The 51,486-nt window shown below is 64.2% G+C and carries 72 protein-coding genes and 1 tRNA gene (2 of these 73 running past the window's edge); 50 read left to right on the top strand and 23 right to left on the bottom strand.

The features are described from left to right. The 3 genes from ADE01S_RS32070 to ADE01S_RS09485 form a co-directional block, all read left to right on the top strand. A protein-coding gene (locus tag ADE01S_RS32070; RefSeq protein WP_242663391.1) for an acyl-CoA dehydrogenase family protein crosses the window boundary here: on the top strand, window positions 1–191 show its final stretch. Its footprint begins 952 nt before the window's first position; the window shows 191 of its 1,143 coding nt (coding positions 953–1,143); its start codon lies off the left edge, out of view; its stop codon occupies window positions 189–191. A gap of 25 nt (window positions 192–216) precedes the next feature. Further along, entirely contained in the window at window positions 217–2,319 is a 2,103-nt protein-coding gene (locus ADE01S_RS09490) for a 3-hydroxyacyl-CoA dehydrogenase NAD-binding domain-containing protein (protein ID WP_062681435.1), read from the top strand. A 92-nt stretch (window positions 2,320–2,411) separates the two neighbouring features. Further along, the gene (locus ADE01S_RS09485) at window positions 2,412–2,840 is read left to right on the top strand and encodes a PaaI family thioesterase (RefSeq protein WP_062681434.1); all 429 of its coding nucleotides are present in this window, start codon (window positions 2,412–2,414) and stop codon (window positions 2,838–2,840) included. Between the two features lie 42 nt (window positions 2,841–2,882). Here ADE01S_RS09485 and ADE01S_RS09480 read toward each other — a convergent pair whose 3' ends face one another. Then, window positions 2,883–3,857 (bottom strand): Bug family tripartite tricarboxylate transporter substrate binding protein, encoded by a 975-nt coding sequence (locus tag ADE01S_RS09480; protein WP_082775745.1) that lies wholly within the window; start codon window positions 3,855–3,857, stop codon window positions 2,883–2,885. Window positions 3,858–4,114: 257 nt separating this feature from the next. On the opposite strand from ADE01S_RS09480, the gene ADE01S_RS09475 reads away from it, so the two are divergent. The 6 genes from ADE01S_RS09475 to ADE01S_RS09450 all read left to right on the top strand — a co-directional run bounded on the left by ADE01S_RS09475 (window position 4,115) and on the right by ADE01S_RS09450 (window position 10,161). Then, window positions 4,115–5,296 carry a CaiB/BaiF CoA transferase family protein gene (locus ADE01S_RS09475; protein WP_062681432.1) on the top strand — a complete coding sequence of 394 codons (1,182 nt, stop codon included), beginning with the start codon at window positions 4,115–4,117 and terminating at the stop codon, window positions 5,294–5,296. Window positions 5,297–5,315: 19 nt separating this feature from the next. Then, entirely contained in the window at window positions 5,316–6,287 is a 972-nt protein-coding gene (locus ADE01S_RS09470) for a Bug family tripartite tricarboxylate transporter substrate binding protein (protein WP_062681431.1), read from the top strand. A gap of 12 nt (window positions 6,288–6,299) precedes the next feature. Next, window positions 6,300–7,091, top strand: a complete 792-nt coding sequence (locus ADE01S_RS09465) for an enoyl-CoA hydratase (RefSeq protein ID WP_062681430.1) — start codon at window positions 6,300–6,302, stop codon at window positions 7,089–7,091. A 231-nt stretch (window positions 7,092–7,322) separates the two neighbouring features. Beyond that, the gene (locus ADE01S_RS09460; protein WP_131828723.1) at window positions 7,323–9,227 is read left to right on the top strand and encodes a hypothetical protein; all 1,905 of its coding nucleotides are present in this window, start codon (window positions 7,323–7,325) and stop codon (window positions 9,225–9,227) included. Window positions 9,228–9,270: 43 nt separating this feature from the next. Beyond that, window positions 9,271–9,738 carry a type III secretion system chaperone gene (locus ADE01S_RS09455; protein WP_062681428.1) on the top strand — a complete coding sequence of 156 codons (468 nt, stop codon included), beginning with the start codon at window positions 9,271–9,273 and terminating at the stop codon, window positions 9,736–9,738. A gap of 36 nt (window positions 9,739–9,774) precedes the next feature. Then, window positions 9,775–10,161, top strand: coding sequence for a type III secretion system chaperone (locus ADE01S_RS09450; RefSeq protein ID WP_062681427.1), 387 nt, complete (start codon window positions 9,775–9,777; stop codon window positions 10,159–10,161). 96 nt (window positions 10,162–10,257) lie between these two features. Here the strand turns inward: ADE01S_RS09450 and ADE01S_RS09445 are convergent, their stop codons facing one another. Then, window positions 10,258–11,172 carry a LysR family transcriptional regulator gene (locus tag ADE01S_RS09445; protein ID WP_062681426.1) on the bottom strand — a complete coding sequence of 305 codons (915 nt, stop codon included), beginning with the start codon at window positions 11,170–11,172 and terminating at the stop codon, window positions 10,258–10,260. Between the two features lie 50 nt (window positions 11,173–11,222). After that, window positions 11,223–12,680 (bottom strand): cardiolipin synthase, encoded by a 1,458-nt coding sequence (gene cls, locus ADE01S_RS09440; RefSeq protein WP_062681425.1) that lies wholly within the window; start codon window positions 12,678–12,680, stop codon window positions 11,223–11,225. A 184-nt stretch (window positions 12,681–12,864) separates the two neighbouring features. Here cls and ADE01S_RS09435 point away from each other — a divergent pair. Beyond that, window positions 12,865–12,940, top strand: a tRNA-His gene (locus tag ADE01S_RS09435). Between the two features lie 89 nt (window positions 12,941–13,029). On the opposite strand, the gene ADE01S_RS09430 is transcribed toward ADE01S_RS09435, so the two are convergent. The 10 genes from ADE01S_RS09430 to ADE01S_RS09395 all read right to left on the bottom strand — a co-directional run bounded on the left by ADE01S_RS09430 (window position 13,030) and on the right by ADE01S_RS09395 (window position 18,286). After that, a complete protein-coding gene (locus ADE01S_RS09430) occupies window positions 13,030–14,070 on the bottom strand; it encodes a site-specific integrase (protein WP_062681424.1) in 1,041 nt (346 codons plus the stop codon). Then, on the bottom strand, window positions 14,070–14,291 hold the full coding sequence (locus ADE01S_RS32300; protein WP_075873261.1) for a DUF4224 domain-containing protein: 222 nt from the start codon (window positions 14,289–14,291) through the stop codon (window positions 14,070–14,072). The genes ADE01S_RS09430 and ADE01S_RS32300 overlap by 1 nt, the downstream gene beginning before the upstream one ends. Window positions 14,292–14,379: 88 nt before the next feature. Continuing rightward, window positions 14,380–15,459, bottom strand: a complete 1,080-nt coding sequence (locus ADE01S_RS09425) for a hypothetical protein (protein ID WP_062681423.1) — start codon at window positions 15,457–15,459, stop codon at window positions 14,380–14,382. Window position 15,460: 1 nt separating this feature from the next. Beyond that, window positions 15,461–15,703, bottom strand: a complete 243-nt coding sequence (locus ADE01S_RS09420; RefSeq protein WP_062681422.1) for a hypothetical protein — start codon at window positions 15,701–15,703, stop codon at window positions 15,461–15,463. A gap of 2 nt (window positions 15,704–15,705) precedes the next feature. Beyond that, window positions 15,706–15,828, bottom strand: coding sequence for a hypothetical protein (locus tag ADE01S_RS32065; protein WP_255220862.1), 123 nt, complete (start codon window positions 15,826–15,828; stop codon window positions 15,706–15,708). Then, window positions 15,825–16,070: a hypothetical protein gene (locus tag ADE01S_RS09415; protein WP_062681421.1), complete on the bottom strand. Its 246-nt coding sequence runs from the start codon at window positions 16,068–16,070 to the stop codon at window positions 15,825–15,827. Before ADE01S_RS09415 ends, ADE01S_RS32065 begins: the two co-directional genes overlap by 4 nt. After that, entirely contained in the window at window positions 16,070–16,450 is a 381-nt protein-coding gene (locus tag ADE01S_RS09410; protein WP_062681420.1) for a VVA0879 family protein, read from the bottom strand. The genes ADE01S_RS09415 and ADE01S_RS09410 overlap by 1 nt, the downstream gene beginning before the upstream one ends. Continuing rightward, on the bottom strand, window positions 16,447–16,827 hold the full coding sequence (locus tag ADE01S_RS09405) for a hypothetical protein (RefSeq protein WP_062681419.1): 381 nt from the start codon (window positions 16,825–16,827) through the stop codon (window positions 16,447–16,449). Before ADE01S_RS09405 ends, ADE01S_RS09410 begins: the two co-directional genes overlap by 4 nt. Next, window positions 16,824–17,333, bottom strand: a complete 510-nt coding sequence (locus ADE01S_RS09400; protein WP_062681418.1) for a hypothetical protein — start codon at window positions 17,331–17,333, stop codon at window positions 16,824–16,826. Before ADE01S_RS09400 ends, ADE01S_RS09405 begins: the two co-directional genes overlap by 4 nt. After that, window positions 17,330–18,286: a ParB/RepB/Spo0J family partition protein gene (locus tag ADE01S_RS09395; protein WP_131828722.1), complete on the bottom strand. Its 957-nt coding sequence runs from the start codon at window positions 18,284–18,286 to the stop codon at window positions 17,330–17,332. The genes ADE01S_RS09400 and ADE01S_RS09395 overlap by 4 nt, the downstream gene beginning before the upstream one ends. A 55-nt stretch (window positions 18,287–18,341) precedes the next feature. On the opposite strand from ADE01S_RS09395, the gene ADE01S_RS31535 reads away from it, so the two are divergent. Then, window positions 18,342–18,629 (top strand): hypothetical protein, encoded by a 288-nt coding sequence (locus tag ADE01S_RS31535; protein ID WP_131828721.1) that lies wholly within the window; start codon window positions 18,342–18,344, stop codon window positions 18,627–18,629. Between the two features lie 26 nt (window positions 18,630–18,655). Here the strand turns inward: ADE01S_RS31535 and ADE01S_RS09390 are convergent, their stop codons facing one another. After that, a complete protein-coding gene (locus tag ADE01S_RS09390) occupies window positions 18,656–18,889 on the bottom strand; it encodes a hypothetical protein (RefSeq protein WP_062681416.1) in 234 nt (77 codons plus the stop codon). Next, the gene (locus tag ADE01S_RS32060; RefSeq protein ID WP_255220861.1) at window positions 18,886–19,011 is read right to left on the bottom strand and encodes a hypothetical protein; all 126 of its coding nucleotides are present in this window, start codon (window positions 19,009–19,011) and stop codon (window positions 18,886–18,888) included. The genes ADE01S_RS09390 and ADE01S_RS32060 overlap by 4 nt, the downstream gene beginning before the upstream one ends. Window positions 19,012–19,191: 180 nt before the next feature. On the opposite strand from ADE01S_RS32060, the gene ADE01S_RS09385 reads away from it, so the two are divergent. Both ADE01S_RS09385 and ADE01S_RS31190 read left to right on the top strand, forming a co-directional pair. Next, window positions 19,192–19,401, top strand: a complete 210-nt coding sequence (locus tag ADE01S_RS09385; RefSeq protein ID WP_062681415.1) for a cold-shock protein — start codon at window positions 19,192–19,194, stop codon at window positions 19,399–19,401. A gap of 82 nt (window positions 19,402–19,483) precedes the next feature. Continuing rightward, window positions 19,484–20,404: an ABC transporter substrate-binding protein gene (locus ADE01S_RS31190; RefSeq protein WP_131828720.1), complete on the top strand. Its 921-nt coding sequence runs from the start codon at window positions 19,484–19,486 to the stop codon at window positions 20,402–20,404. A 160-nt stretch (window positions 20,405–20,564) separates the two neighbouring features. Here ADE01S_RS31190 and ADE01S_RS09375 read toward each other — a convergent pair whose 3' ends face one another. After that, window positions 20,565–21,506, bottom strand: coding sequence for a hypothetical protein (locus ADE01S_RS09375; protein ID WP_062681413.1), 942 nt, complete (start codon window positions 21,504–21,506; stop codon window positions 20,565–20,567). 540 nt (window positions 21,507–22,046) lie between these two features. Continuing rightward, a complete protein-coding gene (locus ADE01S_RS09370) occupies window positions 22,047–22,730 on the bottom strand; it encodes a LexA family protein (protein WP_062681412.1) in 684 nt (227 codons plus the stop codon). Window positions 22,731–22,816: 86 nt separating this feature from the next. Between ADE01S_RS09370 and ADE01S_RS31185 the strand changes: the two genes are divergently transcribed. Next, window positions 22,817–23,014 (top strand): Cro/CI family transcriptional regulator, encoded by a 198-nt coding sequence (locus tag ADE01S_RS31185; RefSeq protein WP_075873259.1) that lies wholly within the window; start codon window positions 22,817–22,819, stop codon window positions 23,012–23,014. 13 nt (window positions 23,015–23,027) lie between these two features. Here the strand turns inward: ADE01S_RS31185 and ADE01S_RS09365 are convergent, their stop codons facing one another. Together ADE01S_RS09365 and ADE01S_RS32055 are read right to left on the bottom strand one after the other, a co-directional pair. Next, complete coding sequence (locus tag ADE01S_RS09365) at window positions 23,028–23,276, bottom strand: hypothetical protein (RefSeq protein WP_131828719.1); 249 nt, start codon at window positions 23,274–23,276, stop codon at window positions 23,028–23,030. Continuing rightward, window positions 23,266–23,400, bottom strand: coding sequence for a hypothetical protein (locus ADE01S_RS32055; RefSeq protein WP_255220860.1), 135 nt, complete (start codon window positions 23,398–23,400; stop codon window positions 23,266–23,268). Before ADE01S_RS32055 ends, ADE01S_RS09365 begins: the two co-directional genes overlap by 11 nt. A gap of 70 nt (window positions 23,401–23,470) precedes the next feature. Here ADE01S_RS32055 and ADE01S_RS31530 point away from each other — a divergent pair, with 70 nt between their 5' ends. The 9 genes from ADE01S_RS31530 (at window position 23,471) to ADE01S_RS31180 (ending at window position 28,098) form a co-directional block, all read left to right on the top strand. Next, on the top strand, window positions 23,471–23,761 hold the full coding sequence (locus ADE01S_RS31530) for a hypothetical protein (protein ID WP_131828718.1): 291 nt from the start codon (window positions 23,471–23,473) through the stop codon (window positions 23,759–23,761). An 83-nt stretch (window positions 23,762–23,844) separates the two neighbouring features. Further along, window positions 23,845–24,360 (top strand): hypothetical protein, encoded by a 516-nt coding sequence (locus ADE01S_RS09360; RefSeq protein WP_062681410.1) that lies wholly within the window; start codon window positions 23,845–23,847, stop codon window positions 24,358–24,360. Beyond that, window positions 24,354–24,659 carry a hypothetical protein gene (locus ADE01S_RS09355; protein WP_062681409.1) on the top strand — a complete coding sequence of 102 codons (306 nt, stop codon included), beginning with the start codon at window positions 24,354–24,356 and terminating at the stop codon, window positions 24,657–24,659. The genes ADE01S_RS09360 and ADE01S_RS09355 overlap by 7 nt, the downstream gene beginning before the upstream one ends. Then, window positions 24,652–24,957 (top strand): hypothetical protein, encoded by a 306-nt coding sequence (locus ADE01S_RS09350; protein WP_062681408.1) that lies wholly within the window; start codon window positions 24,652–24,654, stop codon window positions 24,955–24,957. Before ADE01S_RS09355 ends, ADE01S_RS09350 begins: the two co-directional genes overlap by 8 nt. Beyond that, window positions 24,948–25,430 carry a nuclease domain-containing protein gene (locus ADE01S_RS09345; protein ID WP_062681407.1) on the top strand — a complete coding sequence of 161 codons (483 nt, stop codon included), beginning with the start codon at window positions 24,948–24,950 and terminating at the stop codon, window positions 25,428–25,430. Before ADE01S_RS09350 ends, ADE01S_RS09345 begins: the two co-directional genes overlap by 10 nt. After that, window positions 25,427–26,272: a phage replication initiator YdaU family protein gene (locus tag ADE01S_RS31525; RefSeq protein ID WP_131828717.1), complete on the top strand. Its 846-nt coding sequence runs from the start codon at window positions 25,427–25,429 to the stop codon at window positions 26,270–26,272. Before ADE01S_RS09345 ends, ADE01S_RS31525 begins: the two co-directional genes overlap by 4 nt. Beyond that, complete coding sequence (locus ADE01S_RS09335) at window positions 26,244–27,002, top strand: replication protein P (protein WP_062681405.1); 759 nt, start codon at window positions 26,244–26,246, stop codon at window positions 27,000–27,002. Before ADE01S_RS31525 ends, ADE01S_RS09335 begins: the two co-directional genes overlap by 29 nt. Next, on the top strand, window positions 26,999–27,421 hold the full coding sequence (locus ADE01S_RS09330) for a putative PDDEXK endonuclease (protein WP_242663389.1): 423 nt from the start codon (window positions 26,999–27,001) through the stop codon (window positions 27,419–27,421). The genes ADE01S_RS09335 and ADE01S_RS09330 overlap by 4 nt, the downstream gene beginning before the upstream one ends. Then, entirely contained in the window at window positions 27,421–28,098 is a 678-nt protein-coding gene (locus ADE01S_RS31180) for a hypothetical protein (protein WP_075873257.1), read from the top strand. Before ADE01S_RS09330 ends, ADE01S_RS31180 begins: the two co-directional genes overlap by 1 nt. Before the next feature lie 14 nt (window positions 28,099–28,112). On the opposite strand, the gene ADE01S_RS09325 is transcribed toward ADE01S_RS31180, so the two are convergent. After that, on the bottom strand, window positions 28,113–29,042 hold the full coding sequence (locus ADE01S_RS09325) for a hypothetical protein (protein WP_115599002.1): 930 nt from the start codon (window positions 29,040–29,042) through the stop codon (window positions 28,113–28,115). A gap of 444 nt (window positions 29,043–29,486) precedes the next feature. On the opposite strand from ADE01S_RS09325, the gene ADE01S_RS09320 reads away from it, so the two are divergent. From ADE01S_RS09320 to ADE01S_RS09200, 27 genes are all read left to right on the top strand, one after another. Continuing rightward, on the top strand, window positions 29,487–29,858 hold the full coding sequence (locus tag ADE01S_RS09320; protein ID WP_062681402.1) for a hypothetical protein: 372 nt from the start codon (window positions 29,487–29,489) through the stop codon (window positions 29,856–29,858). Continuing rightward, the gene (locus ADE01S_RS32295; protein ID WP_082775743.1) at window positions 29,822–30,208 is read left to right on the top strand and encodes an HNH endonuclease; all 387 of its coding nucleotides are present in this window, start codon (window positions 29,822–29,824) and stop codon (window positions 30,206–30,208) included. Before ADE01S_RS09320 ends, ADE01S_RS32295 begins: the two co-directional genes overlap by 37 nt. A gap of 110 nt (window positions 30,209–30,318) precedes the next feature. Further along, window positions 30,319–30,747 carry a hypothetical protein gene (locus ADE01S_RS09315; protein ID WP_062681401.1) on the top strand — a complete coding sequence of 143 codons (429 nt, stop codon included), beginning with the start codon at window positions 30,319–30,321 and terminating at the stop codon, window positions 30,745–30,747. Then, on the top strand, window positions 30,725–32,494 hold the full coding sequence (locus tag ADE01S_RS09310; protein ID WP_062681400.1) for a terminase large subunit: 1,770 nt from the start codon (window positions 30,725–30,727) through the stop codon (window positions 32,492–32,494). The genes ADE01S_RS09315 and ADE01S_RS09310 overlap by 23 nt, the downstream gene beginning before the upstream one ends. After that, window positions 32,491–33,789 (top strand): phage portal protein, encoded by a 1,299-nt coding sequence (locus ADE01S_RS09305; protein WP_062681399.1) that lies wholly within the window; start codon window positions 32,491–32,493, stop codon window positions 33,787–33,789. The genes ADE01S_RS09310 and ADE01S_RS09305 overlap by 4 nt, the downstream gene beginning before the upstream one ends. Before the next feature lie 11 nt (window positions 33,790–33,800). Then, a complete protein-coding gene (locus tag ADE01S_RS09300; RefSeq protein ID WP_062681398.1) occupies window positions 33,801–34,670 on the top strand; it encodes a head maturation protease, ClpP-related in 870 nt (289 codons plus the stop codon). A 10-nt stretch (window positions 34,671–34,680) separates the two neighbouring features. Further along, window positions 34,681–35,859: a phage major capsid protein gene (locus tag ADE01S_RS09295; protein ID WP_062681397.1), complete on the top strand. Its 1,179-nt coding sequence runs from the start codon at window positions 34,681–34,683 to the stop codon at window positions 35,857–35,859. Between the two features lie 47 nt (window positions 35,860–35,906). Further along, window positions 35,907–36,131 carry a hypothetical protein gene (locus ADE01S_RS09290; RefSeq protein ID WP_062681396.1) on the top strand — a complete coding sequence of 75 codons (225 nt, stop codon included), beginning with the start codon at window positions 35,907–35,909 and terminating at the stop codon, window positions 36,129–36,131. 2 nt (window positions 36,132–36,133) lie between these two features. Then, complete coding sequence (locus ADE01S_RS09285; protein ID WP_062681395.1) at window positions 36,134–36,463, top strand: head-tail connector protein; 330 nt, start codon at window positions 36,134–36,136, stop codon at window positions 36,461–36,463. Continuing rightward, the gene (locus ADE01S_RS09280) at window positions 36,463–36,837 is read left to right on the top strand and encodes a head-tail adaptor protein (protein ID WP_062681467.1); all 375 of its coding nucleotides are present in this window, start codon (window positions 36,463–36,465) and stop codon (window positions 36,835–36,837) included. Before ADE01S_RS09285 ends, ADE01S_RS09280 begins: the two co-directional genes overlap by 1 nt. A 65-nt stretch (window positions 36,838–36,902) precedes the next feature. Continuing rightward, complete coding sequence (locus ADE01S_RS31520; RefSeq protein WP_156494253.1) at window positions 36,903–37,058, top strand: hypothetical protein; 156 nt, start codon at window positions 36,903–36,905, stop codon at window positions 37,056–37,058. Continuing rightward, window positions 37,055–37,540: a hypothetical protein gene (locus tag ADE01S_RS09275; protein ID WP_062681394.1), complete on the top strand. Its 486-nt coding sequence runs from the start codon at window positions 37,055–37,057 to the stop codon at window positions 37,538–37,540. Before ADE01S_RS31520 ends, ADE01S_RS09275 begins: the two co-directional genes overlap by 4 nt. Further along, window positions 37,540–37,911, top strand: a complete 372-nt coding sequence (locus ADE01S_RS09270; protein ID WP_062681393.1) for a DUF3168 domain-containing protein — start codon at window positions 37,540–37,542, stop codon at window positions 37,909–37,911. Before ADE01S_RS09275 ends, ADE01S_RS09270 begins: the two co-directional genes overlap by 1 nt. A 61-nt stretch (window positions 37,912–37,972) precedes the next feature. Next, window positions 37,973–38,470 (top strand): phage tail tube protein, encoded by a 498-nt coding sequence (locus ADE01S_RS09265; protein WP_075873267.1) that lies wholly within the window; start codon window positions 37,973–37,975, stop codon window positions 38,468–38,470. Window positions 38,471–38,480: 10 nt separating this feature from the next. Continuing rightward, window positions 38,481–38,813, top strand: a complete 333-nt coding sequence (locus tag ADE01S_RS09260; RefSeq protein WP_062681391.1) for a hypothetical protein — start codon at window positions 38,481–38,483, stop codon at window positions 38,811–38,813. Window positions 38,814–38,884: 71 nt separating this feature from the next. Further along, window positions 38,885–39,142 carry a phage tail assembly protein T gene (locus ADE01S_RS09255; protein WP_062681390.1) on the top strand — a complete coding sequence of 86 codons (258 nt, stop codon included), beginning with the start codon at window positions 38,885–38,887 and terminating at the stop codon, window positions 39,140–39,142. Between the two features lie 33 nt (window positions 39,143–39,175). Next, complete coding sequence (locus ADE01S_RS09250) at window positions 39,176–42,136, top strand: phage tail tape measure protein (RefSeq protein ID WP_062681389.1); 2,961 nt, start codon at window positions 39,176–39,178, stop codon at window positions 42,134–42,136. Between the two features lies 1 nt (window position 42,137). After that, window positions 42,138–42,485: a hypothetical protein gene (locus ADE01S_RS09245; RefSeq protein ID WP_062681388.1), complete on the top strand. Its 348-nt coding sequence runs from the start codon at window positions 42,138–42,140 to the stop codon at window positions 42,483–42,485. A 1-nt stretch (window position 42,486) separates the two neighbouring features. Then, a complete protein-coding gene (locus tag ADE01S_RS09240; protein WP_062681387.1) occupies window positions 42,487–42,963 on the top strand; it encodes a DUF1833 family protein in 477 nt (158 codons plus the stop codon). A 1-nt stretch (window position 42,964) separates the two neighbouring features. Beyond that, complete coding sequence (locus ADE01S_RS09235; RefSeq protein ID WP_062681386.1) at window positions 42,965–43,351, top strand: hypothetical protein; 387 nt, start codon at window positions 42,965–42,967, stop codon at window positions 43,349–43,351. After that, on the top strand, window positions 43,339–47,295 hold the full coding sequence (locus ADE01S_RS09230) for a TipJ family phage tail tip protein (protein ID WP_062681385.1): 3,957 nt from the start codon (window positions 43,339–43,341) through the stop codon (window positions 47,293–47,295). The genes ADE01S_RS09235 and ADE01S_RS09230 overlap by 13 nt, the downstream gene beginning before the upstream one ends. Before the next feature lies 1 nt (window position 47,296). Continuing rightward, complete coding sequence (locus ADE01S_RS09225) at window positions 47,297–47,968, top strand: hypothetical protein (protein ID WP_062681384.1); 672 nt, start codon at window positions 47,297–47,299, stop codon at window positions 47,966–47,968. Next, window positions 47,968–48,486 carry a hypothetical protein gene (locus tag ADE01S_RS09220; RefSeq protein WP_062681383.1) on the top strand — a complete coding sequence of 173 codons (519 nt, stop codon included), beginning with the start codon at window positions 47,968–47,970 and terminating at the stop codon, window positions 48,484–48,486. The genes ADE01S_RS09225 and ADE01S_RS09220 overlap by 1 nt, the downstream gene beginning before the upstream one ends. Window positions 48,487–48,564: 78 nt before the next feature. Next, window positions 48,565–48,918, top strand: coding sequence for a putative holin (locus ADE01S_RS09215; protein ID WP_062681382.1), 354 nt, complete (start codon window positions 48,565–48,567; stop codon window positions 48,916–48,918). A 10-nt stretch (window positions 48,919–48,928) separates the two neighbouring features. Then, the gene (locus tag ADE01S_RS09210; RefSeq protein WP_062681381.1) at window positions 48,929–49,198 is read left to right on the top strand and encodes a phage holin family protein; all 270 of its coding nucleotides are present in this window, start codon (window positions 48,929–48,931) and stop codon (window positions 49,196–49,198) included. Then, window positions 49,195–49,728 (top strand): hypothetical protein, encoded by a 534-nt coding sequence (locus ADE01S_RS09205; protein WP_062681380.1) that lies wholly within the window; start codon window positions 49,195–49,197, stop codon window positions 49,726–49,728. Before ADE01S_RS09210 ends, ADE01S_RS09205 begins: the two co-directional genes overlap by 4 nt. Continuing rightward, window positions 49,725–50,258 carry a DUF2514 family protein gene (locus ADE01S_RS09200; RefSeq protein WP_242663388.1) on the top strand — a complete coding sequence of 178 codons (534 nt, stop codon included), beginning with the start codon at window positions 49,725–49,727 and terminating at the stop codon, window positions 50,256–50,258. Before ADE01S_RS09205 ends, ADE01S_RS09200 begins: the two co-directional genes overlap by 4 nt. A 443-nt stretch (window positions 50,259–50,701) precedes the next feature. Here the strand turns inward: ADE01S_RS09200 and ADE01S_RS32290 are convergent, their stop codons facing one another. From ADE01S_RS32290 to ADE01S_RS09190, 3 genes are all read right to left on the bottom strand, one after another. Beyond that, window positions 50,702–51,100 (bottom strand): BPTD_2524 family lipoprotein, encoded by a 399-nt coding sequence (locus ADE01S_RS32290; RefSeq protein ID WP_367305461.1) that lies wholly within the window; start codon window positions 51,098–51,100, stop codon window positions 50,702–50,704. Between the two features lie 65 nt (window positions 51,101–51,165). Beyond that, a complete protein-coding gene (locus ADE01S_RS09195; protein WP_062681379.1) occupies window positions 51,166–51,459 on the bottom strand; it encodes a helix-turn-helix domain-containing protein in 294 nt (97 codons plus the stop codon). Beyond that, on the bottom strand, window positions 51,456–51,486 hold the 3' end of the coding sequence (locus ADE01S_RS09190; RefSeq protein ID WP_062681378.1) for an AcrIF11 family anti-CRISPR ADP-ribosyltransferase. 422 nt of this gene lie beyond the right edge of the window; the window shows 31 of its 453 coding nt (coding positions 423–453); its start codon lies beyond the right edge, outside the window; its stop codon occupies window positions 51,456–51,458. Before ADE01S_RS09190 ends, ADE01S_RS09195 begins: the two co-directional genes overlap by 4 nt.

Here is a 51,486-nt window from a genome sequence, read left to right as displayed (position 1 = left end):
CGGCGGCCAAGGCCGGTTGCGCGCAGGCGGCCCGCTACATCGGCCAGCAAAGCATCCAATTGCACGGCGGCATGGGCATGACCGACGAGCTGCCGGTAGGCCATTACGTCAAGCGCCTGCTGGCCATCGAACACACGCTGGGCGACGCCCGTTACCATCTCAACCGTTATCAGCGGCTGGCGACGGCCTGAGCCGCGCCGCCGAAAAGGGCACATCATGAGCTTGACTCCCACTTCGCCGTCCCGCGATCTCTCCGCCACCGTCCGCTACGCCCTGCACGGGCGCGCCGCGGTGATCTTCCTGGACAACCCGCCCGTCAACGGGCTGGGCGACACGGTGCGCCGGGGCATCCACGAGGGGCTGGCCGTTGCGCAATCCGATCCCGCGGTGGACGCCATCGTTATCATCGGCGCCGGGAAAGCCTTTTGCGGCGGCGCCGACATCCGCCAGTTCAATACCCCGGCCGCGACCGCCAGGCCCATGCTGCGCGACGTGATCGCGGCCATCGAAGCCTCCGCCAAGCCGGTGCTGGCCGCCATCCACGGCTTCGCGCTGGGCGGCGGGCTGGAGCTGGCGCTGGGGTGCCACTACCGCGTCGCGCAGACAGGCGCCCGGCTGGGGTTGCCCGAGGTAAACCTCGGCCTGGTGCCGGGCGGAGGCGGCACGCAGCGCCTGCCGCGGCTGATCGGCGTGATGCCGGCCCTCGACATGATCCAGACCGGCAAGCCGCTGGAGGCCAGCGCCGCCCTGGCCGCGGGGCTGGTGGACGCCGTCGCCGAAGGCGATCTGCTGGCCGCCGCGCTGCCCTACGCCCTCGAACGCGCGGCGCAGGCCTCGCATCCCATCGCCTCGCGCCGCGCCCTGAGCGCGCAAGGCGCGGATTTCCCGGGCGCCCGCGCCCGGCTCAATCCCAAGGCCCGCAACGCGCTCGCGCAGCGCGCCGCGATCGATTGCGTCGAGGCCGCCACGCGCCTGCCCATCGAGGCCGGGCTGGACGAAGAGCGCCGGCTGTTCGACGCGCTGGTCGAGGGCGACGCCTCCAAGGCGCTGCGCCACCTGTTCTTCGCCGAGAAAGAGGCGCCGCGCGTCAAGGGCGAAGGCCGCGCGGGCGCGATCGGGCGCGTGGGCATCCTGGGCGCCGGCACCATGGGCGGCGGCATCGCCATGGCGTTCGCCAACGCCGGCCTGGACGTCACGCTGTGCGAGCGAGATCGGGCGGCGCTGGACCGGGGCATGGCGCTGATCCGCAAGAACTACGACATTACCGCCGCCAAGGGCAAGCTCGACGCCGCCGGCGTGCAAGCGCGGATGGCGCGTATCTCGCCCAGCCTGGACCTCGCGGATCTGGCGCAGGCCGACCTGGTGATCGAAGCCGTATTCGAGGACATGGGCGTCAAGCAGGACGTGTTCCGTCAGCTGGACGCGATCTGCAAGCCCGGCGCGATCCTGGCCACCAATACGTCGCGCCTGAACATCGACGAGATCGCGGCGTGCACCAAGCGCCCCGAGGCCGTGATCGGGCTGCATTTCTTCAGCCCCGCCAACGTCATGAAGCTGCTGGAAGTGGTGCGCGGCGCGCGCACCGGCGCCGACGTGATCGCCACCTGCATGGCCGTGGCGCAGAAAATCGGCAAGATCCCCGTGCTGGTGGGCGTGTGCGAAGGCTTCGTTGGCAACCGCATGCTGACGGGCTATTGGCGCGAAGCGGGCTTCCTGCTCGAAGAGGGCGCCAGCCCGCGGCAGATCGACGGCGCGCTCACGCGCTTCGGCATGGCCATGGGGCCCCTGGCCATGGCCGACCTGGCGGGCATGGACATCAACTGGGCCACGCGCAAGCGCCTGGCTCCCACGCGGCCCGCGCACCTGCGCTATTCCAAGGTCGCCGACCGCATCTGCGAACTGGGCCGATTCGGCCAGAAGACGGGGGCGGGCTATTACCGCTACGAGCCGGGCAGCCGCGAGCCGCTGCCGGATCCGGTGGTCGACGGCATCATCGAAACGTGCGCGCGCGAGGCGGGCATCGTCCGCCGCGCGGTGTCCGACGAGGAAATCGTCGAGCGCTGCATGCTGGCGCTGGTCAACGAAGGCGCGCGCATCATCGAAGAAGGCATCGCGCAGCGCGCTTCCGACGTAGACGTGGTCTATGTCCATGGCTACGGCTTTCCGGGCGCGCGCGGCGGCCCCATGTTCTACGCCCGCACGCTGGGCCTGGCGGCGACGCTGGAGAAACTGCGCGCCTTGCGGCGCGAACATGGCGAGCACTGGGCGCCCGCGCCGCTGATCGAACGCCTGGTGGAGCAGGGGGCGACGGCGTTCTGACGCGTCCGCGCCGTGGCCAGGGCCGCGCCCGGCGTCATGCCGGCCGCGGCCTTCTTTGCGATACTGTAATGCCCTGGACCCACTCTTCAGCCATGACAGACACCATCCCTTCCGGATTTACCCCCTGGCATCCGAGCAGTCCCTTCATGGCGCACCTCGCCGACCTGGGCGCGCTGTACAAGCGCGACGCGGACAGCGTGTTGGCCCTGCGCGTGGGCGTGGCGCATACCAATATGCACTCGATCGCCCATGGCGGGCTGCTGGCCACGCTGGCCGACAGCGCGCTGGGACACACCATCGCGCATCAGGCGCAGGTGTCGGTCGTTACGGTGCAGATGTCGGTGGAATACCTGAACCCGGTCAAGCCGGGCGACTGGCTGGAGGCGCACGTCCGGATCGACAAACAGGGCAAGCGCCTGATCTATGCGACCTGCCTGCTGCAAGTGGAAGGCCGCGTCATGCTCAAGGCCAACGCGGTGTTCGCCGTGCGGGCGGCGCCCACGCCGGCCTCGGACGGCTGAAGCGGGCGCGGGCCGGCCGAGCGGCCGGTGCGCCGCCTGCGGCTACTCGACCTTGACGCCGGTGGTCTGGACCACGTTGCGCCATTTGGCCGTCTCGTCCGCCACGAAGGCCGAGACCTGCTTGGGCGTCATGGGGCCCAGCGGCTCGCTGTTCTGCCCGGCCAGCCGCTGCACCATCTCGGGCGAGTTCATGATCTCGCTGGTGGCCTGGTTCAGCTTGGCCACGATGGCCGGGTCCGTGCCCGCGGGCGCGTAAAAGCCCAGCCAGGTGTAGACGTCCAGGCCCGTCGCGCCGGACTCGGCGAAGGTGGGCAGGTCGGGGAACAGCTTGCTGCGCTCGGCGCTGGCGACCCCGATGGGACGCAGCTGGCCCGACTTGATGAAGGGCGCCACGCTCATTGCGTCCTGCACGGCGACCTTCAATTCTCCCGACACGACCGCGTTGGTGGCGGGCGACGCGCCCTTGTACGGAATGTGCTCCATCGGCACGCCGGTGATCTTCTTCAGCCACTCGCCGCCCAGATGGGTGGAGCCGCCGAAGCCCGCCGAACCGTAGGGCACGCCGGGCTGCGCCTTGCCCCAGCTCAGGAACTCCGGAATGGTCTTGACGGGCAGCGCCGCGTTGACCACCACCAGGTTCGGGGCGCGCGCGAGAATGGCGATGGGTTCGAAGTCCTTGACCGGGTCGTAGCGGACCTTGTCGTTGACCGCCGGGCCGATGACGTGGCCGGTGGCGTTGATCAGCAGCGTATAGCCGTCGTTCTTCTGGCGGGCCACCAGTTCGGTGCCGACCTGTCCGGCGGCGCCGGGCTTGTTCTCGACCACGAAGGTCTGGTTGAAGCGCTTGCCCAGCTCGGCCGTCAGCAGGCGCGCGACGATGTCGGTCATGCCGCCGGGGGCGAAGGCCACGACGACGGTGACGGGATGGTCGGGGTACTCGGCGCGGGCGGCGCCCGCGCCCAGGCTGCTCACGAGCAGCGCGCCCAACGCGCCGCGTCGCAGGATATTGCGGATCATGGTTGTCTCCAGGAGTCTTATCGTGAGGAAGGCGCGACTGCCAGTGCGCCTCCGCGAGGCCAGTATGGCGGCGCCTGGCGCATTACTCCATCCGAAATATTCGAACCCAACGTTCGTGCCTGTCTAAAGCGCCGCGGCGGCACTGAAGGCGCGCCGGCCGATTGAATGCGCGCGAACGCAGCGTTCGAAACATTCGACTCCTCGCCGCGCGAGTCGGCCTGCATAATTTTCCGGATCGTCTGAATCACGGAGACACTATGCTTCACAATGCCTTGCGCGGCGTAAAAGTCGTGGACCTTTCGCGCATTCTCGCGGGTCCCTGGTGCACGCAGAATCTGTCCGACCTTGGCGCGCAGGTCATCAAGGTGGAACACCCCGAGCGCGGCGACGATACCCGCGGCTGGGGCCCCCCTGACCTGCGCGCGGCCGACGGCGGCGCGTCGATGTCGGCCTACTTCATGGCCTGCAACCGCGGCAAGCAATCCGTCGCCATCGACTTCTCCACCGAAGCGGGCGCGGCCCGCGTGCGCGAACTGGTCGCCGACGCGGACGTGCTGGTCGAGAACTACAAGGCCGGCGGCCTGCGCAAATACGGGCTGGACTATGACTCGCTCGCGAGCGTCAATCCGCGCCTCGTCTACCTCTCCATCACGGGCTACGGCCAGTCCGGCCCCATGGCCGGCAAGCCGGGATACGACTACGTGTTCCAGGGCATGGGCGGGCTGATGAGCTATACCGGGCAGCCCGACGGCACGCCCGGCGCGGGCCCCTTGCGCACCGGCGTCGCGGTGGTGGACCTGATGACCGGCATGTACGCCACGTCGGCGGTGCTGGCGGCCCTGCGCCAGCGCGACCAGACCGGACGCGGCATGCCGCTGGACATCTGCCTGCTGGACGTGGCGGTGGCGCTGAACGCGAACCAGGGCGCCAATTACCTGGTGTCGGGCGAGGCGCCCAAGCGCAGCGGCAACGCCCATCCCAACTGCGCGCCGTACGAGGTCTTCGCCTGCGCCGACGGCCACCTCATCCTGGCCATCGGCAACGACGGCCAGTTCGCGCGCTTCAGCGGCGTGGCCGGGCACCCGGAATGGGCGGCCGACGCGCGCTACGCCACCAATAGCGCGCGCCTGGCGCACATGGACAGTCTGCGGCCGCTGATCGCCGGCACCCTGGCGGGCGCTCCGCGCCAGCGCTGGACCGACGCCTTCGACGCCGCGGGCGTGCCGTGGGGCCCGATCCACACGCTGGACGAGGTGTTCGCGCATCCCCAGGTCCAGCACCGCGGCCTGCTGCAGACCACCAGGCATCCGGTGCTGGGCGAGCTACGCCTGGTGCGCAACCCCTTGCTGGCGGGCAGCCCGCCCGAGGCGCTGGGCGCGGCCCCGCCGCTGCTGGGCGAGCATACGCAAGTTGTGCTCGCCGACACCGCGACTTTGTGATTCATCCGAGGAGACAACAATGAAATCCCTACGCTTCCACCTCGCGGCGATCTGCGCCTGCGCCGTCCTGCCGGCCGTGGCCGCCGCCGAGTATCCCGACCGGCCCATCCGCCTGGTCGTGCCCTACGCGGTCGGCGGCACCACGGACATCATCGCCCGCGTGGTCGGCGCCAGGCTCGGCGAGCGGCTCGGGCAGTCCGTCGTCGTCGAGAATCGTCCCGGCGCCGGCGGCTGCATCGGCTCGGCCTATGCCGCGAAGCAGCCCGCCGACGGCTACACCCTGGTCATGGCGGTGGAGAGTTCACACGCCGTCAATCCCAACGTCTACGCCAGGAGCGCCTACGACCCCATCAAGGACTTCGCGCCCATCAGCAACCTGGCCGACGTCCCCAACGTGCTGGTCGTGAATCCCTCGGTGCCCGCCCGGGACCTGGCCGCATTCTTGCGGCTCTTGAAGGCCGAGCCGGACAAGTACGCCTTCGGATCGTCCGGCAACGGCGGGCTGAGCCACATGAACGGCGAGCTGTTCCTGAAGACGACCGGCACCCGCATGCTGCACGTTCCCTACAAGGGCCTGGGACCCGCTCTCAACGATCTGGTGGCCGGCCAAGTGCAGGTGGTGTTCGACAACATCCCGTCCTCCTACCCGCTGATCCAGGGCGAGCGCATCCGCCCGCTCGCCGTGGCGGCCAGGCAGCGGCTCAAGGTGCTGCCCGACGTGCCGACCTATGCCGAGGCCGGCTTGCCGGCCATGAACAATCCGTCCTGGTTCGGCCTCGCCGCGCCCGCCGGCACGCCGGCCGCGGTGCTCGACAAGCTGAACGCGGCGGTGCGCGAAGCGCTGGCCGATCCCGCCACGGTGGAATCCATCGAGAAGCAGGGCGCCGTGCCCAGCCCGATGTCGCGTGAAGAATTCGGGGCGTTGATCGCCCGGTCCTACGGCCATTGGAAGACGGTGGTCGAAGACATCAAGTTCGAGAAAATGCAGTAACAAGGAACCCTCATGAGCATCAAGACCTTTGCCGTTTCCCATGCCCGCGCCGAGATCGACGCATCCGGCATCGCCACCCTGACCATGGAGGACGCTGGCGTCCTGAACATCCTGAGCACGCCGGTGATCGATGGCCTGCGGGAAGCGCTGGCCCGATTGCGCGAGGACGACTCGGTGCGCGTGCTGGTGCTGCGCGGCGCCAGCGACCGGGCCTTCGTGGCCGGGGCCGACATCGCGGAAATGGCCGCGCTGGACGAGCCCAAGGCCCGGCGCTTCATCTCCAACCTGCGCGACCTGTGCAACGCGGTCCGGCATTTCCCCGTGCCGGTCATTGCGCGCATCCCGGGCTGGTGCCTGGGCGGCGGCCTCGAATTCGCCCTGGCCTGCGACCTGCGCATCAGCGCCGACGACGCGCAGTTCGGCATGCCCGAGGTGAAGGTGGGCATTCCCTCCGTGATCCACGCCGCGCTCATGCCGCCGCTGATCGGCGCCGCCAACAGCGCCTGGATGTTGCTGACCGGTGAGCTGATCGACGCCCGCCTCGCCCGGGAATGGGGCCTGGTCAACGCCGCGGTGCCCAAGGCCGAACTGGACGACGCCGTGCGCAAGCTGGCCGAGGGGTTCGCCGCGCTGGGCCCGGCGGCGCTGCGCCAGCAGAAGAAGCTGCTGCGCCGCTGGGAGACGATGTCGGTGGACGAGGCGATCGAGGACAGCGTCGCGGAATTCGGGGCGGCCTTCAATACCGGCGAACCCCAGAAGTTCATGAACGAATTCCTGGAAAGCAAGCGCCGCGCCAGAAGCTGACCCGTCCCCGGAAACCTGGGCAGGTCCCCGGCCCGCATGAGGCAGGATGCGGCGCCGGGTCGAAACAGGCTTTGCCCGCCGGTGGAACTTTCGCCGGGAGGCTGTTACTCAGACCGTGAACCTGGCGGGCCATCCCGGTCCGCCGCCCTTCGAACATCGATTCACGGGAACGCCATGGTCACGCAAGTGCAGGGAACATCGGGCCAACTGCAAACGAATTTGCTCGCCCGCATGGGAAATCAGTTCCAGCATTTCGCCGCGGTGATCGGCCAGGGGCTGAGCCGCGTCCTGGCCCAGGCCCAGAACGCTCCCGTTCCCCAGTTCGGTCAACGCTACGCCCCGGTCAATGGGAATGCCATCCAGGCCAACGTGGCCGGATACCGCGTCCTGGGCGACAAGGCGAAGGGGGTGGAGCCGGGTTTCATCGCCAAGCGCGACTGGACTCCCGGCGACGAGGCCAAGTTGCAGAACCCGCAGCACAAGTTCAATACGCTTGCGCATCAACTGACGACCCGTTGGCTCGACCCGCAGCCCGCGCTAGGCGGCCCGAGCGATCAAGCCCTGGAAGCCATGCTTCAGCGGGTGCTGGGGGCCATCGCCGGATCGACGTCGCCCCATGCCCAATCGGCCCAGGACTTGCTGCAGCCCGACGATGACACGGGCGAGCTGAACGTATTGGCGACCTTGCGGGGGGGCGTGGCCCTGGACATCGGCTTCCGGAGCGCGATGATCGCCGACATGGTGCAGGAGGCCTTTGTCGGCAGCGCGCAGATGGCCGACCAGGCGCGTGCCGGACAGGCCACCGAAATGCTGGGCCGGCTGCGCCAGGGCGTCATGGACGTCCAGCCGAAGTTCAACAAGAACCACTACATCAAGCTGGATTACTACGAAGCCGACAAGTCCGGGGACAAGTACCAGATTCCCCTCGACAAGTCGAAAGGCGCGCTGCACCGCTGGTACACGGGCGCTACCGCCAAGGACCGCAACGAAGGGGCGGTGCGCGAGGCGCTGGCCAACGACCTGATGCGCAGCCTGGGCATCCAGAGCCAGAAGCTCAAGATCGTGGAAGGCCAATACGCGGACGGCACGCCCAAGCTCATGCTGGACGGCACGCACGTGGACGGCGCGAACGGAAACTCCTTCAGCGACTTCGACGGCAAGCCCTTGCGCGGCGAGCGTTATCTGAAGGATGGCGTGCTGGTGCGCAATACGCAGGCACAGGGCGACGCGCCCGGCGTCTTCAGCGGGCCGCCGGTACTGGACTCCAGCATGAATGAGCTGGGCCGCAACAAGATCCTGCTGCTCTTGATGGCCGATCGCGATGCGCTCGGCTCCAAGGGCGGCAACAAGGGATACGTCGGCAATACCTTCGTGGGGATCGATCCCGGCCATGCGCTGGAGAGCGGCCTGCTGGGGCGGCGCGGCGACATCAATTCGGATTTCTCGTTCAAGCAGCCCGGGGTGCTCGCCTCCCAGGGGTACAAGAATTTCTCCATGTTCGATCAGACCCCGCTCTCCGAGAAGATGGAAGGCGTGCGCCAGATCGCCCGCTTGAAGGAATCCGGCGCCGACACCCGCCTGTTCGACCTGTATTCCCAGCAGTTCGGCAACGGCCGGCCCGCGGCCGCCGATTTCGACCAGCACATCCAGGGCCTCAAGGCGCAGTACGAAGGGCGCCGCGACGACATCCTGCAGATATTCCAGGAACGGCTGGACGTGGACAATTTCGATTTTGGCGTCCCGCCTACCGATGCCCTGCATGCCGGCCTGCGCGACGTCTCCCTGAATCTGCTCGACGGCCTGGAAAAATTCACCTCGCCCACCGTCGCCAGGACCGAGCACGGCATCGAGCTGCGGCATCCGATGATCGCCGATCCGGCCAAGCGCAAGGAATGGCATATCCGCCAGGAGGCCGGCACCAACGACCTGCTGTTCACGTGCTCCGCCTCGAAGGGCGACGTCGCCAAGATGCGGCAGGCGCTGCAGGCCTACCTCGGGCCGCTTGCGGCGCAGGGGGGAGCGGCGCTCGCGACTTCCGCCAACGGCAAGGAGGTCTCGCTGCGCGTGCCGGTGGGCCTGGTGACGCAGTTCGGCGGGCTGCTTTCGTCCACGTCCATCCTCAACCACAAGCACTGAACCGCTCCGGCTTCGCCCGTCCCGCACCCAAAGGAAATCCGCCATGCCCCCGACTCTGCCCGCCAAACTCTCCGCCATGGCCAAGGCCCTGGGCCGGGACGATACGCTGTTCGACGAGCAGGGCGCGGGCGCGCTGCTCGTCGACGGCATCGTCCTGCTCTTGCAGTATTTCGTCGAAGACGATGCGCAGGTCCTGGTGCTGGCCGCGGATCTGGGCCCCGTTGCCCAGGAAGCGCGCGCCCGCGTCTATCCCATGATGCTGGCCGGGAACACCTCCTGGCGTTCGGTCGCGGGCGGCGCGCTCGCGCTGGACGAGACGCGTCACCATGCGATGTTGATGCTGCGCCTGGACCTGGCCGAACTCGACGGCGCCGCCCTGACCGGACGGCTCCACGCCTTCAGCGACGCCGCGGTGAGCTGGCGCGCCCGGCTGGACCTGTCGCAGCCTGACGGCGCGGCCCCGCCCGCCGCCCAGCCCGAGCCGGCCTTCATCCCGGCCAGTTTTGCCTGATACCTCCGGCCCTTATCCTCGCCGCACAATCCGCCCATGAACATCGACACCTTCCTCGCGCTGGTCAACGCATACTGCACGCGGGCCGGCCTGCCTCCCGCCGAACTCCACGACGAACACTGCGTGCTGATGCCGCAGCCTGAACAGGCCGTGATACTGGCCTGGGACGGCGCGGAAGAAGAGGTGGTGCTATTGGCCCCCGTGGGCGCCGAAGCCGCCGCGCTGGACGGGGAGTCCGCCGTCGAACTGCTGGGCGACGCCTACCTCGGGCAGAACCTGGGCGGCGCCGCCGCCGGCATCGACCCGCGGACGGGCGGCCTGGTGCTGTGGCGCCGCCTGCCCGCCTACGGGCTCACGGCCGACAGGCTGGAGCGCGCCATCGGACGCACCGTGACGGCGGCGCAGGCCTGCGTGGGCGTTTGACCGGCCTGGTTTGCGCGGGGATTGAGCATCAGGGCTTGCGTGGGGGTGGGCGCTAGGGCTTGCTCGGGCGCTCGAACGGCTGGCCCTGGCGAACGCTCAGTCCGGCTCGCGGGTGGCCGCCACGATGGGATCGTCGAGCAGGTATTCGGCGACCTGCTCCACGAAGGGCGAGGGCGGCACGCCGGCCTGGGTGACGAGCGTGAGTTCGCGCAGCGCCCAGGGTTCGCTCAAGGCCACGGCCGCGATCCGCTCTTCGCGCAGCGCGCTGGCGGCCACGCTGCGCGGCACCAGGGACACGCCCACGCCCGCCTCCACCATGGACAGCACCGCGTCGAAAGTATGCACGTGGATGCGCACCTTGGGCGTCTTGCCGGCCAGCTTGGCCATGTCGCGCAGGAAAACGTAGTTGCTGCTGCTGCGGCTCATGCAAACGAAATCCAGGTCCAGCACGGCCGGGAAGCGCACCGGCGAACTCTCCACCACGGGATGGTTCAAGGGCGCCGCGATGATCAGCTCATCGACCGCGTAGCGCGTGGCGTTGACGCCGGCGGATTCGGCCCGGCCCGCGAAGATGCCGATATCGGCCTCCTGGCCGGCGATGGCCGCCTCGATGGTATTGCTGGACCGCTCTTCGAGCAGGATATTGACGTTGGGATTGGCCGACAGGAAGCGGCTCAGGCTGGGAACGATGAATCCGTTGAGCGAACTGCTGTTGGCGAACAGCTTGACGCTGCCCTTCAGCCCGCTGGCGAAGCCGCTGACTTCGCCGTGCATGCGTTCCACTCCCGCCAGCAGCGAGCGCACGTGCTTGAGCACGAAGTCGCCTTCGGGCGTGAGCTCCATGCCGCGCGCCTCCCGCTTGAACAGCGGCACGCCCATCGCGAACTCCAGGTTCTTCAGGCGATAGCTGGCCGAGGAGGCGGTCAGGTGCACCGCGTTGGCGCCGCCGGACAGGCTCTTGGCCTCGGCGATCGCGAGGAACAGGCGGAGATCGGTAAGTTCGTAGCGCATCGCCCAAGATTACCGTAGTTGGCGCGCCGGCGTCACTCGGCGCCCCGCCGTCACAGATAAGGCGTGGCCAGCCAGATCACCTTGTTGCGCAGCCGCTTGGCGAACGGCGCCTGTTGCAGGTCTTCCAGCGTTTCGCGCTTGGCCTGGCCGATCAGCGCGTCGACCCGCGCCGCGATCCAGCGCGCCACGCCGGGATCGTAGATCTCGGTATCCAGCTCGAAATTCAGCCGCAGGCTGCGCGGATCCAGATTGGACGAGCCCACGTAGGCCCAGGCATCGTCCACGGTCATCAGCTTGGAATGGTCGAACGCCCCGCCCGAGCGCCAGACCCGGCAGCCGGTGCGCACCACCTGGTCCAGCTGTGCCGTCATCGCGTAATCGACCAGCCGCAGATTGTTCTTGCCCGGGATGACGATATCCACCACCACGCCGCGGCGGGCCGCCGTGGCCAGCGCGCCGATCAGCGTCTGGTCGGGCAGGAAATAGGGCGACTGGATCCGGACATGGCGCTGCGCCACCGCCAGCGCGCCCAACAGCATATTGTGCGAGCTGCCCAGCGCCCGATCCGGTCCCGACGGCACGCAGCGCATCGGCACGGCGCCGCTCGGGGGCAGGGCGCTGGGATCGAACCAGGGCTTGGCGGGCAGCGATTCGTGCGTGGTGAAATTCCAGTCGTGCGCGAACACGGACATCAACTGGGTCACGATCGGCCCTTCCACGCGGAAATGCGTATCGCGGTTGGTCCCGGCGCCGGCCAGGGCGCTGACGAAGGCCGCCCGCACGTTCATGCCGCCGGTGAAGCCCACGCGCCCGTCGATCACCAGCACCTTGCGGTGGCTGCGCAGATTCGCGTAGGGCATGCGCAGCACCCCCAGCGGGTTGGTCATGAAACGGGCCACCGGCACGCCGCCGCGGGCCAGCATGCGCACGATGGGCGGGCGGGAATACTTCGAGCCGATGGCGTCGATCAGCACCCGCACCTCCACGCCGCGCGCCTGCGCCTCGATCAACGCCTGCGCCATCTCGCGCCCGATGGCGTCGTTGTCGAAGATATAGCTTTGCATCGCCACGGCATGGCTGGCGTCGCGGATCGCCTGCAGCATGGCGGGGTAGGCCTCGTCGCCGCCGGCCAGCGGCTGCACCGCATTGCCGCCCAGCAGCCGGAACCGGCTGACGCGGTCTCCCAGCACCTTCAGCGACGCGAACTGCGGGCCCGAAATCGGCACCACGTCCACCGGTGCCGTCTCGACCTGCTCCGCATCCACCACCATCGCCTCGTCGCGCTGCTGCGACAGCCGCGTCTTGCGGATCCGGTTGATGCCCGCCACGAAATAGAACAGCGCGCCGAACAACGGCGAGAACAGCGCCACCCCGACCCAGCCGATGGCCGCCCGCACGTCCTGTTTGGTCATTGCGGCATGCACCGCCGCGCCCGTCCCGGCCACGATGCTGATGGCAAATACAAGATGGGGCCAGTAATCGATCAAAATAGCGTGTATGCGGTCCATGGCGATGGCGTGAGCGACAGCCTCCAGAGGGGATCAATGCGCAAGGATATCAAGGCGGCGCGCCCTGGCAAGTAGGGCGCCATCGCCTCGTTTCACACCTTTCTGAAAAACATGCTAGAATTCGGCCTCTTCGTTGATGACCAGCTCTTTTCAGGGCAGCGCAGCGAAGAAAGCAGTACCAGTGGTGGCTGTAGCTCAGTTGGTAGAGTCCCGGATTGTGATTCCGGTTGTCGTGGGTTCGAGCCCCATCAGCCACCCCAAAAATCCCATAGAAATCAGCCGCTTAGAGCGGCTTTTTTCTTTTCTGCGGTCTGCTATTTTCTAATTTATCCTAGACTTTCTAATTTGATTAGAAGGTCGGCGTTACCTTCACCTTCCTGCGGCGGTCGTAAACTCGACGCGTCGTAGCCGCGTTTTTGTGTGTTTCTGGGTTTTGATCGCGGCTCACCATCTCGGTTACGTACATGGCCCGCAGGTCGTGGGCCGTGAACCGTTCCCCTCCCGCTTTCACGAAGGCGGCCATGATCTTGGACCAGTTCGCCTTGAAGCCGGAATCCGTATAGGGGGCGCCTGAACGGGCTGCAAACACATACGGGGTGTCGTGCTTCTTCGACAGGCGTACGGCTTCTGCCAGGAGCTTGCTGAGAAGTGGGGACCACGCTATTAGGTACTCCCGGGAGGCATCGGTCGCCTTGATTTTGACCGCCTGTACCTTCACCCCTTCCTGCGTGAGTGAGGATTCCTCCAGGCCCAGGATCTCGGCCCGGCGACGCCCAGTTATGCCCACCATCAAGCCTATCAGAGCCGTCATATAGCTGCCCTCGCCGCGAGCCTTGGCGATCTCTAGGAAGGTGTTCACCTCGACGTTTTCCGGTTTGCGAGAACGCGGCCGCTCCGGGTTGCGGCTAACCCCGTGGCATGGGTTAGTGTCGGCCATTCCATGGCGGATGCCATAGTTGAACGCTGACCCAAGAGCAGCCATTTCCCGGTTCGCCCTGACGCCTCGCCCTTTCTCGCGCATGGTGTCCAAATACTTACCTTTGTGGGCAGCCTTGAAATCTCGCGGCTTCATGTGCCCAAACAATGGCAAAAGGTGCGTGTCGAAGGCCTCTTCGTAGTCGTCCACGGTGCGCTCAGCAAGGGCTGATGGATCGGCCTTCTCGATCAGCTTTCTCTGGAACGCAATGAATCCTTTGCACATATCGGCAATAGAGCCCTTTGCGTATCCGCCACCTTGGAGCTCCTTGGCTAGGCGCTCCGCTGCAGCGCGGTCGTTGCCCAGCCCGTGGTACTTCTGGTTGATGATGGTGTAGTAGGTGTCCTTGTAGCGCCCGTGCTTGACATACACGCGCAAGGCAAGGTGCTTGTCTGAAATCCGCATTCTGCCCATTAGGCGATCCCTGCTGCCTCCCAATTAGGTTCTGCGCTGGTACTGACGTCGGGGGCTGTGACGCCTTGGCGCTGGAGATAGTAGGCTCGGGCGACGATAGGGCGCCCTAGACGGTCCTGGTCGAATCGCCACTTGTGAGCCTTCAGCCATCGCCGCTGCCAAGCTGGGTAGCGGTAGCCGGTGATTCTCTCCAATTCGGCTTCGGATAGGGTGAGTTCCATATCGCTTCCAAAACGAAGCCCGCACTAGGCGGGCCGCTTGATGAATTGCATCATTAATGATGCGTAATTGAATTCAGTGATTCATTAATCACTCGTAGACCGCGCCTCCGTCGGTGTGCGAGTTGCCGCTTTCCCGCGAGGCTGGAATCATTGCCTGGCGCTGGCTGGCGGCCGGTGAGGGCGCAGAAGTTGCCGGTTCTTCTACCGGTTGCGCGGACAGGGCGGCGCGGGCGCGTTTCTCCTGTTGAGGGCGTAGCTTCGCCACTCCACCTGACGCCGCATCGTCCACGATCCACTGGAGCACGTCTCGCATCTTTTCGTACTCGTCAGCATTCCCGGCGCGTTGCTGGCGGTCGGCCAGGATGGCTGTTCGGGTATACGCTCGGGCCCAGTTTTCCAGAGCCCTGGCCATGGAATCCGAAATGAGCGCCGCCCATTTGTGAGTGATAGGCGGCAAGCGCGGCAGCACCACATCGCCCAGTCCCTGCGCCATATGCTCGGTGCCTTGAACCGCCTCGCTGGCCTGGGGCGCGGCACTGGCGATGGCGTCCAGCGCGCAGATTTCCAGGATGCCGGCTAGGTCGTTGCGAACCTCGTCCTCAGACCGTAGCGTCAGTTCGTTCATGAACCGTTCCCACCAGGCAGGAAGACCGTCTACGGCGCTGGCCTGGGGCGCGGCATCTAGAATGGCCTGCACCAGGCCGACAGCGTTATCCAGGGTGCCATCGTTGCAGAAGACAGCCAGCGCCTCATCCGCCTCGGGCAGCTCGGCAATGCGCAATGCATTCTGCCAATCCGTCGGCGGCGCCTCCCCGGCTACAGGGGCGCGCACAGGCACGGCCGCATACGTGCCGTCGCCGTTGCTGCGTCCGCATTCATAGTGCGTAACCGGGGCGCTTGCCAGGGCGCTTGCCGCAGCGAGCAAGATTTCGCACTCACTGGTCGGCGCGACTGACGCCATACTGTGCAGGCTGGCCACCAGGTCATCGGCTACAGGGGCGCGCAGTTGCGACAGCACAGCGGCCTCAATCTCGCGGATACAAAGCTCGGCGCTGCCGGTGCTTACTCCGAAGACGCAAACCCAGTCTTTATAGAGTTCCCCGATCTGCTCCCGAGTCAGGACAGTTTGTTGGGGCGCCGCCTGGGCGGCGTTGTTCTGGTTGGTCATGTCATTGATCCTTCGCGGTGGTCGGGTTCGCGAGCGCGTGGGCGACGTGACGGGCATAGGTGCTGACGGCGCGCCAGTACGCGGCCATAGGCGCTTTGCGCCGGCGCCAAGCCGTTTCAGCTTCGGTGTTGGCCTGGTCGCGCAACTCCCGCATAACCGCTTCGATGCGTTCGCGGTCGGCCTTGGGCAGCTGTCGGAGCGCCTGCCCTGCGGGGAGACGCAGTAGAGGGTTGATGTATCCCATGCTCACTTCTCCGCGCCCTGGCGCCGCAGTTCATCTCGCCTGTCCAGATAGGCCAGAATGAAAGTGACTGCGGTGCTGTAGCCGCACCCAGCGGCAAAGCCGAGGGCGAGATAGGTCCAGGTCATGTCCTTTCCTTGGTGATGGGCTGGGCGGCGGCGATGCGTTCCGCGCAGCGCATGCCGAGTGCGAAGCCGATCCACATCGTGTCGGTGTCGCTGTCCAGGTAGTGGGAGAAGGTGTCGTTTATCTCCATCGCGCCCAGTGGCGTATTCGCCTTGAGTGCCGGCGTGTTGTTGATCGCGCCTTCGAAGTAGCTGCGCATTTCGGCGACGGTGATGCGGCCCGGCTTATCTTTGATGGTGAGCATCACGTCTCCCCCTGCTGCGGGACCTGGGCGGCGTGATGCGCAGCCGCTTCCTCCGGACTGGCAAGCTCGAAATGCGGATGCTCGATGCCGTCGGGCGTCACCACCACCATGCGGTGGGTCTTGAACAGGCCGCCCAGGCTCCAGTTGCAGGGCTGGCCGTCGGGCTCCTTTCGAGGCGACCCGGCGCCAGTGAAGCGCCCCACGCAGCCAACGCCGACATGGCACGCCACGTCGCCCCACTCCTTACCCGCACCGGCCGCGATGAAGTCGAGTCCGTTCTGCAACGTGCCGCACATCGGGCACTTAACCGTCGTCAGTTCGCTGCTGCTGGCTTGGGCCTTGCACGCGGCGTGAAACTCTTCGAGGGTCATGCGCTTCATGCTGCCTCCCTTTCAATGGCACGATACATGCGGTCAACCGCCTTCTGCCGGGCGTCCAGCTTTCTTGTTCGCATCAGGTGGTCGTGCAGAGCTTTGTCGTAGGGTTCGATCTCGCGTAGCAGCCGAATCTTTTCTTGGATGTCGGTGGTCGCGTTACATTGGACGGCCAGTGCGTCGCGCTTCGCGAAGTCGGGTTTGTCAGTTTCCCAGCGGGCAAGCTCCGCATCGAAGTCGGCCATCAGCTTCTCGCTAGCAGTCTTCCAGCGGATGAAAAGCAGGTCCCGGCGACTGATGCGCAGGAAGAACCCCTTTTCACGCACGAAGGCGATGATTTCCTCCTTCGTGAACTCATTGAGGACATCGAGGCCATTTGTCATGCCTCACCCCCGTTGCCCCGCTGGGCGGCAATGGCTGCCAGGCGCAGCCGTTCAATGTCTTCACCTGCCTTCTCGGCCCACTGGCTGCCGTGCTTCAGGTAGAAGCCCAGGAGGTAGTGGATGACGGTGGCTTGTTCGGCTTCTGCCTTCTTGTCGATTTCGACGCCCGACAGGCGCAGCAGTTGCGCAATCCGGATGCAGGTGAAGTTCGGACGGCCGAGAATGTCGATCAGGTCGGCATTGAGTTCCGGCAGCGCCAGCGCATCGCCAGCAGCGGGAGCCGGCTGGCGCAGGGCGTTCATGGCTTCATACAGCAGCAGTGTCGCGGTGTTCTCGCGCCCATGCCTGCCAATGTAGTCCCTGATACGCAGGGCCACGTCGTCAGGGGAGCCATAAGGCGGCGTCTGCACCGCGGCAGGCCGGGAGGTATCAGGCGAACCCAAGGCGGCGCCCATGAAGCTGCTGAGGGCTTCGTCGGCGCTGGTTTGGGATTTGGGGGCGCTCATGCTGTGGCTTCCTCTTTTTCAAGGTCGATGGGGGCCTGCGTATCGGGGGCGGCCTGCTGTGCCTCCTTAGCGGCTTTCTCGGCGCGTTTGGCGCGGAGGGCTTCGACGGCGCCGTGGGCTTGGAACAGGTCCAGCAGGGCAGCGGCCGGGATGGTGATCGTTTCGCTTGCTACGCGGCCTTCCTGGATGTCCAAGAGGGTGGCGCGCTGGTTGGCGTCCAGTCGCTTGATGAAGGTGTCGACGCCGCTGATGAGCGGGGAGACGACCTTGCGGGGGAGGGCGCGGCCGTGGATGGTGCTGGCGGTCACCTTAGATTTGCCGGCGGCCTTGGCCTGGATCACCTTGCCGCTCAGGAACTCTCCGGCCTGGGCGCCGTGCTGGCGAACTGCGTCTATCGCGACCTCGGCAGAGACCGTGCCGCCGCGCACCAGCGCTTGCACATCCGGCTCGGCGTCCGCGAGAACGAGGTAGTTTTCGATATGGGGGCGGCTGCGGTGGACGAGAGCCGCGATTTCTTCGGTATCCAACCCCATGCCGCGGAACCGCTTAAAGCCGCGTGCAGCCTCCAGAGGGCGCAGCTTCACGCCTTCGTTGCTGGTGTAGATGCGCGCGCGGCGCTCTATCTCGTTTCCCTGGAAGCCGACGACGGAGACCCATTCAATGGGCGCGCCGCGTTGGATCGCACGGCCGAGCGCGTCATATCGCCGATGGCCGTCTACGACTTCGACGCCTGAGCCGTCCGGCAGGGCAACGACTTCGAGGGCGGGGAACGTGCCGCCGTTCAGGATGTAGGAGGCCAGGGCTTCGATCCCGGCATCGTATTCCTCATCCAGGTCGCGGAGGTTGAAACCCTCCTTCACGCGGATATCGGAATAGCGGACTTTCATTGCATCGGCGCGTTTGATCGTGCCGTCCTTGATCATCGTCTTGAACGATGCGGGGGGAGCGTTCATGGTTTGGCCACCTTGTGATTGGGCTAAGATTCTTCGCGTTGGAATGGAGGTCAGAATGGAAGACTCGAATAGCCGTTTTGGCGCGGCTATCCGCAGGGGATTGGAGCGGTTTTGCTACGAAAGCCGCCTGTGCGGGGAAAGCGCTGCGGATCGGCCGACTCAGCCGATTCACGAAATGAAAGTTAGTGTGGAGGAGGCGCGCCTCGTGGAGTGCTGGCGAGCAGCACAAGGAGAAGCCGCTCGTCAAGGAGTGGATGTCCACACTTTTCTTTTAGGACTGGGCTGCGATGCAGACGGCGAGCTGATTGAGTTTTTAGCGATGCCGCAAAAATCGCGGAAATAGCCGACGCGGCCTGACCTGCATGACGTTTAGGAGAGGTACCCGAGCAGCCAGCTCAAGATCTGCGGTCCTACAAGGCAGAACGCGGCCAGCGCCAAGCTGGCGGGCCAAGCCCACAGGGGGATATCCGCGTCTTGGCTCCAATTGCCTTGGCCGGCATGGTCGCTCGGGGCGATCAGAGCGCCCAACGTGCGGGCTTCCTGCTTAATCGTGATGGGATGACGATGGCGCACCGGTGGCACGCTTGCGCTGATGATGTTCACTTCGGGCTCCAGGTGTCGCGGGAGGCGCGCCGGCGGGCGATGTGATCGCCAATGGGCGCCAGCACCAGCCGCGCGAACGCGAGCAGGCCCAGGCCCCAGGCGAGGGTTTCAGTCAAGGTCATGGGAATCTGCGCAGAGGTGCGCGGAGGTCACTTGATGGGTGAACGGGCTGCTGACGACTCTTCAGGCGGCCCTGAGCATGGTCGGCACATGTGTCATTTAGAAACGGTCATATCTTTGTAGCCGCTCATGACCCATAGTGCGTATAGGGATACTTTTCCCTGGAAAATCTAGGACTTACATTGAAGATTGAAACTGGTGTTGTGAAGTGGTTCAACAACGACAAGGGCTTCGGCTTTATCATGCCGGAGCTGGGCGGTAAGGACCTCTTCGCTCACTACTCTGAGATTCAGGGCAGCGGGCACAAATCTCTTGAAGAGAACCAGCGTGTGTCGTTCGTCGCCGGCCAAGGACAGAAAGGTCCTCAGGCGACAATGATCAAACCGATTTAAGAACCGGCTGGCTTGCCCTAAGGCAAGCCAGCTGGCACCTAGCAAGTGGGGCCGAATCCTTTGAAACAGGGAATTTGGCCCTTTGGCTTTGGGCGACCGAAAGCTACTTGCTGATCGTGTTGCCGAAGTTGAAAACGTCGATCAGTTCTTCAATGAAGCGTACGAGTGCTTCGAGCATGGCATTGCTCCGTGGGGGTGGGGGGATTGGGAAGGGGGCCGGGTTTCCACCGGACTGCCCGCCTGGATTTCTCGGCGGTCTACCCCTCATGCCGAAGCTTCGGGCGAATTGGAATGGATTGCGCCTTTTGTGCGAGTTGCTTGTTCAGCGATCGCAGATAACATATTGAAAAATTGCGGGGCAACCATGAAAGAACGTCTGTGGAGAGCGGGCCTGATTTTTCTCTTGCTCGGAATGTTTGGTAGCGCAACCGCTCAGCCGACTCAAGCGATAGGTGCAGATGCAATGAAGGTCGCTTCTGCAGTTCTTGGTCTGGCCTCTCTTCAAAAGGAAACCAAACAGTCTTTCGCTCAGCGCGTGGGGCCTGCATTCCGACGTTTAGTAGCGATTGAAACTATGACGGGCGTTGTTTTCGGCCCTGCGTGGAGAACGATGCCCACATCGCAGCAAGCGGAGGCGATCGAGCTATACAGCCTGTTCGTGATGAGGACGCTGCAAGGTTTCTACGAAGCGGTGCTGCCATCGCAATTTGGAGCAGCGACAGGGGAAATGCTCCGAAGCAAACCCGGATCCGTCACTGTGATACAGATCACGTGCCTTAGGCTAAACATGGCGGACTGCATTTACTATTCGGCGAAATCGCAGGCCGGCGAGCACCAGATTGAGCTTCAACTCCTTTACATCGACGGGAAGTGGCGAGTGGTCGAGATGAAGATAGCCGGCTTGTATTTGCAACAGACATACCTTTCGGTTTTCAGGTCTAATATCAACTCCAGCTCAGTCGAACGTCTTTTGGAGCACCTTCGCGCCCGAGTCAATAGTTGATTAGAAAAGGATCGTCCTGGGCGCTTGCCCGGCGCAGTAATGCGGGGCGCTCAGTTGTTTGTAATCCGCCCAATCCAGCGCCGCGTAACCGCTGCGTCGGCACCAGTCGCAGTAGTGCCTATACCGGCGCGCCATAAGTTGCAGGTCTATGGTCATCTCCTCAGTACGGGATATGGCGGGGAGGGCGAGGGACCGGCACCAGGGCGCCGTAGTCATCCATGACGGCGTTGAAAAGACCCGGGTTGGCCCAATCGGACCAGTTGTCCCAAGCGCACCAGTAGCGGCGGTCCCAGTACAACCGGTTGCCGAAGACGCCGCCCGGCGTTTCGGACATGTAGGCACCGCCGATGCCGTCGTGTGTCTCGATGATGGGCATTTCGGCGTCTCGGGATCCGTAGTCGTACTGCTCGGAAGCGGCCGAGGCTACGCCATCCGAGTTCATGTCGAATTCGAGGCGCGTACGGCCGACGTAGAGGGCGAGCAGGGTTCCTTCGAAACCGCCCACAGCATTGGGAAGGTACCCAGGCGTAACCTGCTTGCCGTCCAGCTTCATCGAGTAGCAGCGGCCCTCCTTATCGAAATCAAGTCTGTAGTCTGCGGCGTACTTCTTGGTCTCGCTGGTCCCGCTGCCGTAGCGGCTCCCTTTGTTCGTCTCGCGGTCAAGGTAGAGGTGCGAGAACCCGTACTCTTGCTCAAACAGCGCGTAGAACGCTTCGCGTTCCTCGACGTGCAACCCGTGCCGCGCATCCTCCATCAGTTGGGATAGCTTCAGCGTGGCCGGCATGTCGGGCATTACGCTGGCGGCGGCCTTTTCCAGCGCAGTATTGAGGGCGGTTGCGTTCTGACCGTGAACCGCGTTGCGCAAAACTTCGTTCAACACATGCTGGAGCTTCGCGACATCGGCAATTTCGATGCCGTGCGGCATCGCTGCCGCAAGCTGGTCCTTGAGAACGGTGCGGAAGGTGCTCCGGTAGCCCGTGGCGTCATCAATGGCGCTGGTGATGGCGCCGATGATGTGTTTGTCCAGAATGGGCTGGAGCTTTTCGGGTGCGAGTGCCTGTGCGACGGCTGCTTCCAGGTCGATATTAACTTTTAGTTCCATGGGATTCCTTTGCGCGGGCATGCGCTGGGATGGGGGAGTGCTTCGGTAAGCGCTGACTCGCAGCGCTGGCCGAAACCCGCTTTTCAGCGGAATCGGGTTGCCGGCATTCCATCCGGCGTGACCGTTTCTGTTCTTGGCCGTCTACGCCTCACCCTGTTGACCCGTGGACCGCGCTATGTCGGGCTGGATACGGCAGGGACACCGCGCAGAGCTGCGGCCATGCCCGCAGGTGCGATTGAGCCGGGGAACGCCCCACAGGTGGGGCGAGCAACATCGGCGGCTGGTTGTTAAAGAGCGGTGCTCGCCTTCCCCATTCCGACTTTGTGGCGGTAACGTCTCCCGCTTGAGGCGATGCCCTGACTGCTGGCTGCGGGTCCGTGGGGTGAAGCAGCCATATGCATGGCGTTAAGTGAACTATACATATCAGGCGGAATGAATGTCAAGTGAACTAATCATTCGCGGGATTGAAAGTGTCTAGCCGGCTGCGCAGGGCGAAAAAAAACCGCCTATTGGGCGGTCGGTTTTTGTATAGCTGGCTTGCTATCCCCGGCGGTAGTAGCGCCGGTGTTCCATCATGGTGCCAATGATGATGAGCGGTTCTTGCCTGCTGTACAGCGTCGGGAAGTCCTCATTGAGGGGAACGAGTTCAAACACGTCGTTCCCATTGTCGTCAATGCCACGGGGGCGGTACTTCTTGAAGGTCGCTTCGTAGCCGCCATTGCGCGCAACTACGAAATCCCCAGGCTGCGGGCACACTTCCTGGTCCACGATGATCCGGTCCCCCGGCTTGAAGTCAGGGAACATAGACATTCCCGCAATTTCAAGTGCGAATGCGTGTTCCGACAGATCCATGTCGGTTAGCAGGTATTCCAAGGCTTCTCCCGAGAAGGCGGCGCCTATCTCAGTAAGTTCGCCGGCCTGAACGTAGTTTATGAGTGGTACACGCCTCGATCCTATGGATGATGGGACCACGTTGCTATCAAAATCGGGTGACAGGAGTGCAGCACCTGGCTTCTTGGACCCCTTACCGCTGCCCAGCCAGATTGGATTCACTCCCAGAGCTTGCGCCGCCGCCAAAAGGTTATCGGCGGTCAGTTCTTTCGTGACCCCGTTAAACCAAAACGAAACCGCCCCTCGCGACAGTCCGACGCGGCGGGCAAGTTCCGATTGAGATATTTGGGAATCGGCGAGCGCCTCTCTAAGGCGTTCTTGCAGTGTGCTCATGTTTAGTAGATTAACCGCTTGAATGTTTAGTGTGCTTGCCATATCATTTGTCTAGTTCACTAACCAAACCATCGAGCAAAAGCCGTATGACTAAACAAGAGGCGATTCGGGCATTCGGAAGTGGCGCGGCCCTGGCGCGCGCCCTCGGGCTCACGCGGGGCGCCATTTCGCAATGGCCGATGCAGCTGGATCAGACTCGGGCGGATCGCGTCAGCGGCGCCGCACTTCGACTTGGGAAGCGGCTTCCAAGTGAATGCAGCAAGCCGGAGCCTACCCATGCATAGCCGCTCCCGAGACCTAGAAAGGCAGGTCCGTCTCTTTAGGCAGCGTCTTGTCGATAGAGAGCGACATCTTGGTCGTGGTGGAAAACGCAACGCCATCGCCAAAGTTCATTTCATGGATTCGGACCTCGACTGCGGAGCCGCAAAGCTCTGACAGAGCTTTGGCGATAGCGGTCTGAATCTCTTCGGTCGAGTGTTGTTTTAGGGGGATATCAAACATGGAAGGCTTTCCTTTCGATAGTGAGGTGCCGGTTTTATTGCTCATGGGATGCGCCGAAATTTTCGGGCACCGCCAGATGGGCGAGCGGGCGACCAAATTGTATTTCCAGGCCGTCGGGTGTGGCGATGCCGACCGATTGGCGGACGCGCTGCGGCACGTCCTGCGTCATGGCAACCACTTTCCGACACCCCGGGAACTGCGAAACGAGCTGGGAATTGAAGCGCGGAGCGAGCCCTCCCATGCATAACCTCTACGCCCGCTTCTTGCCATGGCTGCGCCGTATGGCATTCCAACGCCATGCGGCGGAGTCTAGCGATCTACAGGCGGTCGTCGTGCAGATCGTTTTAGATGATCTGAGGAAGAACGGCCGGCTCGCACGAGCTCTGCGGGGAATGGTCAGCCCTGCGTGTTCGGTGACGTTGCAAAACCGAGGCGGATGGCCCACGACGGCGCATGCCCGGCCGATACCGCAGCCGGTGGTACCAGCCAAGCCCGGCGACAAGGTGCAGATCGGCCCACTCGACGTTTGAAGGATGTTTTCCATGCTGCGCATCTTATGGACGGTGCGGCAAGAACGAAACCCTGATATTTCCAGATTCCAAGGTAAGACCTAATGACTAGCCGCCTGAACTCCCACAACTGGCTTGATGTTCTCTACAACGATGTCCGCAGTACGCCTGGGGGCGTGAAAGATGCGGCGCTGTTCTTGACGGAACGCCGCGGCAAGCAGATCCACTACGAATCCCTGCGTGCCAAGCTGAATGGCCAGGAAGGCGAGTCGATCACGTTCGAAATCGCCGACCTGCTGACCGAGTGGATGTCGCAGAAGGCGGGGGCGGCTGCGTACGCGCATCGGTGGGCGCAGACCTATGCGACGGTCGAACATGGGCTGACCTGCCTGGACGTGCCGCCGCCTCCTGAGGGCGGATGGCCGGACGAACTGAAGGCCGTCTTGCAAAAGGTGATGCAGGCGGGTGCGAAGGTCGGTGGCTTGAATACTTCGACGCTGGAGGCGCTGGCGGATGGTCATATCGACGCCAATGAGCGCAGTCAGCTGTACGCGCTGTTCATGGAGTTGGCCGTTCTCGCGTTCCGTGGCGCCCGCAACGTGTCGAGGGTGCAATGCTGATGCGCGGCCATTCTGGCGTGCCCGTGCGGGTGCGGGTCCAGGCCACGGAGCGTAAGGGGGCGGCGCTGTCGCGCGCGGCTGCAATGATGTGCAACGGCGCGAAGTTCCAGCGGTGGGTTGTCTCCCGCATCGGCGCCGCCCCTGAGGGCGTGTCGCCTGGCCAGCACGCTGCGCAATATGTGCGCGACATGTGCGGGATCACCAGCCGGGCGGAACTTGACCACAACGCCCAGGCGGCAACGCTGTTCCATGAAGCCGTGCGCAAGCCCTTCGTGAAGTGGAGCGGCATCTATGGCTGACTGCCTGCACATGTTCAGGGGCTACCGCGTGCCGCCGGAGACGGTGGAGGCGGTCCGCCGGGCCATTATCGAGACGCCGCGGCGGATCGATGTCCGGGCCTTGCGGGAGGCTGTCGAACCGGCGCTAGTGCCGGTCAACCCCTGGCCCAGCACCACGCGAAGCGAAGCCGCCCGCTGCGCGGTCAGCGCCTTCCTGTTCGACGCAGTTCGGGCCGGCCTAGTCAAACGGCGCGTGAACGCCTTGCAGCTTCCCGCCTGGTGGCGCGTCCGCAAGCCCACGGGGGCGGTATGTCGTTGATGCGCCGGACGCCGCTCAAGCAGAAGACGTCACTGAAGCGCGGGGCCCCGATGCGCCAGCGCTCCGGCATGAAGGCCGCTGGGAAGCGTATGCCCAGCCGCCGCGCCAAGCCGCGTGCCACCAAGACCATGTATCGCAACCCTGGCTTGCTGGCCCTGGCAAAGGGCATGCCCTGCAAGATCCGCGTACCTGGCGTGTGCTGCGGCGACCGCAGGACCGTTGTTGCATGCCATTCGAACCAATCGCGCCACGGCAAGGCCGGCTGGCTGAAGGCGCATGACTGGGCCACCGCCTGGGGCTGCGTGGCGTGCCATGCCTACATCGACCAGAACGCCACTGGCGCGACCTACGAAGAGAAGGTCGCGCTGTGGGAGGCTGGATTTCAAGAAACCCGCTTGTCCCTGATTGTGCTGGGCCTCTGGCCTCTTGAGGCCGAGATTGGGTATTTGAGCTTGTATGGAGAGTCGCCATGAGCGTGAAAGTCATGGGGATGGTGTTTGAGCGGTATCCCAACGGGGGCGGGGAGATGATCCTTGCGCTTGCGTTGGCGGACCATTCGAGCGATCAAGGTACGGGGATCTATCCGTCCATCGCGTCCCTGGCCGAGAAGACCCGCCAGTCCGTGCGCGCCGTCCAGTACCAACTGCGCGGCATGGAAAAGGCCGGCTGGTTGATCCTGGTGAATGCGGGCAATGGCGGCCGCAATCAACGCCGCGAATACCGGATTTCCGAGGCTTGGATAAAGGGTGCAGATTTTGCATCCCTCAAGCCGGCGGCCCCGGAACAAGAAAACGGTGCAGATTTTGCACCACCCGAAGCAGCGGAAAAGGGTGCAAGCCACGACACAAAGGGTGCAACTGACGACGTAAAGGGTGCAAACGACGACACGAAAGGGTGCAACGGGTTGCACCCGCATATAACCGTCATAGAACCGTCAGAACCATCAAGAACCGTCACAGGCGCGCGCAAGCGCTCGCCGGGGTTCGATCCGATGTGCGTGGAGTTGCCTGTTTGGCTGGATGCGGAATTGTGGGGGCGCTGGGCGCGTCATCGTGCACAGCTTCGCAAGCCGCTGACCGAAGAAGCCGCCAGGCAGCAGGTCAAGGACCTGGCGAACTTCCGCCAGCAGGGCCACACGCCGGAAGCAGTCATCGAGCATGCCATCGGCAAAAGCTGGCAGGGCCTGTTCGCACCGAGCGGCACCGCATCCGGGGGCGCGCCGCGTCCCGGCAAGTTCAATCCCACCGACTACGTAAACCGCAATCGAACCTCTGGAGGCCCCGACTATGACGACGGTCGCACAATCGACGCCTGAGCGCTCCGCCTGGGCTGTCCCGCTGGCGAAGCTGGAAGGCATTTCGCTGATCGACCACCTGTGGAACCGGCTCTCGGGCACGTATGGGGGGCGCTGGCTGAAGGACTTCCCGGACATGCAGAGCATCGAGAACTGGAAGGCGGCATGGGCGGAAGCGTTCGACGAAGAGGGGCTGACGCCGCGCGACGTGGCTGAAGGGCTACGAGCCTGCCGCCGCATGTTCCCGGACTGGCCGCCCGCCGTGGGCGAGTTCATCCAGGCGTGCCGGCCGGGCCTGATTCCGGAAAACGCTTTCCACGATGCCGTTGCGGGGATGACTGCGCGCCGCCGTGGGGAAATGGGGCAATGGAGCCATCCGGCCGTGTACTGGGCCGCCGTGCGTGTCGGATCCCATGACTTGCTGAACTGCGGGTACTCGGTGATGCAGTCGCGCTGGGAACGTGCCCTGTCGGACGAACTGGGGCGGGGCGAATGGGCGGCCATCCCTGCGCCCGCCGTCGCGTTGCCCGCGCCGGGGGCGACCCATGCTACGCCGGCAGAGGCCGCCAAGGCGCTGGAGGCGATGGGGGCGGGCGCGATCCTGAATCAATCGGGCCGTGATCCGCTGCGCGGGTGGAAGCGGGTGATTACCGAAACCGAGAACCCGAAGGGCAAGCGCTACTCGCCAGGGATCATTGCCATGGCGCGCAATGCGCTGCGCCTGGGCGTGGACCAGGGGGCGCAGGCATGAGCGCGATGCAGCGGAACAAGGGCGCGGCCTATGAACGCAAGGTGGCGAACTTGTTGACGGAGGCGACCGGCACGACCTGGCGTCGCCGGGTGCGCAATCAGGCGGGTGATAGCGACGTTGTGGCCGATGAGCCCGCATTTGCGCTGATCAGCGTCGAATGCAAACACGCGAACACGCTTTGCCTGCCGGCCTGGTGGCGTCAGGCCCAGGACCAGGCGGGCGCGGAGGGCGTGCCGGTGCTGATCTACAGGCAGACGGGGGCGCGCGGCGAATCCGTGGTGGTGGACGCGCACCACATGAACCCGAAGATTTATCCCGTCCGGGGGCGGCACACCGTCACCCTCGGATGGGAAGCGGCAATGCAATGGATGCGGGAGAAGTTGCCCGCGAAAGTGACTTATTCCCCGGAGATTATTTGATGACGACGATGACTATTTCCCGGCTGCCCGCGGTGCCGGCCGTGAAGCCGAAGGCCGAGCCGCTGTTCAAAAGCGCACATGCCGCGCTGGTGTTCGCGCTCCAATACTCAAAGCAGCAATATGACCGGCCGATGATGAATCGCGTCGCCGCTGGACCATCTGCGCACGAAGGTAAGGGGCTCTCTGGTATTGATGGAGCGGGCCAGGCTGGCATGATCCGTGCCGAATTAGAGCGGTTGTCGAAGCTCCAGCAAGCAGTCTTAATTGCCGCCGCCGCGGATCAACGAGTGGCCTGCGAATGTCGCGCGTCTTGCTGCGTCGGTTGGAAAGTCAACCCGGAGTGGGCTGATGCCATTTCTGATTTGACCGCCGCAGCGGCATCCGCCGCATTGTCCGGGTGCGTGTCCAATGGGCGCCTCAGGTCGGGGCTTATTCAGCGCATGTTCGGAGTGAAAGCGAGTTTGGTGGATTTGGCTGAACGGTGTCATGTTGATCCCGATACAGCGGGCTCGCACAACGCGAAAATAAAGAAATGGCTCTTTGGGGGGGCTATTGCGCGCGGGCTTGGGCCTTCTGTTGGCCTCCATCAGCAGGCGCACCAAGCGATTTGCGAACGCTTAGTGCGCTGCGGCTGGATTGACGCCCCGCCCGCCCAGGGGCAGGCTACTGTGGGCTGAACCAACAAATTGCTTCAGGGGGCGGCGTGGTTGGCTGCCCGCGCCGCATATTCGCGTTGATAGAAGCGATATATCACTTTGTGAAGGATGGGCCCAAGCTTGTGGTTCTTCACTGAGCCCATATAGGCAATATGCTCCAGGTTGCCGAAATTCTGTGGTGTCAGAAATGCAGCTGCGTCTTCAAGAAACTGATCTAGGAACGCGAACGCAGAGGGGAAGGCGTTAATTTTCGTGGTAATGGCCGTCAATGCTCTACCCTTGACACTTGCGGCATCGAGTTTCTGGAGCTCCTGTATGGTCGCAAGTAGGTCGTGTTCGATCGTATTTGCAGCTTTTGGATAGTCGCGGAGTGCATTGATTCCTTGAACGGTAGCGATGGTCACTAGGTTCGCGCGTTGTTTCGTGTCGGTTGCAAGCTGTTGCTCCGCGGCAGTCAGTTCCTGGCGGACCCGCACCCTACCGCCTTCTCGGATCAATAGTTCCGTGGCGCGATTGATGTCCGTATCCCGCCGAAGTGCGGATCGAATTTCCGCTAAGGCGGGATACACGGAATCAACTGCGCGCTTCAGGGCGTGACACCGGGCAAGGCTGACCTCGGCGCTCTGTTGAAGTTCCTGAATGGACTGCCTGCGCTTCTGCTCATCTACGCGTGCCGTGAAGCGTGCAACCATTTCCGTGAAGTCTACTCCCAGCTCACGCGCTCCACAGACGTTACCGCAAATGGTCTCCACGCCTTGCTTTGTCGAGATTACATAGCCGCGTTGGTGCAACTGGTTGCAGTTATTCAGGCCGCAGCGAAGCTGCATTTCTCGATCGAAGTCATACCCTCCGATGATGCGATCTAGGTCTCCATTGGCTACTTGAATCTGCGCCTGGAAATTCTCTCTCCCGGTGATTTCTTCATGAGACTTGAACAGAATTGCCACGTCACCAATATTCGCCAATCATGCCTCCGTATTTTTGCTCCGCGATGCGGTGTCGAAAGGACGCTACAGATAATACGCAAATTGGCCAGCTTAGGCGTGTGAGGCGCCTGGTCACTAAAACTATTGACGGTTCCGTTTTTTTAACCGAAGATACGTTCCTAACGGATAAGGTGTATTACTTCGTCCAGACAAACCCGCCACGCGAAAGCTGGCGGGTTTTTGCATTTCTGCCGGCATGCTCATGGTGAGCCGCCGGCCTTCCAAGCCGCGTAGTGAGGGTTCGATTCCCTCTGTCCGCTCCACACAAGCCACAGCCCCGATACGGATAGTCCGGTCGGGGCTTTTGCATTCTCCGCCCTCCCGCTACCGAGGGTCGTGCGCTGGGCATGGCGTGCGGGGTTGGTCATCGCGCCGGGCGGTGTGCAGTAGGTAGCACCCGGCACCAATTCAAAGGGGTCAGTTATGGCAGCAGTTCCCGAAAGTGCGTCGCCCGCGCCGTCGCCCAGGCTGGGCCAGAAGCCGCGCTACGTCATATCCCAGAAAGGGACGCGCACGACAGTGAGCGTGGATGGCGTGGCTATCCGCCGCCTATCGGGAGCGAGCGTGACGTTCGAGCCGGGCGGGTTGCCTAGCCTCACGCTGTCCTTGATCGCGCGGGATGGTGAAGTGGAGTTCGATCAGGCCCGAGTCGTCATCGCTGGAGTGGATATGCCCGAGTGCATCAAGCAAGCCCTGTTCCTGCATCTCAGTGATCTGTATGAGGTTGGGCAGGTCGAGGTCACGTCTCTCGAAAGCGAATGCTGCGAGTATCAGCGGGTCGCGGTGGCGCGCTGATGCCGACCCGCCCCGGAAAGCTGAAGCGGGTAGTGTCGACCGCTAGGCATGAGCCAGAGCCTCCCGCTTACGGTCAAGGCCGCGGCGGTCGGCCATGGCGCCGGCTGCGTGATCAGATCATGGAGCGCGATGGCGGGCTATGCCAGTGTGAAGCCTGCCGCGCACGGTTGCTCCCACGGGTCGCCCATGAGGTCGACCACATCGACAACACGAGGGACGCGTCCGGGAGGCTGAACGATCAGCCCAGCAACCTGCGCGCGATGAACCGAGACTGCCACGCCGAGAAGACCCAGGCAGAGGCCTTGCGCGCAAGGGAGCGGAAAAACCGTCCTGGGACCCCGAGGGCGTGACCTGAGCGGGGAGGGGTGGGTCGAAAGTCGGGCCGATTTTGCCGGACACCCGACGCCCAGCCTTTTTTTTGCGCAGTCATATCAGAAAAACGCGTTTTTTTGGAGGCGATATGGCCCCACCGAAGAAGCCGGTCCAGCTGAAAGTTGTGGCCGGCACAGCGCGTGCGGACCGAGACTCCCAGCCGGAAACTCAAGCAGTTGAACTGGAGTTGGTCTTGGATGTGCCGGAGGCGCCTGACTGGCTGCCGAACAAGCACGCCGAGGCCGAATGGCATCGGCTCACCCGCATCTTGCATTCGAACCGCCTGCTTACCGAGGCGAGCCTGTCGCCATTGGCGATGCTCTGCGCGCTACACGGGAAGCTGGTGCAACTATGGATGGCTGGTGAAACCCCTACCGGTCACATGCTCGCGCAATACCGCGCCCTGGTTGGCGAATTCGGCCTCACGCCTGTCGCTCAGGGAAAGGTGAAGGGGTCCGCCCCTGTCGCGCAGACTGGCAACAAGTTCAAGACCAATGGGAAGCGACGCAGCGCGTGATTATGTCGGCATTGCCACCAAGTACGCCCAGGCGGCGGTGGCCGACAAGGGGCGCAAGAAGCATGGGCGTTGGATACGTCTCGCGGCGAAGCGGTTCCTGGATGACCTGAAACGGGCACGGCGTCGCGGAACGCCGTTCTTCTTCGACGAGTGGCATGCAAACGATGCGTGCGATTTCATCGAAAAACTGCCGCACGTCGAGGGTAAGTGGGAAACGCCCACCATCGTCATGCACCCGAGCCACGTGTTCTTCGTGGTGCAGCTGTTTGGATTCCGGCGGCGCGAGGCCATCAAGGTCGACGGCTGGGGTGACGACGACACATTCCATCCCCGGCGCTTCACCTCGGCGCTGTTCGCGGTGGCGCGAAAGAACGCCAAGAGTACGCTGGCCTCGGCAATCTTGTTGTACTGCCTGTGCTGCGAGCCGGAAGAGGGCGCGCAGGTTATCAGCGCAGCCACCACCTTCGACCAGGCCAGCATCATCTTCCGCGCCTCCAAGCGCATGGTGGAGAAAACGCCGGACCTAGCAGAAGCCTTCGGCCTAGCCACATGGGCGAAGTCTATAAGCCGCTTCGAGACGGGCAGCAGCTACAAGGCCGTTCACGCCAAGGCCAGTACGCAGGATGGCTTGAACCCGTCCCATACGGGGCTGGACGAGATCCACGCTCACAAGACGGCCGACCTGTTAAACGTGCTGCAGTCGGCCGCTGGCGCGCGGGCAAACCCGCTCTGGCTGTTCACGACCACCGAGGGATACACGAACGCCGGCCCTTGGGCCGAAATCCGCGGATTCGTGTTCGCGCTGCTGCGCGGAGTATTGGGCACGCAGGCTGACCACTTTCTGGCCTTGTTCTACGCACTGGACAACGAAGACAAGTCCGCGAAGATCACGCAGGACGACGAGTTCGACGAGTCGAAGTGGATCAAGGCGAATCCGCTGCTGGATGTCAATCCGCACCTGAAGGCGGCCATCCGAAAGGAGGCCGTTGAAGCCAAGCAGATGCCATCCAAGCTGGCGGAATTCCGCATAAAGCGGTGCAACAGGCCGGCATCGACCGCCAGCGGCTGGGTCGACCTGACCAAGTGGGCCAAGTGCGGCGGCGCTGTTGATTTGGACTGGCTGGCGGGCTACCCATGCTGGGGCGGCCTGGACCTGGCCAGTACCACGGACATCGCCGCATTCCGCCTGTTGTGGCTTGTCGAGGGTGTCTGGTACACGCACGGCTGGCGCTGGGTGCCATCCGAGGCGGTGAAGCAGCGCACCGAGCGCGCCACAGTGCCGTATGCCGGCTGGGTGGAGGCTGGATACTTGCTCCAGACTGAAGGCGACGTGACCGACTACTCGGTCATCGAGCGCGACATATTGGCCGCGGTGCAGCGCTTCGACCCGCAGCAGATTGCATATGACGCCTGGAACGCGGCCGACTTGGTGAACCGCTTGGTGGCGGCAAGCGTGCCGATGGTGCAGTTCGTGCAGGGCACCAAGAGCTACCACCCGGCGATGCAAGCGCTTGAACTGGCCTATGTGGGCGGCAAGCTGGTTCATGGCGGCGACCCAGTGCTGACATGGTGCGCTTCGAATCTAGTGGCGCGCCGCGACGTGAACCTGTCCATGGCACCGGACCGGAAGCGTTCGGCGGACAAGATTGACGATATGGCCGCGCTGCTGATGGCGATGGGCTTGGCCGTGGCCTCGGATGACGCCGAGGACCTTTCAGACTTCTTTAAAAACGCGGTGATCGGATGAAACATAAAGCGCAAAAGGTCGGCCGGCTCCGCGCCGCGGTGCTGGGCTGGCTTGGCGCGCCGTTCGGCCTCACCGACGCTGGCGCGTGGGCCCGGCTCGGCGTCAGTAGCTCGGCGGGGGTCAATGTCAATGACAAGAACGTCCTGCAACTCTCGGCCGTCTGGGCGTGTGCACGGCTTATCTCCGAGACGATTGGTACGCTGCCACTTGGCATGCATGAGCGCGCGAGCGGTGGTAAGCGGCCGGCGCCTCAGCATCCGCTGAACTTCATCATCGGCACCCAGCCGAATCCCGATTCAGTGTCATCGGTTTTCTGGGAGGCGGTGGTGGCGGCAATGCTCTTGCGAGGCAACGCGCATTGCGAGAAGCTGTTGGTCGGCGAAAGGGTTGTCGGCCTCCAGTTTCTATACCCGGGGCGCCTGACGGTCTCGCGGAAAGGCGATGGTTCGAAGGAGTATCGGTACACCGATGACGACGGCCGGCAGCGTGTAATCCCGGCGACGAAGGTATGGAGAATCCCGGGCTGGTCGCTCAATGGGAAGGATGGCGTGTCGGTGGTTCACTACGGCGCCCAGGTCTTCGGTTCAGCGCTGGCCACGGACGAGGCGGCGGCGGGCGTTTTCAAGCGCGGCCTGATGCCGACAACCTGGTTCAAGTACCCGAAGATCTTGAAGGACAATCAGCGCGAGGAAGCCCGGGAGATGATCGAGGGGCGGTTGTCGGGCGCGGTAAACGCCGGGCGCCCCGCGATTCTCGAAGCCGACATGGAGGTCGGCACGATCGGCATCAATCCCATTGACGCGCAGTTGTTGCAGTCGCGCGGATTCAGCATTGAGGAGATCTGCCGCTGGTTCCGTGTGCCGCCGTGGATGGTCGGGCATACCGAGAAGTCGACCAGCTGGGGAACGGGCATCGAACAGCAGATGATCGGCTTCCTGGTGTTCACGCTAAGCCCATGGCTCAAGCGCATCGAGCAGTCCATCGTGAAGGATCTGCTGATGCCCGCGGAGCGAGTACGGTACTACCCCAAGTTTGCTGTCGAAGGCTTGCTGCGTGCCGACAGCGCCGCCCGAGCTTCCTTCTACAGCGTCATGGTGAACAACGGCATCCTGACCCGTGACGAAGTGCGCGAGTTGGAAGACCGCGCGCCCATGGGCGGCAACGCTGCAGTTCTGACCGTGCAGACGGCGCTTACGCCGCTGGACAGTCTGGGCAGCAATACAGCTGACCAGCAGGCCCGCAATGCGATGGCCAACTGGCTGAAAGACATGATGGCCTCGACGGCCGACACCTGAGGTATCCCCACATGAGCAAGAAGAACCTGCCGGCCGCTCCGGCGGGCCGCCCCTGCGCGGCTGTTTCGGCCTACATGTCTCCCCGCGCCCTGGAGCGCTGGGACGCCGGCGTCCGTGCAGCGGTCGAGGATGATGCAGAACGGACGATCAGCGTTTACGACGTGATTGGCTATGACTGGTGGACAGGCGAAGGCGTGACTGCCAAGCGCATCGCCAGTGCGCTGCGCAGTATGGGTGCGGGCCCCGTCACCGTGAACGTGAATAGCCCCGGCGGGGACATGTTCGAGGGACTGGCCATCTACAACCTGCTGCGCGAACACCAGGGCGAGGTGACGGTCAAGGTGTTGGGTCTGGCCGCCAGTGCCGCCTCGATCATCGCCATGGCGGGCGACAAGCGCCAGATTGCTCGCGCGGGGTTCCTGATGGTCCACAACTGCTGGGTGATCGCACAGGGCAACCGACACGATTTGCGCGAGTTCGCCGACACGATGGAGCCCTTCGACGCTGCCATGGCAGACATCTACGCGGTCTCTAGCGGCCAGGAGCTGGCCGAAGTTCAACGCCAGATGGACGGCGAGACGTGGATAGGCGGCAGCCAAGCCATCGACCAGGGCTACGCCGACGAGTTGCTGCCGTCCGACCAGGTTGGCAAGGGCACCAGCGGCACGTCCGCCAGCGCGGTGCGCCGCATCGAGTCGGCAATGCGGGCGGCGGGCCTGCCCCGTAGCGAGGCCCAACGCCTGATCTCTGAATTCAAGTCCAGCCTGAGCGATTCGGCTGGCAGCGGTGTGCGTGATGCCACCGGACGCGGCATGGGTCACCCGGCTGCCCTCAGCACCACGGCCGATCTGGCCGCATCTCTCACAACGATCCTCAAGTAAGGAACACATCATGACGCCGGAACAACAAATCGAACAGATCAACGCCAGCCTGAAAACTGTCAGCGACCAGCTGAAGAGCATGGCCGAGAAGGCCAACGCGCGTGGCACGATGGACCAGGAACTGCGCGCCGATATCGACAAGACTCTGACCACGCAGGGTGAACTGCAGGCCCGCCTGGCCACCGCCGAACAACTCCTGGCGAAGTTCCAGAATGGTGGCGGCGAAGGTGCACGGCCCAAGTCGATGGGTGAGCAGTTCACCGAGCGCGAGGACTTCACCGCCTTCGCCTCCAATCCGCGCGGCAAGTTCCGCGCGCCCGTCAGCGCCGAGATTAGCACCACGACGGCCGGCGACCTGGTCGTTCCCCAGCGCGTGCCCGGCATCGTCGCGCCGCCCAGCCAGCAGCTGCGTGTGCGCGACCTTCTCAGCTGGGGGCGCACCTCGTCCAATGCGGTGGAGTTTGTGCGGGAAACCGGCTTCACCAACAACGCCGCGCCCGTGGCTGAAGGCACCCTCAAGCCCGAGTCGACGCTGATGTTCGAAGATGCGTCGGCGCCCGTGGCCACCATTGCGCACTGGATCCGCGCGACGAAGCAGATCCTGTCCGACGTTCCGATGCTGCAGTCGTATATCGACGGCCGCCTGCGCTATGGCCTCAAGCTGGTCGAAGACCGTCAACTGCTCAAGGGCAGCGGCGTGGGCCTGAACATCGACGGGGTTTACACGCAAGCCATCGCCTACGCCAATCCTGGTGTGGTGGTGCAAGCCGAGAACCGCCTGGACCGCCTGCGCCTCGCCCTGTTGCAGGCCGAGCTGGCCGAGTATCCCGCGGACGGCATCGTGCTGTCGCCCATCGACTGGACGGCGATCGAGCTGCTGAAGGACACGACGAACGGTTATCTGTTCGCCAACCCGCGCTTCGTCACGCAGGCCGGCCTGTGGGGACGCTCCATCGTCACGACCACGGCCATGGACGCGGGCGACTTCCTGGTCGGCGCCTTCGCCATGGGCGCGCAGGGCTGGGACCGAGAGGACGTGAATCTCACGGTTTCGCTGGAAGACCGCGACAACGTCGTCACCAACCGCGTGACCCTGCTGGTTGAAGAGCGCGTGGCGCTGACCGTGTTCCGGCCTGAGGCGTTCGTCAAGGGCGGCTTCGACGGCCTCGACGTGCCGGCCGGCGGTTGAAGCAAATGGGCGGCGGTCAACCGCCGCCCATCCACCAGGAGATCCACATGGAAGTGAAAGCAATATCCCCCTTCGAGCACATGGGAACGCGCCGTCGCGGTGATGTGTTCGAAGTGTCCGAACGAATCGGCGAGCGTCTGGTCCAGAAGGGCCTGGCGGTGCTCGTCTCCCCGACGGTCAAGGAGGCCGCATCCGGTGACCCCGCGGACGACTCCACCGGAGCCGGCGAGCCGAGTGCCACTTCGCGGCGCGCTCGGGTCAAGAAGGATTGACCATGTCCGTGATCAGCCTCGAAACCGCGAAGCGGTTCCTGGATGTCATTCACAACGCCGACGACGCGAAACTGCAGATGCTGCTGAACAGCGCCGAGGACGAGGCGGTGCAGTACATGAACCGGGGCCTGCTGGAGCCAGTCCCCGCCGCGATCCTGGTGGATGGCGTGCTGGTCGACGCTGATCCGCTTACTGCGCCGCTCGACAGTATGGTGCTGGGTGTGATGCTGCTGCTCCAGGCCTCGTATCAAGCCAGCCCCGACGACATCGCCAAGCTGCGTGCCGCGGCCGAAGTGAAGCTGGCGCCGCACCGCATTGGATGGGGGGCGTGATGCTGGCTCACCGACTACGCCACCGTGTGACCTTCGAGGCGAAGGGCGATCCCGTGCGCGACGAGAACGGCTACATCGTGCCGGGCAGCGGCGGATGGCAGATCGTGGTGCTGGACGACGGCTCGCGGCTCGAAGATGTGCCCGCCGAGGTCCTGACGGGTCCAGGCCGCGAGTTTCAAGGCGGGAACGCGACGCAGGCGGAGGTCGGCGCGCGGGTGAACCTGCGCTGGTTTCCGACCAGCCCAACCCTGCTGGCGTCCTGGCGCCTGCGCTGGGACGGCCAGATCTTCAATATCCAGTCCGCCGAGACGGACGCTACGGCGCGTCGCGAGTGGCGGCTGCGTTGCGTGGATGGACCGAGCGAGGGCCAATAGCCATGAATACGCAATTTCCTCCTGTGCGAAGCCCGTCCTTGCCGGCACGCGGCACAAATTCGCAGATGGACCGCATCGAAGCGAGCCTGGCTCGTATCGAGGGAAAACTCGACGTGCTGCTGGAGGCGCTGGCCGCAGATGGCGAGTTGGAAGAACCGCCCGCGATGACACTGGACGGCGAGATGGCAGGGGAGGCCCGGCCGGAAGGAGAGCCGCTGTGAAAGTCGAAATGAAGTTGCGCGGCGTCGATGAGGTGATGCGCACGCTTCAGTCGCTGCCCGCCGAGGTCGTCTCCAAGCGCGGTGGGCCGGTGAAGACTGCGTTGGCGCGTGGCGCCCGGTATCTGCGAGACAGGGCCAAGGAAAACCTCCAGGCCTCGATGGTGAATACCGGGGACGAATCCAGCGGCTTGCTGCTGCAGAACGTCATCGCCAGCCGTGGAAAGCCCCCAATCGGCAGCAAGGGCGAACGTTACCTGGTTCGCGTGCGCCAAAAGACCTACACGCGCAAGGGTAAGGAGCCCGTGACGACCCGCAAGACGGCGGCGCTCAAAGAGTACGGATCCAGCCACCAGCCCGCGACGCCGTGGCTACGGCCTGCGGTCCAGCAGCACGGCCAGCGAGTCATCGAACTGGTGAGCACTGACGTGGCGCGCCAGATCGAGAAGGTCGTCGCCAAGGCCCGGCGTGAAGGGAGGCTGTGATGCTGGCACCCGTATTCAAGACGATCAACACGCCGGCGGTGCGTAGCCATGTCGGTGCAAACCCGAGAATCTACGTGTCGGGCATGGCGCCGCAGGGTACGCCGACGCCGTACATCACCTGGTTCACGGTCATCGATAGCCCCTACGACCAGCTAAGCGGGCCTCCTGATGCCGACAGCGGCACGGTCCAGATCGACTGCTGGACAGGCCCGGACGATAGCCAGGAGGCCGTCTGCATATCGCTGGCGGGGGCGGTGCGCGATGCGCTGGACGCGGCTGGCATCGCCAATCGCATCATCGTCCACACCCGAGAGACGGACACCAAGCTGTTCCGCATTGGGCTACAGGCCGACTTCATCAGAGGCCGGTAAGCCGTCTGTTTTCCTACCCCTTTAGCCCGCCATGTGCGGGCCTTTTTATTTCGAGGTCATCATGACTGCTGGCGTTATCAAAACCCAGGGCACTCACCTGTTCGTGCTCAACACCCTGGCCACCCCGGACCCGGTCATCCTGAAGATGGCCTGCCCCACGGGCATCACGGGCATGGGGGCGGGCACCAAGTCGCAGATCGACGTTACCTGCCTGGATGCGACCGAGGACCAGGAGTTCATTCCCGGCCTGGGCGCGCCCGGCCAGGTGTCGGTCCCGTTCAACTTCATTCCGACGGCTGAATCGCACCAGGGCATTCTCACGGATCTGAAGGAGTCCGGCGCCGTGCTGGACTGGATCACGGGCTTTTCCGACGGCGTGGCTCCGCCCACTTTGGATGCCGGTGATGTGCTCGTCTGGCCGGTAGCCCGCACCGCAGCCCGCTTCCAGGCGTACATCGCGGAGGTGACGATCGATGCCGCCACCAACGACCGCGTGACCGGGACCCTGACGCTGCAGCGTTCGGGCAAGGTGGCCTGGAACTTCAAGCCGGCGGCGTAAGGGGGGCAACATGGAAAAGCAAGAACTCCCCGACGCGCTCTTCGTCAGCGACCAGGTTGTCGATCGCGAGGTCGAACTGGGCGACGGCAAGAAGCACAAGCTGTACTTCAAGGCGATCAGCCACGTCGAGTTCAACAAGTGGGTGACTGCTCTCACTTCGCCGGACGAAGACGTGCGCGATCGTGCGCACAGCCGCCTTGTCGTCGCCAGCATGGTGACGGCCGACGGCAAGCCGGCGCTGGACCTGGAGCGAGCCAATCGCATCAAGCCCAAGGTGCTGCGCAAGCTGTCGGAAGTGATCGCCGACATCAACGACTTCGCGGACCTGCGGGGAAAAGGCTAACGGGCGAGATCCGCTTCTGGCACATCCTGGCCCTGGGCCTGGGGCGGACCATCGGGGAACTGAAGAGCGTCATGACGGAGCCCGAATTTCGATCCTGGCAGCAGTTCTACCAGGAGTCTCCCTTCGACGACCTGCATCGGTACCACCGCCCCGCGGCCATGCTGGCGCACGTCCAGGTAGGCGGGGATTTCCCTGCGCGCCTGGATTGGCTCGTCGGCGGTTTGGGTCTTCGGCAGGACGACGACCCTATGCCGTTGCTCTCGGACCAGTTCTCTGAAGCGGACCTCAAGTCGTTCGCCGCCCTTGGAATGAAGCCCTCGCGGGCATAGTAGGTACATGAAATGTCAACTGCCGGATCAATCGTGGTCGACCTGCTGGCTCGGACCGGCAGCTTCGAGACCGACATGGACCGCGCTGCCCGTACTACCCGTCGGGCGGGGCGCGAAATGGAACAAAGCGCTGAGCAGGCCGGCTCGTCCTGGACGCGCGCCTCTGCCCTGATTGGGGCGGCGTTTGCTGGCATCTCGGCCGGTAGCGTGCTGACCGCGTTCGTCCAGAACACGATCAACGCACAGAACGAGCAGGCGCAGCTGGCCGCGGTGCTGGAGTCGACGGGCCGCGCGGCGTCTATGAGCACTGACAGCCTGAACGCCATGGCCGACGCGATTGAGTCGGCCAGCACGATCTCGGCCGGCGAGGTGAACGAAGCGCAGACTGCCCTTTTGGCCTTCACCGGGGTTGCTGGCCAGGAGTTCCCCCGTGCAATGCAGGCGGCGGCCGATATGGCGGCGCGCACCGGCATGACGATTCGCGCTTCTGCGGAAACCATCGGTCGAGCGCTGGACATTCCCTCCCAGGGACTGGCCGCGCTAAGCCGGCAGGGGTTCCGGTTCACGGAGGAGCAGAAGGCCCTAGTCGAGCAGCTGGAGCTCTCCGGTCGCACCGCGGAGGCCCAGGCCATCATTTTGCGCGCCTTGGAGGAAAGCTACGGTGGCGCGGCAGCTGCTGCGCGCGATACGCTGGGTGGCGCGCTGCTGGGTCTGCGCAATACGGTGTCTGCGCTACTGACGGATGAGAGCGGCAGCCTAACCTTTCTGCGCGATGTCGTAGAGGGGCTGAACTCTGCACTGGGATCCGACGCCGCCAAGGCTGGGCTCAACGCCCTGACGGTGGCTGCTGGTGGCCTGGCTGCGGTTATCGGTGCAAAGCTGGCGGCGGCAGTGCTATCAGCCGGCTTGTCGATGACGGTGTTTGCGGCTCGCGCAGTCGCCGCTTCGACCGGTATGGCTGGCGTGGCGCTAACCCTCGAAGTGGCAGCCTCCAGGATGGCAGCCATGGGGGCAGCGTCTCGACTGGCAGCAGCGGGCCTCGCCATGGTCGGCGGGCCTCTCGGTGTTGTTGCGCTTACGGTTGGTGCTGCGGGTTATGCGTGGCTGCAGTACGGCCGGGATGCACGCGATTCCGCGTCGGCTGGCGCGCGCGAAGTGGCTGATACCAGGCGAAGCGTCGACGAGCTGCTGACGTCATTCCAGAAGCTGAACGACCTGCAACGCCAGCAGGTCATCAGCATCAAGACGGATGACCTGAATGCGGCCCTCAAGGAAAGCCAAGCCGCAATCTTCGAACTGGGGAATGCCTTCACGCCGGCGCTGACCGAGGGCGCCCGCGCGGCTGCTCAGTACCGCGCCGACTTCACCGCGGAAATGAAGGCGGTGGCGTCCGATACCAGCCTGTCGTCCGAGCAGATGGCCGCCTCGCTTGCCGCCTTGGTCGAGTCCTACGTCTCGTCGGGTCGCGCCAGCGAGTCGAGCCGCGGGCGGCTGGTTGAGTTTGCGCAGAAGGTGATCGAAGCCTCGGGGAACGTTGCCGGGTTGCGCCAGGAGATCGAGGCGCTGACGGGGGCGCAAGCCGCCGCGGCGGGTGGGGTGGCGCCGGTCATCAACGAGCTGGACAAGTACCGGGCCGCCTACGACAAGTTCCTGAAGGAGTTCGCCACGCCCGGCGAGCGACTGAAGGGGGCGGAGAAGGAGTGGCGCGCCGCGCTGGGGCCCTTGTTCGACAGCGATGCGCAGAAGCGGCTGAACGACCGGTTCCTGCCGAAGGGTAGCGCGCAGCAGGCGAGCGAGTTGCAGGGCTTGGTCAAGCGCCTGGAAGAGCAGCGCGCGACGCTGGGCATGACATCCGACGCCCAGGAGCGCTATCGCATCGAGCAGGCCAAGGGGTCGGAGGCGCACCGCGCCCGCGCCATCGCGCTGTTCGACGAGATCCAAGCCTGGAAGGAGGCCGAGGAGGCCACCAAAAAGGCCGCTGAGTCTGCGCGCTACTTCGACGCGGTCCAGCGTGAGATAGACCTGTACCAGCGTGAACGGGACATCGAGGTCGCGGGCGTCGGGATGACCGACCAGCATCGCGAGCAGTTGGAGCAGGAGGTGGCGATTCGGCAGAAGTACGCCGAGCGCCGCCGCAAGCTGGAGGAGGACCAGCAGGTCGAATCCACGCGCCTGGACCAGGCTGCGTACGCGGCGCGAATTGAAGCCTTGCGCGATGCTGAAGATCGCCAGGTAGCAATCCTTCAGGATTCCGCCGCCCGCAAGCGCGAGGCGGAATCCTCGTGGCAGTTGGGCATGTCGCGCGGGTTGGGGAACTACGTTGACAGCGTGCTGAACGTGGCTTCGTCAATTGAAGGTGCGGTGACAAACGCGTTTACCGGCATGGACGACGCGCTGACGGGGTTTGTCCGTACCGGGAAACTGAGTTTCAAGGATCTTGCCGACAGCATCATTTCCGACATGGCCCGAATTGCCATTCAGCAGAGCATCACCGGCCCCCTGGCTGGCGCCCTGGGCGGCTTGCTGGGCAGCTGGATGGGCAGCGGTTCCGCGGTATCCGGCTCAAGCCTGCAGGGCATTGGCGGCACTGCGGGCGGATTGCTGGACAGCATCCAGTTTTCCTCGGGCGGCTACACCGGGGACGGCGGCCGCTTCGAGCCGGCCGGGATTGTTCACCGCGGCGAGGGCGTGCTGAACCAGGACGAGATCCGTGCCCTGGGTGGAGCGAGCGGCTTCCACGCTTTGCGGCGCTCCATTCGGACGGGCCACGCGGTAGGCGGGATGGCTGGATCTCCAGCGCTTCCACCGCCAGCTGGCCGCGCGCAGTCGGGCGGCGCTCTGCAAGTGGAGATCATCAACAACGGTACGCCGCAGCAGGTGACGGGCGTGAATCGTCGCTTGGACGTGAGTGGCGAAGTGATCAGCATTGTCGTGAGCGACTTGCAGCGAAATGGCCGATCCGCCCAAGCGGTGCGCGGCGTAATGGGAGGGTGACATGGCGGTATTTCCGAGCTACGCAAAAGTGCTGCTGGAAGGCTTCAAGGAGGATGCCGACTATGGTGTTCTGCGCACCGACATGGACGGCGGCATCACCAAGCAGCGGCGGCGCTGGACCACGCCGATCGTCACCCGCGACGTGGTTATTCATGTGGGGAGCGTGGCGCAGAAAAACGCATTCGATGCATGGATGAGGTCCGACTTGAACGGCGGCGGCGGGTGGTTTGGTTGGACTGACCCGCTTGACTTGGTGCTCAAGCAAGCGCGGTTCGTGTCGGGGAAGGTTTCCTGGTCCAGCCCAGGAAGGGTATGGCGGGCAACGGCTCAGCTGGAAACGGTGGGCTGATATGAGCCGGAATTTTTCCCCCCGGGCCAAACGCAACCTCAACGCGACCAGCGCGGACGAGCCGCTCCTGGAACTGATCGAGATCACGCATTCGGATCTGGCGGTGCCGGCGCGATTTGTGAACGACACAGTGGATATCGATGTGGAGGGCCACAAATTCCTCGCTTGCCGGTTCGACCTATCGCTGCCGGATGACCAGCATGAGCAGGTGCCCGGCGCGAAGCTTGAGGTCGACAACATCGGTCGAGAGTTGACGGAATGGCTTGAGGTGAGCCAGGGTGGCGCCGGCGCTCGGTGCCGCCTCATCCTGGTGCTGCGTTCAAACCCCTCCAATCTGGAATTCGATATGACGATGGACCTGGCGGGCCTGTTGATCTCGAATTACCGGGTGTCCGGCGAACTCGGTTTTAAGAACACGTTGATGCAATCCGCAGTGGCGGTGCGCTTCGATCCGACCACTTCGCCTGGGAATTTCTAAGATGCACTGGACGGAAAAATACATCGGGCAACCCTATGTTCCCGAGACCGGCGATTGCGCCGCGTTCGCCGAACGCGTCGCCCGCGAGTACCTGGGGATCACTCCGGGTTTGCCGAGCGGGCACGAGGTGGCGCTGCGCGCTCAGGCCGCGCAGATTCGCGCCAACCAGGCGCAATTTGCAGATCCTGTTATTGCCCCGATCGAGGGGCACCCGGTGCTGCTGCGATCGCGCGGCGACCTGTTCCACATCGGTGTCATGGCGTTCATGGCGCATGAATGGTGGGTGATGCATGCCGACCGCGCTTTCGGCGCCGTGGTGCGCCAGCGCCTGCGCGACATGATCCGCGTCGATTACAAGCTTGAGGGATATTTCCGATGGAAGACGTGACGCAGACAGTCGTTCCTGCCGGGCCGATCGCATCGCCGTCGCTCGTGGTGTATCCGCGTCCGTTTGAGAGCGGCGATCGCATCGATTGCTACGCGGCATTCCTGCCGGGTGAGACGCTGGGCGCCTTCATGCGGCGTACGCGCATCGCCGCGCCGTCGCGGGTGCTGCGCGTCGAGCACAACGGCCGCCCCGTGCCGCTGGCGCTGTGGGATCGGCTGATCCCTCGCCAGGGCGATATGGTGGTTGTAAGCGCCCGCGCTTTGGGGGGCGGTGGCGGCGGGAAAGTGCTGCGCACGGTGGCCATGTTGGCGGTCGTTGCCGCGGCGTTCTACGCCCCGGCGTTCGCCGGCCTAACCAAGATGGTCGGCGGCATCGAGGTTGCCACGCTCGGCGGTTCTGCCCTGTCGGCTGGCATCATGCTCGGCGGCTCCTTGCTCGTTGGCGCGCTGCTGCCGCTGCCTACGCCCACCGCCGCGAAGCTGGGCACCGGTCAGAAGTACGAGAGCAGTCCGACGTACGCGATCCAGGGCGGGCGCAATCGGTCCCGGCCCTGGGAGCCGATGACGCTCATCTTCGGCCGGCACAAGGTAGTTCCAGATTCCGGGGCGAAACCCTACTCGCAGTATGTAGGGGACACGCAGTTTCTGAACCAGATCTTCCATTTCGGGCTTCAGCTCAATGGCATTACGCTGAGCGATTTGAAGATCGGAGAAACGCCGGTCTCCAATTACCAAGGGGTCCAGCTGCAATCGTCCGACCCCAACACCGGCGCGCTGTCCATGTTCTCCGGAAACGTGGATACGCTGCAGGGGTTCACGCTGCAATCCGGTGTGATCAACACTCGCACGACCCCGAGCGATGTGACGCATATCTCCGTTGAGATTGCGTCGCAGCTGTTCTACGTGAACGACGCCGGGGGGCTGGAAGCGCGATCTGTTGACCTTCGCTTGCAGTATCGGCCGGTCGGCGGGGCCTGGGCGGACATTGGCCTGCTTAACGATGCCATCTATGCGACCCATTACTGGGCCAAGATGCAGATCGATACCGGCACGGGCGGAGGAGATGCGGGCGAGGCCTACCGACGTGAACAGCAGGTTGGGTTTGGCTCGACAAATCCGGCTGACCATACGGATGGTGAAACGTTCGTCATCAAGCCCGGGTACAGCTTTGGCGGCGGCGATGCGGGCGAGACGGTAGTGCCACCGGTCATGGGCGTTTGGCGCTGGAAGCCGCACCCTTTCCAGATGGGCCAGCCCTGGTACGGAATCGCGCCCGATCCTCTGATCGGTTACAGCACAACTCCCGGCGTTCGCGTCACCGGTGCCCGGCAGGAGCCGACGCGCCAGACCGTCTCGTGGAATGTCCCGGTTGGCATGTACGAGGTCCGCGCCTGGAAGGTGACCGCTGACATACAGAGCAGTCGCGAATCGAACCAGACGGCGATCAGCCAGATCCTCTGCTACCAGACCGACACGGCCGATTACTCGGGTCAGCTGCGTGTGGCGCTGCGTATCCAGGCGTCGTCGCAGCTGAACGGGGCCGTTGATGAATTCAGCGCTATCGCTTCAGCATGGTGCTCGGTCTGGACGGGCTCGGAGTGGAAGTGGACTACGACGAGCAACCCGGCGTGGTGGTTCCTGTGGTTCGCGCGCGGCAAAAGGGACTCGGCCGGGCAGCGCATCTACGGTGGTGGGCTGACCGACGCCCAGATCGACTTCGAGTCCATCAAGGCTTGGGGGCTATGGTGCGACCGAAAGCGGCTGACGTTCGATTATGTCCTGGATCAGAAGATGAGCGCCGCGGCCGTGCTCCAGATGATCGCCAGGGCAGGGCGCGCATCGATGACGTACCAGACTGGAAAGCTAGGGGTCGTGTGGGATGCCGAGAACCTACCGGTATCCGCCATGTTCGGGCCGTTCAACGTGCGCGCGGGCTCCTTCAAGATCACCTACATCAACGAGGGCACGGTCGACGAGATTGTGGCCAACTTCGTGAACAAGGACGCGGGCTGGGTGATGGACGAGGTGCGCGCCAAGGTCCCGGGCGCCATCGCTACCAATAATCCGCTGCAGCTGGATTTGGACGGCTGCACGAACGCCGACATGGCCGGGCGCGAAGCGAACTTGATCGCTGCTAGCCAGGTGTGGAAGCGCCGGCGCGTCTCCTGGGAAACTGACCTTGAAGGCTTGGTCTGCACGCGCGGCGACGTGGTGTCGTTCTCGCACGACCTGACCGTATGGGGCTACTCCGGCCGCCTCATGCCGGGCAGTGGTGGCGCGCTGATGAAGTTGCAGCAAGCCGTGCCCAGTGCTGGAAGCGGCACGGTCATGTTGCGCGACCCCGACGGCAACATGAAGGTCGTGACGGTGTCCTCCGATGTGGGAGAGGTTGACGAGCTCACCATCGTGACCGACCTGGACGGGTTCCCGATGCCGGGGGATGAAGGGTACGAGGACTGTTCCCCCTTTGATTGGGCATGGCAGTTCGACCCGTTGGCGACCCCGGGCCGGCGGTTCAAGGTCTCGGGGGTGGCGCCGGCCGGAGATGGCCTGCGCTTCGAGGCGATCGATGACGACCCGGAGTACTACGCCTGCGAGTCGAACCCCTACCTGTACACGCCGCCCCGCGATGGTGGGCTGCTGAGCGGCGTGATGTTCTCCCTGAGCGCTACCGAATCGATCGTGAGCGTAAGCGCCGACCAGATCCGCGTGGGACTGTCCTGGGCGCTGTCCCGCGATATGCCGGTGCAGATCAAGGTAGCGGTAAATGGCGTGCAGCGCGTCGCGCAGACCGTCGAGGGGCGCTCGCTCGACCTCGTCGTGCAGACGGGAGACGTGATCGTTGCGACGGTGGTTCCCAAGGGGTCGACCGGGGCTGGCACGCCGAAGACGTTGACCTACAAGGTCGAAGGCCTGGCCGCGCCTCTGCCGCCGGTGGAGGGGCTGACGACGGTGTTCCGCGATGGCCTGACCGTGTTGAGTTGGCGGAAGGTCATGGATGTGCGGGAACCGGCCTATGAGGTCCGGATCGGCGACAGCTGGGCAAACTCGCGCCTAGTGGGCATAACGAGCTCGCAGGACATGCTGGCGGTCGGCAACGGCGGCTACTGGGCAGCAGCGCGGTTCAAGCTGTCCAATGGAACAGTCGTGTACGGGCCCGCAGCTGGCATTGCGATCTCGGGCGCGGTGCTGGTGCGAAATGTCCTGCTGGTTCAAGACGAGGCGCCGGAATGGACCGGCTCTCTTTCCGGCGGGGCCATCGTCTACGAAGGCAACCTGTCTTTGGCCGCCCAAGGCGACTTGCTGGCAAGCCCCGATCTCTTGGCAGAATCGGATCTGCTGTGGATGGGAGGTGCAGCACCAGAAGGAACCTACACCAATTCGGTGAGCGACCAGGTTGATATTGGCTACGTGGCGCCTGTGCGCATCGATTTCGATATCGAATTTCTGGCGATCAGCCAGGACGATGACCTGTTGTCCATCCCTGACCTGCTCGCGGTCGATGACCTGTTGAATGGTTCTGCACGGCAGGCCATCACGCTGAGGCCGCAGATCCGCCATGCGCAGGAGGATGGGGAGTGGTCGGAATGGGTGGACTTCGTCCCTGGCCTGGTCAATGCCAGGCACTTCGATGTGCGCCTGTACCTGGCCACTGCGAACCCTCGGATCATTCCGCTTGTGTCGCGATTCCGCTGGACTGTCGATGTGCCAGATCTGGTTCAGCGCGCCGAGTCCGTCGCGGTTCCGGCCGCGGGAATGCGCGTGACGTTCCCCAAGCCCTTCCACGCACGGCCCAATCTTCAAGTCACGATTCTGGACACTCAGAACGGCGACCGCGCTGTTGTATTGGCCGCGACGTCCGATGAGCTCGGCTTCGACATCAGAATTTTCAACGGCTCCATTCCGGTGGAGCGCTCGATCAACTGGATTGCTCAAGGGTACTGATATGCAGGCACCTCCTCAATTGTCGATCACGCCGCCACAACCTGGCGTCGTGGTCTTCCCAGCGCTGAATGATGCGCTTCAGACCATCGCCACGGACTTCTCGGGCGATACCGACCCCGCTGCGCTGGCCTGGCCTTTATCGACTTGGGCGGATACGGCAAACAATCTCATCAAGCGGCGGAATGCGGCCCATACGGGATGGGTGACCGAGGGGGCTTTGCTCCGGTCGCATATTCCGTCTTTCCCCTTGGCGGAACTTCCGACCCAAGATATCGGGCTGATCTTCGTGCCCGAGGATGGCTTTTATCGCTGGGTCAGTGGCGCCTATGTCAAATCCGACTTGTCGTTCTCGGTGATCGCCACGTTGAAGACCCAGTCGGCCGCAATATTGGGCGTGGGGCAGAGCTGGCAGGACGTCTCGGCCAGCCGTGCCGCCGGAACCATCTACACCAACAGCACGAGCAAGCCAATCCTGGTCAGCGTTCGCGGTATTGGGTCCGGTTCTTCCATCAGCTTGTCCCTACAGGTTGACGCCGTTGTTATGGATCGTCCCGGATGGCCGAGTACGTTTTCTGGCGGGACCGTCGCCGGCTCGATGATCGTGCCGCCCGGATCGACTTACCGGGTGTTCACTGACGGCATCGTTTCCATTGTGTGGACGGAGTACCGCTAATGCAGAACTTCAAAGACCCCGCTACTGGCCAATTCTGGGCGTTGGACGACGACGTCGTCGTAATCGTGACGGAAGCGGGCCGGGAGTTCCGCAACGCGTTGGGCGAAGTTTTGACGGTCATTCCCTCGACGCTCCAAGCTGTCGCATCGGTGCCGACCCCCGAAGCGCCTACGTTGGACGAGCTGCGCGCGGCCAAGGAGGCCGAAATTAACGCGGGCTATGCCGCGGCGGCCGCAGCACTCGCTGATGGATATCCGGACGCTGAACGCGAGACCTGGCCGGTGCAGATCATGGAATCTGCTGCCGTGCTGGCGGGCTCCGACGACGCTACGCCGTGGATCGATGCGGCGGCGCCGGCGCGCGGCATCACGCGCGAGGAATTGGCCACGAAGATTCGCGACATGGATCTGCAGTATCGCCAGATCATTGGAGCGCTGACAGGCAAGCGGCAAGCCCTGCGAGGCCTGGCGCTGGCGGCCGAAACTCCTGAGGCCATTGATGCGGTCGTGTGGGACTGACCTTCCGTACCTAGCCAATCTCCAATCAGATCAACCCGCTTCGGCGGGCTTTTTTACGCCCCAAAAATAGGAAAGCAAATGACAGAACCCAACGCAGTGACCGCCTGGGTCGTGAGCGCCATCGTCGGCGTGGCCGCACTGGTCACCAAGCTGGACCCCAGCGCAGTGATCGGGGCTTTCGCGGGCAGCGTGACGTTCGCGCTGACCGCGAAGGACGCGACCTTGTGGGCGCGTGCGGTCTACATGATCGTTTCGCTGGTGGTGGGCTACGCCGCGGTGGCGGATGTCGCCGCGCTGTCGCCCATCAAATCGCCGTTGCTGATCGCCTACGGCGTCTCGGCGCTGGTGGTTCACCTGACGCTGGTGGCAATTGACCGGATCAAGTCTATCGACCTTGCCGAATTCTGGCGGTCGGTGTTTTCCAAGAAATAAGGAGAGCGTCATGCTGATCGAAACCATCATCGTGCTGGCCAGCGTGCTGACGGCCGGACGGCTCATCTGCTGGCGCCGCGGCGGCTGCCGGTACCGGCCCGGTGTCTCGCTCCTGGCGTACCTGCTGATCGTCGCGGCCGGCGGCCAGGCCATCGACATCGTGATCGGGCATGCCCCGGTCACAGTGTGGCAGGCCGTCATGTCGGTCACGGTCTGCGCAATCGTCTGGCGCTCGCAAGGAAATGTCGCCGTCATGGGGCGGACGGGGGTGTGGTCATGACGCTGTTGCAGACCATCGTTCGGACGGCCATCGATCCCGCGTTGGCGCTGCTGCCCCCCAGAATGGACACGCCGGCCGCACGCATCATGCTGCTCGCCACCGGCCTGCAAGAATCCAAGTTCAAGGATCGGCGCCAACTCGTGGGCAACCCGCCGCGTCCTGTCGGCCCGGCAAAGAGCTTATGGCAGGCGGAACTGGGCGGCGGGATGGTGCACGGTGTTCGGCTGCACGTCGCCACGCGCGCCACGGCCGCGCACCTGTACCAGGCCCGGGGCGTACCGGCGCGCGATGCCGCGATCTGGGACGCCATCGAGCATGACGATGTGCTGGCGGCTGGCCTGGCGCGGCTGCTCCTGTGGAGCGACCCGGGCCGGCTCCCGGCGGTCGGCGATACCGAGGGCGCCTGGGCTCTGTACCTTCGGACCTGGCGCCCCGGAGCCTACGCGCGCGGCACGCCGACCCAGCGTGCGGAGCTTCGTGCGAAGTGGGCCGGCAACCATGCCCAGGCATTGACCGAGGTGGCACCGTGAGCGCGCTGGCGCGCGCCGCCGGCGCTCTGGCAGGCTGGCGAGGCTACGCGGCGGCAGCACTTGCCGGTGGCCTGGTCCTGGGCGGCGCGGCCTGGCAGGCCCAGGGCTGGCGCTGGGACGCGAAGACGGCCAGGGCCGAGGCATCCCGCGCGCAGGAACGTGACGCCCAGGCCCAGGCCACTATGACCGCCATCGAGGCGGCCCGAGATGAAGAAAGGCGGCGCACGGCCGCGGTGGAGAAAGCCCGTGATGATGCACAGAACCAAGCCGCTCGCGCGGCTGCTGATGCTGCTGGTCTGCGTTCTGAGCGCGACCGGTTGCGTACCCACGCCGACGCGCTGGCTGGCGCCGCAATCGCCCGAGACCCCGCCGCTGCCGACGGAAGCCCGGCAGGGGCCGACGCCGTCGATCTGCTTGCCTACATGCTCGGCAGGGTTAGCGACCGAGCTACGGAACTTGCAGGGGTTGCAGATCGTGCCCGCATCGCGGGACTGACCTGCGAGCGGACCTATGACGCGCTGCGGAAGTGATAAGGGCAGGGCTTAGCGCAATGTGCCGACGAGCTTCACGCAGTCGATGGTTACGCCCTCGGCGAGGCTATAACTGTCGCCACAGGCAACTCGACGCGCCCAGGCCCACATGCTGAAGCGTTGGCCTGTCTTCACATTCGCAACCACGTCCGCCCCGGAACGGCGGGCTTCGTCAGCGGCTACCTGAAGCACCTCCGTGCACTCCCATACCAGCGCTTTGAGCCCAACAGCTTTCCAATTGGGACAGCGTCAACGTCCGACGGTGGTGGGGCTGGGGCGAATGCTATGCGACGGCCGGCATTGGGCGTCCCGAGCGTGATAAATCTAGACGAACTCGCTCTGACGAAGCTCTAAGTCCTTCTGTAGGGATTGGTCTGCGCAGGAACGCCGCCTCCAAGGCTCCATTTTGGGCTCACGTGGTGGGAGCGGTAGGCTCCGAAGGCTTAACGGCAACTGACTTTGCCGGTCCGCATTGAAGCGGCGAGTGCTTCTAGCTCTCGCTGATCCCACATCCCGATTCCTGCTACCCATGCAACTGCTGTCGACCCTGTAGCTGCGGTTCGAATGTCCACCCGCAGAAGATCACCAGTGGCGCTAGGGTGCTGCACGCGCACTACACCGGTGGAGTTGTCGGAATATAGGTTTCCGCTTACCGTGAAGGATCCTAAAAGTGGGCCGCCGGCATCTGAGTGGCACTCGCGCGCGAACGCGTCTGCGCGTCTATATGCTTCCTGGTAGGTGGTATCTGTCTCGATTGTCATTGACGGGCTCGACTTGGTAATGCCCGTGATGCAGCCGGAAAGAACGATAGCGATGCCGAACACCCCGATGACGCGTCTCATACTCTGCTCCAGGAATGGCGGCAAGGACTGTAACACGTCGACGAAGCTGAAAGGCCAAGCATCTTCTACCTCGACGGCATGCCCTTGCGCAGCTTGCGCGGCTCTTCCAGCAGTTCTGCCGTCATCTGGTCACGTTCCAGCACACAGGGCTCGTCCTCTAGCCCCGCCAGCAGACCGGCGGAGATGGCCGCGCAGGCCAGCGCAGTTCGCTTGTCGATTACAACCGGTTTGCCCGTTGCGAAAGCGGTTCCGCGTTCCCAAGCCTGCAACGTGGGCAGGGATACGCCTAGGGCTTCCGCGGCTGCGCGCTGCGAGTACCCCATGCGATGGCGCCAGGCTTGGAAGTCGGCCGGCGTCATATGCGTACCAACTCGGACTCGTGGCCG

Origin of the sequence: Achromobacter denitrificans NBRC 15125 (assembly GCF_001571365.1) — a bacterium.
Lineage (GTDB): Bacteria > Pseudomonadota > Gammaproteobacteria > Burkholderiales > Burkholderiaceae_B > Achromobacter > Achromobacter denitrificans.
Note: the sequence above shows the minus strand (reverse complement) of the source record. Positions and strands in the feature narration are given on the sequence as shown.

Coding starts and splice junctions, on each gene's coding strand:
- ADE01S_RS09490 (WP_062681435.1), top strand. CDS start 217: ATGAGCTTGACTCCCACTTCGCCGTCCCGCGATCTCTCCGCCACCGTC.
- ADE01S_RS09485 (WP_062681434.1), top strand. CDS start 2,412: ATGACAGACACCATCCCTTCCGGATTTACCCCCTGGCATCCGAGCAGT.
- ADE01S_RS09480 (WP_082775745.1), bottom strand. CDS start 3,857: ATGATCCGCAATATCCTGCGACGCGGCGCGTTGGGCGCGCTGCTCGTG.
- ADE01S_RS09475 (WP_062681432.1), top strand. CDS start 4,115: ATGCTTCACAATGCCTTGCGCGGCGTAAAAGTCGTGGACCTTTCGCGC.
- ADE01S_RS09470 (WP_062681431.1), top strand. CDS start 5,316: ATGAAATCCCTACGCTTCCACCTCGCGGCGATCTGCGCCTGCGCCGTC.
- ADE01S_RS09465 (WP_062681430.1), top strand. CDS start 6,300: ATGAGCATCAAGACCTTTGCCGTTTCCCATGCCCGCGCCGAGATCGAC.
- ADE01S_RS09460 (WP_131828723.1), top strand. CDS start 7,323: ATGGGAAATCAGTTCCAGCATTTCGCCGCGGTGATCGGCCAGGGGCTG.
- ADE01S_RS09455 (WP_062681428.1), top strand. CDS start 9,271: ATGCCCCCGACTCTGCCCGCCAAACTCTCCGCCATGGCCAAGGCCCTG.
- ADE01S_RS09450 (WP_062681427.1), top strand. CDS start 9,775: ATGAACATCGACACCTTCCTCGCGCTGGTCAACGCATACTGCACGCGG.
- ADE01S_RS09445 (WP_062681426.1), bottom strand. CDS start 11,172: ATGCGCTACGAACTTACCGATCTCCGCCTGTTCCTCGCGATCGCCGAG.
- cls (WP_062681425.1), bottom strand. CDS start 12,680: ATGGACCGCATACACGCTATTTTGATCGATTACTGGCCCCATCTTGTA.
- ADE01S_RS09430 (WP_062681424.1), bottom strand. CDS start 14,070: ATGGGCAGAATGCGGATTTCAGACAAGCACCTTGCCTTGCGCGTGTAT.
- ADE01S_RS32300 (WP_075873261.1), bottom strand. CDS start 14,291: ATGGAACTCACCCTATCCGAAGCCGAATTGGAGAGAATCACCGGCTAC.
- ADE01S_RS09425 (WP_062681423.1), bottom strand. CDS start 15,459: ATGACCAACCAGAACAACGCCGCCCAGGCGGCGCCCCAACAAACTGTC.
- ADE01S_RS09420 (WP_062681422.1), bottom strand. CDS start 15,703: ATGGGATACATCAACCCTCTACTGCGTCTCCCCGCAGGGCAGGCGCTC.
- ADE01S_RS32065 (WP_255220862.1), bottom strand. CDS start 15,828: ATGACCTGGACCTATCTCGCCCTCGGCTTTGCCGCTGGGTGCGGCTAC.
- ADE01S_RS09415 (WP_062681421.1), bottom strand. CDS start 16,070: ATGCTCACCATCAAAGATAAGCCGGGCCGCATCACCGTCGCCGAAATG.
- ADE01S_RS09410 (WP_062681420.1), bottom strand. CDS start 16,450: ATGAAGCGCATGACCCTCGAAGAGTTTCACGCCGCGTGCAAGGCCCAA.
- ADE01S_RS09405 (WP_062681419.1), bottom strand. CDS start 16,827: ATGACAAATGGCCTCGATGTCCTCAATGAGTTCACGAAGGAGGAAATC.
- ADE01S_RS09400 (WP_062681418.1), bottom strand. CDS start 17,333: ATGAGCGCCCCCAAATCCCAAACCAGCGCCGACGAAGCCCTCAGCAGC.
- ADE01S_RS09395 (WP_131828722.1), bottom strand. CDS start 18,286: ATGAACGCTCCCCCCGCATCGTTCAAGACGATGATCAAGGACGGCACG.
- ADE01S_RS31535 (WP_131828721.1), top strand. CDS start 18,342: ATGGAAGACTCGAATAGCCGTTTTGGCGCGGCTATCCGCAGGGGATTG.
- ADE01S_RS32060 (WP_255220861.1), bottom strand. CDS start 19,011: ATGACCTTGACTGAAACCCTCGCCTGGGGCCTGGGCCTGCTCGCGTTC.
- ADE01S_RS09375 (WP_062681413.1), bottom strand. CDS start 21,506: ATGGAACTAAAAGTTAATATCGACCTGGAAGCAGCCGTCGCACAGGCA.
- ADE01S_RS09370 (WP_062681412.1), bottom strand. CDS start 22,730: ATGAGCACACTGCAAGAACGCCTTAGAGAGGCGCTCGCCGATTCCCAA.
- ADE01S_RS31185 (WP_075873259.1), top strand. CDS start 22,817: ATGACTAAACAAGAGGCGATTCGGGCATTCGGAAGTGGCGCGGCCCTG.
- ADE01S_RS09365 (WP_131828719.1), bottom strand. CDS start 23,276: ATGAGCAATAAAACCGGCACCTCACTATCGAAAGGAAAGCCTTCCATG.
- ADE01S_RS32055 (WP_255220860.1), bottom strand. CDS start 23,400: ATGACGCAGGACGTGCCGCAGCGCGTCCGCCAATCGGTCGGCATCGCC.
- ADE01S_RS31530 (WP_131828718.1), top strand. CDS start 23,471: ATGCATAACCTCTACGCCCGCTTCTTGCCATGGCTGCGCCGTATGGCA.
- ADE01S_RS09360 (WP_062681410.1), top strand. CDS start 23,845: ATGACTAGCCGCCTGAACTCCCACAACTGGCTTGATGTTCTCTACAAC.
- ADE01S_RS09355 (WP_062681409.1), top strand. CDS start 24,354: ATGCTGATGCGCGGCCATTCTGGCGTGCCCGTGCGGGTGCGGGTCCAG.
- ADE01S_RS09350 (WP_062681408.1), top strand. CDS start 24,652: ATGGCTGACTGCCTGCACATGTTCAGGGGCTACCGCGTGCCGCCGGAG.
- ADE01S_RS09345 (WP_062681407.1), top strand. CDS start 24,948: ATGTCGTTGATGCGCCGGACGCCGCTCAAGCAGAAGACGTCACTGAAG.
- ADE01S_RS31525 (WP_131828717.1), top strand. CDS start 25,427: ATGAGCGTGAAAGTCATGGGGATGGTGTTTGAGCGGTATCCCAACGGG.
- ADE01S_RS09335 (WP_062681405.1), top strand. CDS start 26,244: ATGACGACGGTCGCACAATCGACGCCTGAGCGCTCCGCCTGGGCTGTC.
- ADE01S_RS09330 (WP_242663389.1), top strand. CDS start 26,999: ATGAGCGCGATGCAGCGGAACAAGGGCGCGGCCTATGAACGCAAGGTG.
- ADE01S_RS31180 (WP_075873257.1), top strand. CDS start 27,421: ATGACGACGATGACTATTTCCCGGCTGCCCGCGGTGCCGGCCGTGAAG.
- ADE01S_RS09320 (WP_062681402.1), top strand. CDS start 29,487: ATGGCAGCAGTTCCCGAAAGTGCGTCGCCCGCGCCGTCGCCCAGGCTG.
- ADE01S_RS32295 (WP_082775743.1), top strand. CDS start 29,822: ATGCTGCGAGTATCAGCGGGTCGCGGTGGCGCGCTGATGCCGACCCGC.
- ADE01S_RS09315 (WP_062681401.1), top strand. CDS start 30,319: ATGGCCCCACCGAAGAAGCCGGTCCAGCTGAAAGTTGTGGCCGGCACA.
- ADE01S_RS09310 (WP_062681400.1), top strand. CDS start 30,725: ATGGGAAGCGACGCAGCGCGTGATTATGTCGGCATTGCCACCAAGTAC.
- ADE01S_RS09305 (WP_062681399.1), top strand. CDS start 32,491: ATGAAACATAAAGCGCAAAAGGTCGGCCGGCTCCGCGCCGCGGTGCTG.
- ADE01S_RS09300 (WP_062681398.1), top strand. CDS start 33,801: ATGAGCAAGAAGAACCTGCCGGCCGCTCCGGCGGGCCGCCCCTGCGCG.
- ADE01S_RS09295 (WP_062681397.1), top strand. CDS start 34,681: ATGACGCCGGAACAACAAATCGAACAGATCAACGCCAGCCTGAAAACT.
- ADE01S_RS09290 (WP_062681396.1), top strand. CDS start 35,907: ATGGAAGTGAAAGCAATATCCCCCTTCGAGCACATGGGAACGCGCCGT.
- ADE01S_RS09285 (WP_062681395.1), top strand. CDS start 36,134: ATGTCCGTGATCAGCCTCGAAACCGCGAAGCGGTTCCTGGATGTCATT.
- ADE01S_RS09280 (WP_062681467.1), top strand. CDS start 36,463: ATGCTGGCTCACCGACTACGCCACCGTGTGACCTTCGAGGCGAAGGGC.
- ADE01S_RS31520 (WP_156494253.1), top strand. CDS start 36,903: ATGGACCGCATCGAAGCGAGCCTGGCTCGTATCGAGGGAAAACTCGAC.
- ADE01S_RS09270 (WP_062681393.1), top strand. CDS start 37,540: ATGCTGGCACCCGTATTCAAGACGATCAACACGCCGGCGGTGCGTAGC.
- ADE01S_RS09265 (WP_075873267.1), top strand. CDS start 37,973: ATGACTGCTGGCGTTATCAAAACCCAGGGCACTCACCTGTTCGTGCTC.
- ADE01S_RS09260 (WP_062681391.1), top strand. CDS start 38,481: ATGGAAAAGCAAGAACTCCCCGACGCGCTCTTCGTCAGCGACCAGGTT.
- ADE01S_RS09255 (WP_062681390.1), top strand. CDS start 38,885: ATGACGGAGCCCGAATTTCGATCCTGGCAGCAGTTCTACCAGGAGTCT.
- ADE01S_RS09245 (WP_062681388.1), top strand. CDS start 42,138: ATGGCGGTATTTCCGAGCTACGCAAAAGTGCTGCTGGAAGGCTTCAAG.
- ADE01S_RS09240 (WP_062681387.1), top strand. CDS start 42,487: ATGAGCCGGAATTTTTCCCCCCGGGCCAAACGCAACCTCAACGCGACC.
- ADE01S_RS09235 (WP_062681386.1), top strand. CDS start 42,965: ATGCACTGGACGGAAAAATACATCGGGCAACCCTATGTTCCCGAGACC.
- ADE01S_RS09230 (WP_062681385.1), top strand. CDS start 43,339: ATGGAAGACGTGACGCAGACAGTCGTTCCTGCCGGGCCGATCGCATCG.
- ADE01S_RS09225 (WP_062681384.1), top strand. CDS start 47,297: ATGCAGGCACCTCCTCAATTGTCGATCACGCCGCCACAACCTGGCGTC.
- ADE01S_RS09220 (WP_062681383.1), top strand. CDS start 47,968: ATGCAGAACTTCAAAGACCCCGCTACTGGCCAATTCTGGGCGTTGGAC.
- ADE01S_RS09215 (WP_062681382.1), top strand. CDS start 48,565: ATGACAGAACCCAACGCAGTGACCGCCTGGGTCGTGAGCGCCATCGTC.
- ADE01S_RS09210 (WP_062681381.1), top strand. CDS start 48,929: ATGCTGATCGAAACCATCATCGTGCTGGCCAGCGTGCTGACGGCCGGA.
- ADE01S_RS09205 (WP_062681380.1), top strand. CDS start 49,195: ATGACGCTGTTGCAGACCATCGTTCGGACGGCCATCGATCCCGCGTTG.
- ADE01S_RS32290 (WP_367305461.1), bottom strand. CDS start 51,100: ATGAGACGCGTCATCGGGGTGTTCGGCATCGCTATCGTTCTTTCCGGC.
- ADE01S_RS09195 (WP_062681379.1), bottom strand. CDS start 51,459: ATGACGCCGGCCGACTTCCAAGCCTGGCGCCATCGCATGGGGTACTCG.